The organism is Nocardia sp. NPDC049707 (genome assembly GCF_040674855.1).
GTDB lineage: Bacteria > Actinomycetota > Actinomycetes > Mycobacteriales > Mycobacteriaceae > Nocardia.
In genome coordinates, this window is record NZ_JBFANN010000002.1 from 1 (window position 1) to 56140 (window position 56140).

Annotated in this window: 57 protein-coding genes and 1 pseudogene (1 of these 58 cut by a window edge); 29 read left to right on the forward strand and 29 right to left on the reverse strand. The window is 65.4% G+C overall.

Translation table 11 applies throughout. The features are described from left to right. Window positions 1-36: 36 nt before the first annotated feature. Both AB0J29_RS02435 and AB0J29_RS02440 read left to right on the forward strand, forming a co-directional pair. Window positions 37-384 (forward strand): DUF1330 domain-containing protein, encoded by a 348-nt coding sequence (locus AB0J29_RS02435; protein ID WP_364777964.1) that lies wholly within the window; start codon window positions 37-39, stop codon window positions 382-384. A gap of 222 nt (window positions 385-606) precedes the next feature. Further along, window positions 607-1131: a DUF2199 domain-containing protein gene (locus AB0J29_RS02440; protein WP_364777967.1), complete on the forward strand. Its 525-nt coding sequence runs from the start codon at window positions 607-609 to the stop codon at window positions 1129-1131. A gap of 1010 nt (window positions 1132-2141) precedes the next feature. Here AB0J29_RS02440 and AB0J29_RS02445 read toward each other — a convergent pair. From AB0J29_RS02445 to AB0J29_RS02465, 5 genes are all read right to left on the reverse strand, one after another. Beyond that, window positions 2142-2705: a putative immunity protein gene (locus AB0J29_RS02445; protein ID WP_364777969.1), complete on the reverse strand. Its 564-nt coding sequence runs from the start codon at window positions 2703-2705 to the stop codon at window positions 2142-2144. A gap of 334 nt (window positions 2706-3039) precedes the next feature. Next, window positions 3040-3327, reverse strand: coding sequence for an antibiotic biosynthesis monooxygenase (locus AB0J29_RS02450; protein WP_364777971.1), 288 nt, complete (start codon window positions 3325-3327; stop codon window positions 3040-3042). A 408-nt stretch (window positions 3328-3735) separates the two neighbouring features. Next, window positions 3736-4212 carry a hypothetical protein gene (locus AB0J29_RS02455; RefSeq protein WP_364777973.1) on the reverse strand — a complete coding sequence of 159 codons (477 nt, stop codon included), beginning with the start codon at window positions 4210-4212 and terminating at the stop codon, window positions 3736-3738. A 777-nt stretch (window positions 4213-4989) separates the two neighbouring features. Then, complete coding sequence (locus AB0J29_RS02460) at window positions 4990-5319, reverse strand: hypothetical protein (protein ID WP_364507320.1); 330 nt, start codon at window positions 5317-5319, stop codon at window positions 4990-4992. Between the two features lie 79 nt (window positions 5320-5398). Next, window positions 5399-5674: a hypothetical protein gene (locus AB0J29_RS02465; protein ID WP_364777975.1), complete on the reverse strand. Its 276-nt coding sequence runs from the start codon at window positions 5672-5674 to the stop codon at window positions 5399-5401. Between the two features lie 91 nt (window positions 5675-5765). Between AB0J29_RS02465 and AB0J29_RS02470 the strand changes: the two genes are divergently transcribed. Together AB0J29_RS02470 and AB0J29_RS02475 are read left to right on the forward strand one after the other, a co-directional pair. Further along, window positions 5766-6110, forward strand: coding sequence for a metalloregulator ArsR/SmtB family transcription factor (locus AB0J29_RS02470; RefSeq protein ID WP_364777978.1), 345 nt, complete (start codon window positions 5766-5768; stop codon window positions 6108-6110). A 2-nt stretch (window positions 6111-6112) separates the two neighbouring features. Then, window positions 6113-6586, forward strand: coding sequence for an SRPBCC domain-containing protein (locus tag AB0J29_RS02475; RefSeq protein WP_364777981.1), 474 nt, complete (start codon window positions 6113-6115; stop codon window positions 6584-6586). A 23-nt stretch (window positions 6587-6609) separates the two neighbouring features. Here AB0J29_RS02475 and AB0J29_RS02480 read toward each other — a convergent pair whose 3' ends face one another. The 4 genes from AB0J29_RS02480 to AB0J29_RS02495 are packed head-to-tail and all read right to left on the reverse strand — an operon-like array spanning window position 6610 to window position 11691. Then, entirely contained in the window at window positions 6610-7281 is a 672-nt protein-coding gene (locus AB0J29_RS02480) for an FHA domain-containing protein (RefSeq protein WP_364777984.1), read from the reverse strand. Then, a complete protein-coding gene (locus AB0J29_RS02485; protein WP_364777987.1) occupies window positions 7281-8567 on the reverse strand; it encodes a VWA domain-containing protein in 1287 nt (428 codons plus the stop codon). Before AB0J29_RS02485 ends, AB0J29_RS02480 begins: the two co-directional genes overlap by 1 nt. Then, entirely contained in the window at window positions 8564-9628 is a 1065-nt protein-coding gene (locus tag AB0J29_RS02490; protein WP_364777990.1) for a phosphatase, read from the reverse strand. The genes AB0J29_RS02485 and AB0J29_RS02490 overlap by 4 nt, the downstream gene beginning before the upstream one ends. After that, a complete protein-coding gene (locus AB0J29_RS02495; RefSeq protein ID WP_364778906.1) occupies window positions 9625-11691 on the reverse strand; it encodes a tetratricopeptide repeat protein in 2067 nt (688 codons plus the stop codon). The genes AB0J29_RS02490 and AB0J29_RS02495 overlap by 4 nt, the downstream gene beginning before the upstream one ends. On the opposite strand from AB0J29_RS02495, the gene AB0J29_RS02500 reads away from it, so the two are divergent. Continuing rightward, a complete protein-coding gene (locus AB0J29_RS02500; protein WP_364778978.1) occupies window positions 11633-11785 on the forward strand; it encodes a hypothetical protein in 153 nt (50 codons plus the stop codon). The two genes, AB0J29_RS02495 and AB0J29_RS02500, sit on opposite strands and share 59 nt — an antisense overlap. Before the next feature lie 246 nt (window positions 11786-12031). Here the strand turns inward: AB0J29_RS02500 and AB0J29_RS02505 are convergent, their stop codons facing one another. The 4 genes from AB0J29_RS02505 to AB0J29_RS02520 form a co-directional block, all read right to left on the reverse strand. Further along, the gene (locus AB0J29_RS02505; RefSeq protein WP_364777993.1) at window positions 12032-13219 is read right to left on the reverse strand and encodes a hypothetical protein; all 1188 of its coding nucleotides are present in this window, start codon (window positions 13217-13219) and stop codon (window positions 12032-12034) included. Window positions 13220-13223: 4 nt separating this feature from the next. Beyond that, on the reverse strand, window positions 13224-14222 hold the full coding sequence (locus AB0J29_RS02510) for a glutamate ABC transporter substrate-binding protein (RefSeq protein ID WP_364777996.1): 999 nt from the start codon (window positions 14220-14222) through the stop codon (window positions 13224-13226). Beyond that, window positions 14219-15493 (reverse strand): hypothetical protein, encoded by a 1275-nt coding sequence (locus AB0J29_RS02515; RefSeq protein WP_364777999.1) that lies wholly within the window; start codon window positions 15491-15493, stop codon window positions 14219-14221. Before AB0J29_RS02515 ends, AB0J29_RS02510 begins: the two co-directional genes overlap by 4 nt. Window positions 15494-15776: 283 nt before the next feature. Then, the gene (locus tag AB0J29_RS02520; RefSeq protein WP_364778002.1) at window positions 15777-16637 is read right to left on the reverse strand and encodes an SDR family oxidoreductase; all 861 of its coding nucleotides are present in this window, start codon (window positions 16635-16637) and stop codon (window positions 15777-15779) included. A gap of 554 nt (window positions 16638-17191) precedes the next feature. On the opposite strand from AB0J29_RS02520, the gene AB0J29_RS02525 reads away from it, so the two are divergent. After that, window positions 17192-18508 carry a phosphatidylglycerol lysyltransferase domain-containing protein gene (locus AB0J29_RS02525; RefSeq protein ID WP_364778909.1) on the forward strand — a complete coding sequence of 439 codons (1317 nt, stop codon included), beginning with the start codon at window positions 17192-17194 and terminating at the stop codon, window positions 18506-18508. On the opposite strand, the gene AB0J29_RS02530 is transcribed toward AB0J29_RS02525, so the two are convergent. Genes AB0J29_RS02530 through AB0J29_RS02540 form a run of 3 tightly spaced genes read right to left on the reverse strand, consistent with a single transcriptional unit; the run spans window position 18505 to window position 20005 of the window. Further along, window positions 18505-19149 carry a pentapeptide repeat-containing protein gene (locus AB0J29_RS02530; protein WP_364778005.1) on the reverse strand — a complete coding sequence of 215 codons (645 nt, stop codon included), beginning with the start codon at window positions 19147-19149 and terminating at the stop codon, window positions 18505-18507. The genes AB0J29_RS02525 and AB0J29_RS02530 overlap by 4 nt on opposite strands. Before the next feature lie 56 nt (window positions 19150-19205). Continuing rightward, a complete protein-coding gene (locus AB0J29_RS02535; protein WP_364778008.1) occupies window positions 19206-19577 on the reverse strand; it encodes an NYN domain-containing protein in 372 nt (123 codons plus the stop codon). Between the two features lie 53 nt (window positions 19578-19630). Further along, the gene (locus AB0J29_RS02540; RefSeq protein WP_364778011.1) at window positions 19631-20005 is read right to left on the reverse strand and encodes a hypothetical protein; all 375 of its coding nucleotides are present in this window, start codon (window positions 20003-20005) and stop codon (window positions 19631-19633) included. 327 nt (window positions 20006-20332) lie between these two features. Here AB0J29_RS02540 and AB0J29_RS02545 point away from each other — a divergent pair, with 327 nt between their 5' ends. After that, complete coding sequence (locus AB0J29_RS02545; RefSeq protein ID WP_364778014.1) at window positions 20333-21499, forward strand: serine hydrolase domain-containing protein; 1167 nt, start codon at window positions 20333-20335, stop codon at window positions 21497-21499. A 21-nt stretch (window positions 21500-21520) separates the two neighbouring features. On the opposite strand, the gene AB0J29_RS02550 is transcribed toward AB0J29_RS02545, so the two are convergent. After that, entirely contained in the window at window positions 21521-24790 is a 3270-nt protein-coding gene (locus AB0J29_RS02550) for a carboxyl transferase domain-containing protein (protein WP_364778912.1), read from the reverse strand. Between the two features lie 49 nt (window positions 24791-24839). Here AB0J29_RS02550 and AB0J29_RS02555 point away from each other — a divergent pair, with 49 nt between their 5' ends. Beyond that, a complete protein-coding gene (locus AB0J29_RS02555) occupies window positions 24840-25451 on the forward strand; it encodes a helix-turn-helix domain-containing protein (protein WP_364778017.1) in 612 nt (203 codons plus the stop codon). A 194-nt stretch (window positions 25452-25645) separates the two neighbouring features. Here the strand turns inward: AB0J29_RS02555 and AB0J29_RS02560 are convergent, their stop codons facing one another. Further along, window positions 25646-26155, reverse strand: coding sequence for an SRPBCC domain-containing protein (locus AB0J29_RS02560; protein ID WP_364778020.1), 510 nt, complete (start codon window positions 26153-26155; stop codon window positions 25646-25648). A 332-nt stretch (window positions 26156-26487) separates the two neighbouring features. Between AB0J29_RS02560 and AB0J29_RS02565 the strand changes: the two genes are divergently transcribed. Together AB0J29_RS02565 and AB0J29_RS02570 are read left to right on the forward strand one after the other, a co-directional pair. Beyond that, window positions 26488-26715 carry a hypothetical protein gene (locus AB0J29_RS02565; RefSeq protein WP_364778023.1) on the forward strand — a complete coding sequence of 76 codons (228 nt, stop codon included), beginning with the start codon at window positions 26488-26490 and terminating at the stop codon, window positions 26713-26715. Window positions 26716-26807: 92 nt separating this feature from the next. Continuing rightward, window positions 26808-27512 (forward strand): cysteine hydrolase, encoded by a 705-nt coding sequence (locus AB0J29_RS02570; RefSeq protein WP_364778026.1) that lies wholly within the window; start codon window positions 26808-26810, stop codon window positions 27510-27512. 103 nt (window positions 27513-27615) lie between these two features. Here AB0J29_RS02570 and AB0J29_RS02575 read toward each other — a convergent pair whose 3' ends face one another. Further along, window positions 27616-29151 carry an NAD(P)/FAD-dependent oxidoreductase gene (locus tag AB0J29_RS02575; protein ID WP_364778029.1) on the reverse strand — a complete coding sequence of 512 codons (1536 nt, stop codon included), beginning with the start codon at window positions 29149-29151 and terminating at the stop codon, window positions 27616-27618. Between the two features lie 378 nt (window positions 29152-29529). Between AB0J29_RS02575 and AB0J29_RS02580 the strand changes: the two genes are divergently transcribed. The 6 genes and pseudogenes from AB0J29_RS02580 (at window position 29530) to AB0J29_RS02605 (ending at window position 33956) form a co-directional block, all read left to right on the forward strand. Further along, the gene (locus AB0J29_RS02580) at window positions 29530-30954 is read left to right on the forward strand and encodes an amino acid permease (protein ID WP_364778032.1); all 1425 of its coding nucleotides are present in this window, start codon (window positions 29530-29532) and stop codon (window positions 30952-30954) included. A 139-nt stretch (window positions 30955-31093) separates the two neighbouring features. Then, the gene (locus AB0J29_RS02585) at window positions 31094-31507 is read left to right on the forward strand and encodes an SgcJ/EcaC family oxidoreductase (RefSeq protein ID WP_364778035.1); all 414 of its coding nucleotides are present in this window, start codon (window positions 31094-31096) and stop codon (window positions 31505-31507) included. Between the two features lie 108 nt (window positions 31508-31615). Beyond that, complete coding sequence (locus tag AB0J29_RS02590) at window positions 31616-32656, forward strand: crotonase/enoyl-CoA hydratase family protein (RefSeq protein WP_364778038.1); 1041 nt, start codon at window positions 31616-31618, stop codon at window positions 32654-32656. Between the two features lie 146 nt (window positions 32657-32802). Next, entirely contained in the window at window positions 32803-33402 is a 600-nt protein-coding gene (locus AB0J29_RS02595) for an HAD hydrolase-like protein (RefSeq protein WP_364778041.1), read from the forward strand. A gap of 60 nt (window positions 33403-33462) precedes the next feature. Then, window positions 33463-33582, forward strand: a pseudogene (locus tag AB0J29_RS02600) (SDR family oxidoreductase); the annotation flags it as partial. A gap of 149 nt (window positions 33583-33731) precedes the next feature. Next, the gene (locus AB0J29_RS02605; RefSeq protein WP_364778044.1) at window positions 33732-33956 is read left to right on the forward strand and encodes a hypothetical protein; all 225 of its coding nucleotides are present in this window, start codon (window positions 33732-33734) and stop codon (window positions 33954-33956) included. Window positions 33957-34282: 326 nt separating this feature from the next. Here AB0J29_RS02605 and AB0J29_RS02610 read toward each other — a convergent pair whose 3' ends face one another. Beyond that, window positions 34283-35002, reverse strand: a complete 720-nt coding sequence (locus tag AB0J29_RS02610; RefSeq protein ID WP_364778047.1) for an SDR family oxidoreductase — start codon at window positions 35000-35002, stop codon at window positions 34283-34285. A gap of 102 nt (window positions 35003-35104) precedes the next feature. Between AB0J29_RS02610 and AB0J29_RS02615 the strand changes: the two genes are divergently transcribed. Then, window positions 35105-35953, forward strand: coding sequence for a helix-turn-helix transcriptional regulator (locus AB0J29_RS02615; RefSeq protein ID WP_364778050.1), 849 nt, complete (start codon window positions 35105-35107; stop codon window positions 35951-35953). A gap of 184 nt (window positions 35954-36137) precedes the next feature. On the opposite strand, the gene AB0J29_RS02620 is transcribed toward AB0J29_RS02615, so the two are convergent. Then, entirely contained in the window at window positions 36138-36794 is a 657-nt protein-coding gene (locus AB0J29_RS02620; protein WP_364778053.1) for a hypothetical protein, read from the reverse strand. Between the two features lie 680 nt (window positions 36795-37474). Here AB0J29_RS02620 and AB0J29_RS02625 point away from each other — a divergent pair. Then, window positions 37475-38035 carry a helix-turn-helix domain-containing protein gene (locus AB0J29_RS02625; RefSeq protein WP_364778056.1) on the forward strand — a complete coding sequence of 187 codons (561 nt, stop codon included), beginning with the start codon at window positions 37475-37477 and terminating at the stop codon, window positions 38033-38035. Between the two features lie 24 nt (window positions 38036-38059). Then, on the forward strand, window positions 38060-39487 hold the full coding sequence (locus AB0J29_RS02630) for a prolyl oligopeptidase family serine peptidase (protein ID WP_364778059.1): 1428 nt from the start codon (window positions 38060-38062) through the stop codon (window positions 39485-39487). Between the two features lie 150 nt (window positions 39488-39637). Here AB0J29_RS02630 and AB0J29_RS02635 read toward each other — a convergent pair whose 3' ends face one another. After that, window positions 39638-40255 carry a TetR/AcrR family transcriptional regulator gene (locus AB0J29_RS02635; RefSeq protein ID WP_364778062.1) on the reverse strand — a complete coding sequence of 206 codons (618 nt, stop codon included), beginning with the start codon at window positions 40253-40255 and terminating at the stop codon, window positions 39638-39640. Between the two features lie 84 nt (window positions 40256-40339). Here AB0J29_RS02635 and AB0J29_RS02640 point away from each other — a divergent pair, with 84 nt between their 5' ends. Both AB0J29_RS02640 and AB0J29_RS02645 read left to right on the forward strand, forming a co-directional pair. After that, window positions 40340-41302, forward strand: coding sequence for an NAD(P)-dependent oxidoreductase (locus AB0J29_RS02640; RefSeq protein ID WP_364778065.1), 963 nt, complete (start codon window positions 40340-40342; stop codon window positions 41300-41302). A gap of 137 nt (window positions 41303-41439) precedes the next feature. Beyond that, a complete protein-coding gene (locus tag AB0J29_RS02645; protein ID WP_364778068.1) occupies window positions 41440-41811 on the forward strand; it encodes a hypothetical protein in 372 nt (123 codons plus the stop codon). Between the two features lie 95 nt (window positions 41812-41906). On the opposite strand, the gene AB0J29_RS02650 is transcribed toward AB0J29_RS02645, so the two are convergent. Continuing rightward, entirely contained in the window at window positions 41907-42182 is a 276-nt protein-coding gene (locus AB0J29_RS02650) for a hypothetical protein (RefSeq protein WP_364778071.1), read from the reverse strand. Window positions 42183-42614: 432 nt separating this feature from the next. Between AB0J29_RS02650 and AB0J29_RS02655 the strand changes: the two genes are divergently transcribed. After that, entirely contained in the window at window positions 42615-43043 is a 429-nt protein-coding gene (locus AB0J29_RS02655; protein WP_364778074.1) for an Imm49 family immunity protein, read from the forward strand. Window positions 43044-43264: 221 nt separating this feature from the next. Here the strand turns inward: AB0J29_RS02655 and AB0J29_RS02660 are convergent, their stop codons facing one another. After that, window positions 43265-45550 (reverse strand): excinuclease ABC subunit UvrA, encoded by a 2286-nt coding sequence (locus AB0J29_RS02660; RefSeq protein WP_364778077.1) that lies wholly within the window; start codon window positions 45548-45550, stop codon window positions 43265-43267. Window positions 45551-45670: 120 nt separating this feature from the next. On the opposite strand from AB0J29_RS02660, the gene AB0J29_RS02665 reads away from it, so the two are divergent. Further along, window positions 45671-45853, forward strand: a complete 183-nt coding sequence (locus AB0J29_RS02665; RefSeq protein ID WP_364778080.1) for a DUF4158 domain-containing protein — start codon at window positions 45671-45673, stop codon at window positions 45851-45853. Between the two features lie 108 nt (window positions 45854-45961). Here AB0J29_RS02665 and AB0J29_RS02670 read toward each other — a convergent pair whose 3' ends face one another. From AB0J29_RS02670 to AB0J29_RS02680, 3 genes are read right to left on the reverse strand one after another with little or no spacing between them, the layout of a single operon-like run. After that, window positions 45962-46849, reverse strand: a complete 888-nt coding sequence (locus tag AB0J29_RS02670) for a TIGR03621 family F420-dependent LLM class oxidoreductase (RefSeq protein WP_364778083.1) — start codon at window positions 46847-46849, stop codon at window positions 45962-45964. Between the two features lie 36 nt (window positions 46850-46885). Further along, the gene (locus AB0J29_RS02675; RefSeq protein ID WP_364778086.1) at window positions 46886-47101 is read right to left on the reverse strand and encodes a hypothetical protein; all 216 of its coding nucleotides are present in this window, start codon (window positions 47099-47101) and stop codon (window positions 46886-46888) included. 9 nt (window positions 47102-47110) lie between these two features. Then, window positions 47111-48160: an aldehyde reductase gene (locus tag AB0J29_RS02680; RefSeq protein ID WP_364778089.1), complete on the reverse strand. Its 1050-nt coding sequence runs from the start codon at window positions 48158-48160 to the stop codon at window positions 47111-47113. 111 nt (window positions 48161-48271) lie between these two features. On the opposite strand from AB0J29_RS02680, the gene AB0J29_RS02685 reads away from it, so the two are divergent. The 4 genes from AB0J29_RS02685 to AB0J29_RS02700 all read left to right on the forward strand — a co-directional run bounded on the left by AB0J29_RS02685 (window position 48272) and on the right by AB0J29_RS02700 (window position 50825). Continuing rightward, on the forward strand, window positions 48272-48886 hold the full coding sequence (locus AB0J29_RS02685; RefSeq protein WP_364778092.1) for a TetR/AcrR family transcriptional regulator: 615 nt from the start codon (window positions 48272-48274) through the stop codon (window positions 48884-48886). 84 nt (window positions 48887-48970) lie between these two features. Beyond that, window positions 48971-49282 (forward strand): nuclear transport factor 2 family protein, encoded by a 312-nt coding sequence (locus AB0J29_RS02690; RefSeq protein ID WP_364778095.1) that lies wholly within the window; start codon window positions 48971-48973, stop codon window positions 49280-49282. A 14-nt stretch (window positions 49283-49296) separates the two neighbouring features. After that, window positions 49297-50439, forward strand: coding sequence for an alkaline phosphatase family protein (locus AB0J29_RS02695; RefSeq protein ID WP_364778098.1), 1143 nt, complete (start codon window positions 49297-49299; stop codon window positions 50437-50439). Window positions 50440-50510: 71 nt separating this feature from the next. After that, window positions 50511-50825, forward strand: coding sequence for a hypothetical protein (locus AB0J29_RS02700; protein ID WP_364778101.1), 315 nt, complete (start codon window positions 50511-50513; stop codon window positions 50823-50825). 53 nt (window positions 50826-50878) lie between these two features. On the opposite strand, the gene AB0J29_RS02705 is transcribed toward AB0J29_RS02700, so the two are convergent. Both AB0J29_RS02705 and AB0J29_RS02710 read right to left on the reverse strand, forming a co-directional pair. Next, window positions 50879-51304, reverse strand: coding sequence for an MmcQ/YjbR family DNA-binding protein (locus tag AB0J29_RS02705; RefSeq protein WP_364778105.1), 426 nt, complete (start codon window positions 51302-51304; stop codon window positions 50879-50881). 242 nt (window positions 51305-51546) lie between these two features. After that, a complete protein-coding gene (locus AB0J29_RS02710) occupies window positions 51547-53100 on the reverse strand; it encodes a succinic semialdehyde dehydrogenase (protein WP_364778108.1) in 1554 nt (517 codons plus the stop codon). A 174-nt stretch (window positions 53101-53274) separates the two neighbouring features. On the opposite strand from AB0J29_RS02710, the gene AB0J29_RS02715 reads away from it, so the two are divergent. Together AB0J29_RS02715 and AB0J29_RS02720 are read left to right on the forward strand one after the other, a co-directional pair. Beyond that, window positions 53275-53643 carry a DoxX family protein gene (locus tag AB0J29_RS02715; RefSeq protein ID WP_364778111.1) on the forward strand — a complete coding sequence of 123 codons (369 nt, stop codon included), beginning with the start codon at window positions 53275-53277 and terminating at the stop codon, window positions 53641-53643. A 137-nt stretch (window positions 53644-53780) separates the two neighbouring features. Next, window positions 53781-56140, forward strand: partial view of an ATP-binding protein gene (locus AB0J29_RS02720; RefSeq protein WP_364778114.1) — the 5' portion only. The gene runs 97 nt beyond the window's last position; the window shows 2360 of its 2457 coding nt (coding positions 1-2360); its start codon is at window positions 53781-53783; its stop codon lies off the right edge, out of view.

The window sequence follows — 56140 nt, forward strand, 5'->3', positions numbered from 1 at the left end:
TGATAGGCAACGCACCGACCCGAACGGAGGAACGCCATGACCGCCTACGTCATCGCTCACTTGCAGGACGCGGCCCCGCATCCGGACATCGCCGAGTACATCGAGCGCCTCCCCGGCACCTTCCAGCCGTACGGCGGCCGCTACCTGGTGCACGCCGCCCAGCACGAGACGAAGGAGGGCCGCTGGCCAGGGGCGGTCGTGATGATCGGCTTCCCGTCGATCGGCGAGGCGCGGGCGTGGTGGGACTCGCCCGCGTACCGGGAGATCGCGCCGCTGCGCTCGCGGCACATCGAGGCCGACATCATCCTGGTCGACGGCGTGCCCGAGGGCTACGACCCGACTCCCCTGGCAACGGCGATACGGGACGCCGCAGCCACCAGCTAGCTGTTGGGAGCCACTGGCGTTTCCAGATGCTCACGATGGGGTCTTTCTGGAGGAGCTCGTCGACTGTCGGCGGAACGTGAATTCGCGTGCCGTTGACATCGACCGCGGCTATCGCCACTTGTTGGTTCGTGCTGGTCAACAACCGAGTTGTGGTGGCCAGGAGCGCGCGGGATTCTCTTGGCGGCCGACGCCCGGTGCAGACAGCAGATTTGCCCGGTTTCTATGCTGTCGGGCATGTCATCGGATCTGGGGTTCCTCTGCTCTTGCTGTGGCCAGGAACATGATGGACTGCCATTCAGCTATGGCATGGTCGCACCCATCTATTGGAATGAGGACCTGAAAGACGGCCCCGGCAACCTCCTCGACGGCGAACGGTGCGTCATCGGCGGAGAACACTTCTTCATCCGGGCCCGCCTGATCCTGCCGATCGTGGACTCGGAGAACGACTTCGAATGGGGCGTGTGGGTTTCGCTGAGCAAGCCCAACTTCACCCGCGCGACAGAGTTGTGGACCAGCCCAGAGCGAGTGCAGGAGCCTCCGTATTTCGGCTGGCTGTCCACCGAGCTGCCCACCTATGAACCGACGACCCTGAACTTGAAGACCAACATGCACAGCCAGCCCGTCGGTGTCCGTCCGACGGTGGAACTGGAACCCACCGACCATCCGCTGGCGGTTGAACAGCGGACCGGCATCACCCTCACCCGTGTGCAAGCAATCGCTGAGCAGATGCAGCACCCTCAGATGTGACGACTGCTGCGGAATCTGAGTTCGTGCCGAAGGATTCGACTCGCTGATGGCCCGGTACTCATCGAGCAGGCGGAAGAACGCGTCCATCGCCGTTCCCCCTCGTGCAGGTGCTGCTCGATGGCAGTGGCCCACGCCAAGGACATGCCCCGGCCGTATTTCGATTCCAGCCAACGCGCGAACGGTCCAATCGGACCGAGCACGAACCCCTCCGGTACCGCGTGCACCTCGAGGGCAACTGAATAGCCGAACAGGATCGCCTGCAACTCCTGCAATGATCCGCCCCGCGCCCACGCCAACGGCTGAGGCCGGACATTGTGGTCCAGCAGGTCATACACGTCACAGCAGTCAGCTAACGCCTTCACCATGGACCTACCTCATCACAGCGCCACCCCACCTGCGACTTCTGCCGGATCCGCCCGGAACGGACTGATTGGTGACAACAAGGCTGGACATATGGTGACAGATACCGTGGTCGGTTCAGCACTTGCCAGCTCGGACTTCACCCTCGGTGACAGATACCTTGGTCGGTCACAGCACCGGCCAGCACACTCCACCGGGCAATAGATGCCACTCGAATATGTGGCTCCACCGACACGAAATGGTTACGCCCGGGTGCTGCTGGTGTGTCTATATGCGGTGTGCATCACCAAAGTGGCTGGCGGGCAACATGTTCAGCGTCGTCTCATGGGAGTGGTGATAGCTGAGGCGCGGCGGCGATGGTCATCGACTGGGACTAGTTAGATAACCGTCTTGTTCGCCGCTGCTCGGGATCGCTCGAAGCTGAGCCTCCTGGCTGCGTCCATGGTTGCGAACGGCATTTGTCCGTCGATTCCGACGGCGGTGGGGCCGGTTTCAAGATCGACCGTCCTTGAATTTGGACGGTACCCGGCGGTGCGGGGGTTGTCGTTGAACTGGGGCCGAATGGTGCACTCGACGCAGGGCGGTCGGAGCCTGAGCAAGGTGGGCTGGACCTAGCTCGGACGGGTGTATTGGTCAGAGGCGCCGATCGGTTAACGCCTGGCTGCGAGTTGCCGCAGCGAGGCATCCAGTTCGCGCCAGAGGTCGCCTACGCGGCCGCGGCCGCTCGGGGGGTTCGGGTATCGCGTCAGGACCGTCACCACGATCGGGCTGGCCAGATCTGTCGCCTTCTTGATGTAATCGCCTCCCACGTCAGGGGTGTCGCCGGCGTCGAGCTCGAATGCTCGAGCCGCATGGGCGGCCGACATGAGGATGTGCCCACCCTGGGTCGCCTTTGCCAGCGGGTGCAGATACGCAGCCCCTCCCGCGTGACCAGCGGCGCGCGCCGCTTCGGCTGCGGCCTCGAGTCCTACGTCTCGAGCTGATCGCGCGGCCCGGTGCGCGTCGAATGCGGTCACACGTATCGCTTTCGTCCGCCTGCCTCCGGCGGCGAACTGGCGCACCTCGTCGAGCACTGACCGTGCGCGCGGATCATCCGGACAGTCGCGCTCGAAGATCGCCAGAGCGGGCTCCGCACAGGCCACGGCGTAACCCGCGATCTCGCGCAGCTCGGCCAGGCTGAGTTCGATCATCAGGTTCTCGTTGGCAACATTCATGAAGTTGAACAGTATCGCTGAACAGTCGTTTGCGACTTTCCAGTGATATCGGCAGGACAGTGCAGCGAAACCTTAAACGGAGGGCGGCCCATGCCGGTTGACCTGGTCCGTGGAAACGGTCTGTTCACGCAGGCGGTCAGGAACTATAAGGCGGTCGGCATCTTTGCAGGCGGCGCCGCATGGGACGTCGACCTCGGCTGCCGACTGCCAGCGCCTGGAGACTGGCCGAGTAGCTACGCCACCGCCTGGTCAACAACCCCTCCTATCCGGAGGTGAATCGCGATTCCGACGATTTGGCGGACGGTGCGTGTGCCGAAATTCGCAGGAAGCGTGTTCACATCAGTGCGCGAACATCGGCGACGTCGTACTCCGAGACCGTGGCAGCGAGTATCGCGGTGCGCTGCCCGTCGCTGGGACCGTTCCCGCGGAAGGCGTCGACCGCCGCCTGCGATTCCCAGCGTTCGAAGATATTGATACGGCCATCGTCCAGCAGATCGGCGGCAATGCTGAAGTCGAGACAGCCAGGGGTCGACCGGGCCTCTTCGACGATGCTCACGCAGCCCATCAGGTAGGACTCGCGGTGCTGTGGGTCTACGACGATATGTCCGGCGACGATCACCACGCGCTACTCCCATGCTGGTTTCCGAAGGCTTCGTCCCATAGGACTGGTCGCCCGGACCAAACTCATCGGTGAGCACGACTACCGCCCGCCGCGGTCGGGCCGGACACGCCAGCCGGTACTCACCGGCCGACCCGGATGCACCATCGACGAGCTGTGCTGCCACCTCAAACGCTGCCAGGTCCTGCTCGGCGACGTTCCCGGAGATGAACAGCCGCTGGCCGACTACTGAAATCGGAACCTCATCGGCACGGAACAACGATGTTGCGTCCGCCGCCACCCGAGTGACGCTACTTTTCGTCTGGATCCAGAGCCCTCGAGCCACTCTGTGACGCTCGAATTCACCTGGAATCGACGCCAGAATCCACCTGTCCAGCCGTATCGGGGGTCAGGATTGCGGTTGAAAACGGTTCAGAGCAAGAAACCCCATGGGCCCGTGTCGAGATCTACGTGGGTCCGGGGCGGCGGTCCGTCGGTGGGTCGAAGCCAGCGCGTCGGGATCCGCAGCGGCCGTAGTTCTGGAAGCGCGACCGGCCAATCCTGGTCGTCGACGAGCTGGCCGCGCACGCGATACCGGCCGTAGGGCAGGCCGAGCGCGGCGGCTTGCTCATCGGAGAGTTCCACCTCGACCCGCGAACTCTCGGTGACGCGCACTCCCTCGACCATCGGTGTGTCACCAGTGGTGTCGACCACGGTCACGGTGAGCCGGAACCGGCAGCCCGTCATCCACCACCACGACCACTCCGGTGTGTCGGGCTGGGCACGGTTGGGGTAGCGGCTCGTCGGCAGCCGGTACGGCACGAACACGAGGTAGGTGCACCCGATCTCTATATCGCGGGCCCGCATACACCCAGCATGTCCACCCCACTCGTACCGCACAAGAGACACCGAGCCTCCGGTGCGCGGTAGACCAGTTTCTACTGGAGCGTCGCGACGACCACCGGCGCCGCCTGGCCGCCGACAACGCCACGCTGAACGCGGCCGGGCACACCTCCGATCGCGCGAGCGCGGTCACTGCTGCGCTCATCGCGCAGCGCCGCGCGGCCAATGATGGCGATGCCCCGTTCTGAACTTGCAAAGCTGGTCGCCCATGAACTGCGGAAAGCTGGCCTGCCATTCTTGGATCGGGAACCGCAGCGCGACGTAGGAGGAATTGTGCTCGGCGCGGACTTCGACGACACACCTCACGTCTTGGTGGCGTGGGTTGTCTCCGAAGACCTTCAGGACGAAGCAAGGCAGGCGATGGTGAGTTCGCTCTCGCCGTCCGAGTATCACCGACCTGGGTCACCTGGGGTTCAGAGGACTGCACGCACTGCCGTCCGCTGACCCGATCATCGACACACTCACCGCGGCTCTCACCGGGCGGCTATCCGCCCACAGAACCCCCCTCGACGAACCGTCGGCGCACCGAATCGCGACCGCCGCCACCGCACTCGCCCGCGGCCTTCTCCAAGGCTGCCTATGGCGAGACATCCCCATCGACGCAACCCTGATCGCCGACGGGTGCGCTGCACTCGCCTCATGTCCGAGTTGACCAGGCCCTCACCAGCCTCATCGGCTGCGGAGCCGAACGACACCGCACCGGCCGCTGCGCGATCTCGATGCCCGCGACGATGAATGAGCCGCCGTGTCGGACAGGATCAGCGGCCCGACCTGCGACGTCACTCAGCTCGCGCGATGGATCGGATGCAGTCGCGATAGCGCACGCACCGCGTCGGCGCGCGAAATGAGCTGATCGCCATCGAGTTCGGCGATGGCCGCCTCCATCCACTCCCTGATCAGCGTCGACATGCCGATGCCTCGACTGTCGGCGAGCTGTTTGACCCGGGTGTGCAGCTCCAGCGGCATGCGAATCGAGCTGGTCACGACGATGTCGTCACCGGGGGCGAGCGGCGGCGGCGCCTTTTCCGGCGGGACCGGTTCGTCACTGAAGGTCAGCCGATCCATGAACGCCGCCACTTCGTCCGGGGTGGACGGGAAATCCTTCTCGCTCATACCTACACCTCGCTGACGCTCGGCTCCGGCATGACCGAGAACTCGGCTGCGTTGATCGATCGCTCGCTTCGCTCGCTCATCACCGGTTCTCCTGTTCCCACTTCTCGAACATTGTCAGTTCGTCGGCGCGCATTTCCCGAGCGCCGATGATCAGCCAGGTCCACTGGTCCTGTTGGCGCGTCGCCACGATCAGCGGACGCCCGGTACCCGTGCGACCCCAGACCGACAACACCGTCACATGCCCGTCATCGGCGATCCGCGGCCAGCGCCGTGCGCCTTCGAGGACTTGGCGTACCTCCCGGGGTCTGATGCCGATCAGGTGCGCGAACGCCCAGTCCGGCCACTCGAACCCCATGATTACATACTACGCGCATAGTAACCGACCGATCGGTCCCAGTTCTCTGACCATTTGACACGTAGGAGTTTTCCTACCTATATTCGAGCTCATGAGTAGCACGGTGACGGCGATGCCGCCCGAGGGTCGCGTCTTCGCGGCGCTGGCCAGTCCGGTTCGGCGCGAAGTGTTGCGGCTGCTGCGCGAGGGCGGACCACAGCCGGTGACCGATCTGGCCGCGCACTTCGACATGGCGCGGCCGAGCTTTTCCGAACATCTGCGGGTGCTGCGGGAGGCGGAGTTGGTCAGTGAGAACAAGGTCGGTCGGCAACGGTTGTATCAGCTCGAAGCGGCCCCGCTGTACGAGATTCAGGAATGGTTGCACCCGTTCGAGCGGTTCTGGCGCGAGAAGTTGGCCGGGCTGCGTGAACTGTTGGACACCATGGACGAGGAGTAGGAATGACCGACGATCCGACCACCATTCATGTGGACGAATTCCTAGCGCACCCACCGGCGAAGGTGTGGCGCGCGCTGACCGAACCGGAGTTGCTCGCGCGGTGGTTCATGCCGTCCGACTTCCGGCTCGAGGTCGGGCATCGCTACACCATCGACGCGAGAGCCGTTCCGGCGGCTGGCTTTTCCGGTGCGATCGCGGCCGAGGTGCTGGCCTTCGAACTGGAGCGGATGCTGCGCGTCGGCTGGCGCGATGCCGACCCGAATGCCGAGCACGGCGCCGATTGGACGATCACCTGGACGCTAGAGCCCGAGGGCAAAGGCACCCGATTGTTCTTGGAACACGCCGGATTCGATCCCGACCACCCGCTCCAGCAGAAGGCCCGCGCGATCATGGACGTCGGCTGGCGCTCCCATGTCATGCGGCGCATCGATGAGGTGTTGCGAGAGTTGGAATCATCGCCGAACCTCGGGCACTGAGTCGCCGCTGGCGCAGTAACAGCTCAGATGTCTTCCGCTGTCACGACGATCGTGGTCCAACCGCCGAGGTGGATGCGGTCACCGCTATGGAGTGGGACCGGCACCTTTGCGGGGATCAGGTCTTCGCTGCCATTGAGGCTGGTGCCGTTGGTGGAGCCGAGATCGGTGATGGTTATGCCGGTTTCGGCGATGTGCAGGGTCGCGTGGGCGCGGGAGACACCGGCGTCGGCGGGTGCTATGCCCAAATCGATCTCGGGTTGCAGGCCCTGGGAGACGCTGTGTTTGCCGATCAAGACATCGGTGCCGCGCAAGGTGATTCGGCGCTCGGGATAGAACGCCGGGAATTCGACCTGGTCGGCGTCGGGGCCCTTGCGGGCCTGCACCCGGTCGTAGAACTCGCGATCGGCGGTGATCGTCGCGACCCAGGTCGTCGTACCGAAGGCGCCCTCGATCTCGGGGGCGGAAACCGCAGTGGCGGTGGCGATTTCGGTCGGCCCGGCCGGATGCGGCACTGGCGTCGGCAGCGCCGAATCAGCGCCGCAGACTTCACAGAAGCGGCCCGTGCTCGGCGATCCGCACGACGGGCACAACGCGGCAGCGGTCGTCGGTGCGGGCACACCGATCGGCGATCCGCAGACGTCGCAATAATCCGCCGCGACGGACTGGTGCCCGTCCGGACAGGTGGCAATCGCCATCACCCCTCCTTGCGTACCCGCGCCGTCTTGGTCGAGCGTGCATCCAAGGCCATTTCGTCCGCGGCCTCGACCCTGGCGCGCAATCGCACGGTGCCATTGCGCTCGTCCACCTCGACCACACCGCGCAACAGCTTCGCGGTGCCCTCGTTCCCGGATTCCGCGGCCAGTTCGACCGCACGCCGCAGCTTCGCCGTCGCGGTCGCCACATCACCGTTCTTGCGCGCGCTCAACCCTTCCTGCACGACTTGGGCGAGTTCGGCTTGTCCGGTGTAATGCGCGACGCGCCTGCTGATTCGGGCCGACAGCTCGGTCTCGGTGGTCCACACCGCGCGTACCAATCCCTGCCCGACCACCTCGTCGGCGGCGACCACGCTGATCCGGGCCGCGAGCTTCTCGCGTCCCGGAGCGGCGGGCTCGACACGCACCTGCACGTGATAGTCGCGGTCCTCCGCCCCCCAAGCACCGAGCCGGTACTCCCCCACCTGCGGTCCGACATCGGTGCGGCGCGCGGTCAGATCCTCGATGGTCGGCGCGACCTGTTTGACGAACCGGACGGTGGCGCCCGCCGGTGTCCACACCCGCAGCGTAAGTTCCGGAATCGCCTTGGCCATCGACATCTGCGTCATGGCGGCGAAGTCCGCGGCCAGATTCGCCGGATTCGCGACGATATCGACCGTGCCGTGCAGTGCCGAGGCGATGGTGCGCAATTCGTCCACCTGCCAGTCGGTTCCGACGCCGCGGCAGTCGCAGGTGAAGACCCCCTCCGACTGTTTGATCTCCGCGGCCAGCGCCGCGGGCTCCTCGTGTTCGTTCTTGCCGTCGGTGAGCAGAATGGCGTGCACCATGGCGTCCGGATGTTTCTTGGCCAGCTGCCGGGTGAGACCGAGCCAGGTGCCCATGGCGGTCCCGCCATCCGGGCGCAACTTATCCAGTGCGCGGCGGGCCGCGGCCCTGGTATCGCGGTTGGCGGGCACCGACGGTTTATTGCTCGGATAGGTCAGCCGCGCCACCGACGTGCCCTCGATGATCGCGAACCGGGTGCCGTCCTTCAGCACATCGAGCGCGGCCAGGGTGGCTCGGCGCGCACCCGCGAACTTCTGACCGGTGGCCATCGATCCGGAGCAGTCGATGATCAGCACCTCGAGTCGCTGCCGTTCCGGACCGGCCGCGACGAAATCCGCGCCCGTCTCCACGGTCACCACAGCATCGACGGTGTCCGCGCCATCGGCCAGATATTCGTTCTGGTCTATCGCTACCGAAATACCTTTATTGGCAATGGAACTCACAGTGCTTCTCCTGCATCGACCGATGGCCCGATCGGCACCAGCGCGACGGTGATGTTGTCGCTCCCCCCGGACCGTAGTGCACATTCGACCAGCGCCCGCGCCGCGTCCTCGCGCGATAACCCGCTGACCATCCGTGCGAGCGCCGTCGGATCGGATATGTAGTTCCAGAGTCCGTCACTGCACAGCAACAGCACCCCGGGCCCCGTGGTGTGAAAGGTATTCACACATCGGTCCGACCACGGTTTGTCAGCGCTGTCGGCGCCGAGCCAGCGCAGCAAGGTATGTGCCCGCGGATCCTGCATCGCGGACTGCTCGTCCATCGCACCGGCATCGACGAGTGCCTGTGCCCACGAGTCGTCGACGGTCAGTCGGGCCGACGGCGGATTCCCGCCCGCGATCGGCTCGATGCCGGTGCCCCGCAACCAGTATGCCCGGCTGTCACCGATATTCGCGACGGTGATCTCCACACCGTCGCCGCCGTATCCGCGCACGATGGCCGAAACATAGGTGCACGATGGAGCGTGGCCGTCGTGTGTCGCGATATCGCGGACGGCCTGCGCCGCGGCCATGAGCCCGGCCATGACCACCGCCGTGCCCGAGCGTGCTTCGGCCAGTGCGGTGAGGCAGGCATCAACGCCTGCCCGCACGGCCGCGCCCGAGGCCGCCTGCGGATCCTCGGAGGTGGAGACGCCGTCGCTGACCGCGATCACCGTGACAATCGGGCGTTCGGCCCCGTCTTCCAGCACCGCGGCGGCGACCGCATCCTCGTTGCGCGCGTGCGCGATACCGCGATCGGTCATCACATACAGCGCACCGAGATCGGCCTCGAATCGATCCGGTTGCGGACGCAATTGACCGCAGCCGCCGCAATAACCGTCGGCTTCGTAGCGGGTGCCGCCACAGCCCTCACACGGCGGTGTCGCATCCGGATCCGGCCGCGGCAGCGCGATTCGGCGCGCGCCGAGTTCGCGGCCGCAGGCCTCGCAGAACCGGTCGGCCATCGCGACCGGTGCCGCGCATTCCGGGCACCGCGGCTGCACCTCGGTCTCGGGCTGGGTCATAGGTTCGTCCTCGGCCGGATCGCATTGGCACGATCGACCAGCTCGAATCGAGCCCACATATCTTCGGTTTCGCGGGCGAGTTCGCGATAGCAGCGCTCCAAACCGGTTCGCACTCCGTCCTGATCGAGGTTGGCGCCGAGCAGCGCCCCATGTGTTATCGGTGTTTTACCCACGCGCAGCCAGTTCAATGCCGCATCCAACACACACATTCGAACCTGTGCGCCACGGCTTTTCGATTCGATCCGCAATGCCTCGACCCGACCGCCCGCATCGCGCAGCAGCCGTTCGGACAGCTCGTCGGGTGTGCGGTGGGCCAGCATGGTCTCCACGGCCGTCAGCCGCGCCTCGATGTAGAGCGCTGAGGCCGAATCCACCTGATCGAGCACGGCGACCGCACCATCGCGATCACCGTCGGCGTTGCGCAGCCGGGCCAGTCCGAAGGCGGCGCTGACGAAGCCGTGGTCGGTGCGCCAGACCGTGTCGTAGTAGCGGGCGGCCTGTTGCCGGTTCGTCGGTGCGCCCGCGAGTTCGGCCACTGCCGCCTGCGCCACCTTCGGTGCGGCCTCACCGGGTAATGCGGCATACACGGCATCGAATTCGGCATAGGCCGCATCGAGTTTGCCGGCGAGCAGTTCGGCTTGGCCGCGGTACCAGGCCAGTCGCCAGTCACCGGGCAAAGTGTCGGCGAGTTCGTCGAGTCGGCGTAGCGCGTCGGCTGGATCGCCGACCTCGAGGGCTGCGCGCACCAGCCGCAGTGGAATCTCCACGGACGCACCGCGGGCCGTCGGTACCGAGCGCAGTCCCGCCGCGAGGGCCGGTTCCAGTTCGGCGGGTGCGGTCCCGCCGGTGGTCGCCAGCAGCGCGGCGCCGCTGTCGTTCGGCTCGACCAGTGGTACCGGCAGTGCCGCAACGATACTCGTCGGCGTCGGCGGCTCCTGCACGCCGAATACGCCGCGCGGCGGCCCGAAGTAGGCCGACATGCCGGGACGCGGCACACCGTCATCGATACTGAGCACCTCACGAAGCACACCGGTCAGCTGATCGGCCATCTCCTCCATCGAGGAGAATCGCGCTTCCGGATCGGTGTCGGTGGCACGCAGGATGAATCGGTACAGCGAATCGTATTTCGCCAGCAGCGGTTCGGCGGCCGGATCGGGCAGTGCGCCGAAATATCCGCCCTGCTGCGGCACATTCATCAGCAATACCGCGAGTGTGCGGCCAACGGTGTAGACCTCGGTCGCGACGGTCGGTCCGGTTTCGGAGATCTCCGGCGCCTGATAGCCGATGGTGCCGTAGATGGGGCTGTCCTGATCGTCCATGGCGATCACCGCGCCCATATCGATGAGCTTGAGCTGCTCATCGGTCTGCATCACATTGTCCGGCTTGAAATCGCAATAGGCCAGGCCGATCGAATGCAGATAGCCGAGGGCGGGCAGCATCTCCAGAATATAGGCGATGGCCTGCGACGGCGGCAGATAGCCGCCGTCGGCATCACGGTGGGTGCGCAGGATCTGTTTGACCGAGGTCCCGCCGACGTACTCCATGACGATGTAACCGACCGCGACACCGTCGGCGCCGCGGTGCTCGACGAAGTTGTAGATCTTGACGATGCTCGGATGTTCGACCTCGGCCAGGAACCGCTTCTCGGCGACCGCTGCCGCCATCGCGTCCAGATCGCCCGAATTCAGTAGACCTTTGAGCACCACCCATCGGTTGGCGACATTGCGGTCGGTAGCCAGATAGATCCAGCCGAGCCCGCCGTGCGCCAAACAGCCGACGACGTCGTATTGTCCGCCGACCAGATCGCCCTTGCTCAGCTTCGGTGTGAAGGAGAACCGGGTGCCGCAGTTGGGGCAGAAGCCCTCGGTGCGGCCGGGCGTACCGTCACGGCCGCGGCCGACCGGCCGTTCACACTTGCCGCAGAACCGCTTTCCCTCGGCAACCTGCGGATCGGCCAGGACCGCGGTGGCCGGGTCGATGCGCGGGATCCGCGGCACCTCCACCATGCCCGCGCCGAGCCGACCGCGGGAACTGGATCTCGACGAGGATCGGCCGGTGCGCACGGAACGGCCGGAGACACCGGTGCTGCCCGAGCGCGCCGAGAGTGCGGAAGTCCCGGAATTCCCGGCGGGTGCGGTGCCGCAGGCGTCGCAGTAGCCGTCGACAATGGTTCCGCCGCATCCCGGCTCGGCACAGGTGGTCTGCTGCGCTGCCGGAGCCGTGCCGCAGGCGTCACAATATCCACCGACAACCGTTCCGGTACATCCCGGTTCGCGGCACGCCCGTCCCTGGCCCGAAACCCCGTGCGGTACGGGCATTTCCGCCGACACCGTGGTCGCCGCCACGGGTGCGGTGCCGCACACGACGCAGTATCGGTCTTCGATCGTGCCGCCGCATCCCGGCTCAGTACAGGTCATCTGCCCGCCCCGATTTCTCCCCGATGATCTGCTGGAAGTCGGCGACGGCCCGGGTGACGGCCGCCAGATCGCACGGTCGCTGCGCGAGCAGACCCGCCGCGATCCGATTGGAGGCCAGGACATCTCGGTCCTCGCTGACGCCGAGTCGAGCCGCCTTCGCCTGATAGGCGGTCAGCCGTCCACGCAGCTCGCCACGCCGATCGAGCAGGCCCTGAGCCAACTCCTGCACGGTGGCCGCCCGCGCGGTCGCGTCCGCGATCCGCGTACGCAACCGCACCAAATCCGCTGCCGCACCCGACTTCGCCGATAACGCCTCGAGTTCCACTTCGAGCGCGGCAGTGTTGTCCTCGTACACCGGCAGCGGGCCCGCCAGAATCTTCGCCTCGACTTGCGCCCTCGTTTTCGCGGCGCGGATTCGGGTCGCCCCTAGCAACGCCAAGCGCCTGCGCGTTTCGGCGACCGCCTCGGCCCAATCCGCCGCCACCGCATCGAGTTCGGCGAGGATCGTGGCCACCTGCCGCAACTCTCCCGCGAACTCGGTGATGCGCGCATCGATCTCCGATACCGTCAGCGCGAGCGGATCGGTCGCCGACCGGATCGACAATTCGGCGATACCGTCGCCGATTGCGCGCAACTGCGCGGTCTCGCCCCCGGCCGCGCTTGCCCTGTCCAGGGTGTCCTGCAGCGGCGCGAGGCCCGACATCACCCGGGTATTGACCGCGTCGACCGCGTCGAGGAATTCGGCGATTTCCGGGAAGGTGGCCCGCATGCGATCAACCGTATCGGCGAGTCCGACGAATACAACCTCTTCGGCGGGGCCGGTGAGCGAACGTTGTGCCATCGGTATCGGCGTGCGGGTGGCCTCATGCGGACGCCCACGCAGCAGGCGGGTGAGTTCGGCGCGCTCACCGTCGTCGAGGCGGGCCCGAGTGCCGCGCACCTGGCGCGCCGAATCCAGGATGATCTGCAAACGGCTGTAGTCCTCCCACATCAGCGCGAGCGCGGCGCGGACCGGTAGCCAGCGCTGTTCGGTCACCCCGGTCGGCGGATAGCGCTGCAGCAGCGTGTGGCCCGGATGTTCGTCCAGTTCCAGCAGCGCGGCCGTGATGGCATCGAATTCGATTGTGCGTGCGGCTAATTCACCGTCGATTTCGGCGAGCGTGAGTAACTGCATGGTCTCACTCTTTGTAGCGCAGGTCCGGTGGCCCGGGCGACGGGCCGAGGGCGCTGAGTCTGTCGTTGTAGAGCTGCTGCCAGGTGCCGTCGCGGCGGATACGTTCCAGCACGCCGTTGACGAAGCGGACCAGATCCGGATGCCCTTGCGCGATGCCGACCGCGTATGCGCCGGTGCCGATCGCCTCGCCGACGATCGCCAGATTCCGGTCCTGGGCCACCAGACCGACCAGGATCGGATCGTCGCCGCTGATCGCGTCCACATGGCCCTGCTGCAGCGCGGCCAGACAGTCGGTCCAGTTGGATGCGCCGAGGACGATCGGCCGCTTGGGCAGGCTGAACAGTGGACCCGGTGAGGTGGTGCCCCGGGTGACGCACACCCGCTTACCACCCAGATCCGCGCCGGTCCGGATGCCGGAGTCGTGGACGGCCAGAAGGCGTTGGGTCGCACGGTAATAGACACCCGAGAAGTCGACATCGCGGCGCCGCTCACAGGTCGCCGAGAAGGTGCGCACGATCAGGTCGACCTGTTTGTTCTGTAGGGCGGATATCCGCTCGGCCGCGGTGACCGAACGCAATTCGATCCGATTCGGGTCACCGAAGAGGGATCGGGCGATCTCGCGCGCGATATCGATATCGAAACCCTCGAGCTGTCCGCTGCTGGGATTGCGGAAGCCGAACAGGTAGGTGTTCTGATCCACTCCGACCCGCAGCTTGCCACTGGCGACGATGGCCGCCATGGCCGAACCCGGCGGCATGGCACCGGGACCGGGCAACGGACCGGGCCGCAGGCTGGCCTCCGGATCGTCGCAATTGCCGCCGGATTCGCTCTGCGGTGGCGTAGTGATCTCGGTGAGGTCGGGCTTGGGGTTCACCGCGGCCACATTCGTAGACGCCGGAACCTGGATGCCGGAACCGCATGCGGTCACCAGCGCGCTCACGGCAACCAGGACCGGCATCAGCCGGGCAAAGCCGTTGCGCCGCAGGATGATTCGCTGTCTCACAGGAACTCCTTCAGCCGTGGCCACACGCCGGTGACGGTCGAGACCGCGGCGCCGAACATCAGCACCAGTGTCCCCGCGGGGCTGAGAGTCAATGTCGCACCCGCCGAGTCGATTCCGTCACGCAACGCACCGCGTTCCTGAATGAGGTTGTCGCGCAACAGCTGATCGAGATGGGCGAACAATATCGCCGAGCTGTCCGCACCGGTGCCGATGGCCTGCGCCACGGCCGCGGGATAGTTCGCCGCCTCGTAGGCCTCACGCTGCCTGGCATGCCCCGCGGTCCAGCCGAGCACGCTCCGCGAGGCCGCGGAATCGGGTCCGGTCACCGTCGCCAACCGATCCGCCAGTTCGGTGGTGTGCCTGCGGTAATCGGTTTCGCCCGAAGTGATATCGCCGCGGGTGATCAACTCCAGGGTTTCGTCGGTGCGTGCTTGCTGGGCCAGGATCCGGGCCTGGGTCAGGGTTTCGAAGCGACTGGTCGCCCCGGATTTGCCGGTATCGAGTGCGGTCGCCGCGACGATCGTCCCGGCGACCACCCAGAGCAGCGCGAGGGCGGTCGCGCCAGCGGCTGCCACGACACCGAGGTTCATCCGGCGGTTGGTGCGGCGCAGCAGGACGAAAGTGCCTACGCCACAACTGATGAGCACCAGTATCAGCAGCACGATGGTCGTCCACGGCAGGGCACCTATATCGTGCTGATCCTGACGTACCGCCGCCATGCGGTCCTTGCTGAGCATTTCGGCATTGGGCAGCAACGAATTCTGCATCAGCAACGAGGCCTCGCGCAGATACGACGAACCGACCGGGAAGCCCTGCCGGTTATTCGCCCGTGCCGTTTCGACCAGACCGGTGTAGGCGGGCAGGTCGGCGGCGACTTTCGCGACGATATTCCTGGTCTGCTGATCGGCGGCCCCGGCCGTTGCCTCCGCGAGTGCGGCTGCTGCTTGGGCGAGTGCCTGCTGATATTGCTCACGCACCTCGGGCGATTCGATGCCGCCGGACAGGAAGGCCGTTGCCGCGGCTGCGTCGGCGGCCGAGAGTGCGACGTACAGGGTCTGCGCGGCATAGGCCAGCGGTTCGGTGTGTTCCAGCACGGCTTCGCGTCGAGCGATCTTGCCGCTCAATTGATCGGCCGACGTCAACCCCGCGAGCACACACAACACCATGGCTACGACGGCGACCGCGCCGATGGCACCCGGAGTCGTCCCGGCGAAGCGCCGTAGCCGCGCACCCCCGTTGCGCATGGTCGTCGGTAGGCGAATCTCCAACACCGCGCCCCCTTCATCTACCCCACCGCTGCTCCCGATCGCGATAGTACGGGAGGGAATTCGGGTTTTCCGCTCATCGCCCCAGGGGTAGCGAAATCGGAGGTCAATTGCTGTGCCGCGGCGGTCGGTGTCGGCCGGGCTCGATGCCGTATCGGACTCATCGAAGCCCCGAACCGCCACCGGGGCAGCAGAAGCCGTTCACCGATTCGATCTGGACTCCCGATCTGCGCCATGTCGAGACGGCTGCGGCGGTGCTGGTCGCCATCGCGCAGCACCGTTTCGGTTACTACGCCTTGCTCGACGTGGGCGCCTTGTCGATATAGCGGCTCATCGCCCAGTTCAGCCCGCGCATCGCGAGATTGTAGGACGGCGGGAAGTAGCGCTGCGCGAGATAGCCGACCCGGATATCGGGCGAGGTATAGACCATGTACTTATTGCGCTCGACCCCGCGCACGATCGATCGGGCCGCTTGCTCCGGCGTGACCGCATGTCGCATGAACAGCGCGACCGCCTGCTGCACCGCCGCGCCCTGCCGATCGACGCCGGCGATATCCACGCTGTCCACCATCGGTGTCGCCATCGCGCCGGGGCAGACCAGGCTGACACCGATCCGGTGCTGCCGCAGATCGAAGCGCAGCACCTCCGAGACGCCCCGCAATCCGAACTTGCCCGCACTGTAGGGCGCATGCCAGGGCAATCCCAACAGACCCGCGGCCGAGGCCACATTCACCAAATGTCCGCCGCGCCCGACCTCGATCATGCGCGGCACGAACTCCTCGATCACATGGATCGGGCCCATCAGATCGATATCGATGGTGCGCCGCCACTGCTTGTGCGTGAGCCGATCGACGGTCCCCCAGGTGGCGATGCCCGCCACATTCATCACGATATCGACGCTGTTCACCTCGGCGTGCACCTTCGCGGCCAGCGCGACAACGGCATCGTAATCGCTGACATCGGCGGGTGCGGCCAGGTGTACGACACCGCCTCGCGCACGCACCTCATCGGCGGTGTGCCGCAGTCCGACGTCATCGATATCGGTCAGGATGACCGATGCGCCCTTGGCGACAACCGCCAGCGCCGTACTGCGGCCCAATCCACTTGCCGCTCCGGTGACCAGACAGCTCTTGCCGTCGAACTTCGTCATGAACCAAGACGATAGACAATTATGAACACTGTTGTCTATAGATCCCCGGCCTCCGTCTCAGACGCACATACGACCACCGTACGACCGATCGCGAGACGCGATTGATATACGGATCGCTGCACAGTAGCTGTCGACTATGGCCAGTGCTCACGTCGGACTACCGGAACCGATCTCGCGTAGGCATTCACCCAGTCCCTCGCCGCCTCGACCGCAACGGCTGAACCACGGAAAGCCGTTGTCCGTATTCACGCTGGTGGCATACTCGATACCAGCGACCAACGGTGGCGCTCATCCCCTGGTCCGAGCCGCCGACGGCACCATCTACAGCCCGGCGCGGTTGCCGGGCGAACACCAGTGGACTCCAACGATCTTGGTGCGCCAGGAATGTTCGAGCACTCATCCCATGTTTCGAATATTGTTGTGTGTACAGGATCATCGGGAGGACCACATGGGGAACCTGTTGGGACCCATCGGCCTAATGGGGTGCAGACGTGGCTGAGGGACGGGAAACGGCGGCGCGGAATTCCACACTCGCGGGGTACCGCGATGTCTCGATCACCACCACACCGGCCGTCCGCCCGGTGATCTCCATTGCCCTATTACTGATGAGCGTCGCGCTGGTCTATGAGGCCGGTCGAGCCGCGCCCGGGGAGGACCACGGCTGGTTCATCGCCGTATCGATCGCCGGGCTCTTCGTGGTGCGCGGACTGCATCTGCGTCGGCCGATCACCCTGCCGCATTTCACCGTAGCGGTCTTCGTGTTGGCGGCGGCGAATGCCGCCTATCGCGCCTCGCATCCAGGCTTCGGATTCGTCTTCCTGGCCGCAACGGGATTCATCCTGATGCTGCCCCAGACGAGTCGGCCCCAGCCCGAGCAGCTGTATCGGGTCGCCGAACTCGTCGGCCGAACCCAACGCGATCCACTCGCCGCCTTCGCGCTGCATTCGTCCAAGTCCTATTACTTCAACGCGAATTCGACCGCGGCGATCGGCTACCGGGCCCGCTTCGGGGTCGCGGTGGTTGCCGGTGATCCGATTGGCGATCGCGCCGAGTTCCCGGCACTGCTCACGCACTTCTCCGAATTCGCGGCGAATCACGGCTGGCGGGTCGCCGTGCTCGGCGCCAGTCCGGACCTGGCCGAGATGTGGCGCCATCGAGCGATCGAACATCGCGGATTGCGCGCGATTCCGGTCGGCCGCGACGTGGTCATCGATGTCGGGACATTCGCGATGGTCGGGCGCTCCTTCCGCAATCTGCGCCAGGCCGTGAGCCGCACCCGGAATTTCGGCGTGACCACCGAGGTCATCAATGAGACCGAACTGACCGAACCGCTGCGGGCCGAACTACTGGAGATCGTCGACGCATGGCGTACCGGTCGGCAGAATCGTGGCTTCTCGATGATCCTCGATCACCTGCTGGACGGGCGGAATCCGGGCATGCTGCTGGTGCTGGCCAGGGATGCGGACGGACGGGTGGCCGGCTTCCAGCGCTACGGCGTCTCCGGGCTGGGCCGCGAGCTCAGCTTGGATGTGCCGTGGCGGCGCAAGGATGCCCCGAATGGACTGGACGAGCGGATGGTCATCGATCTCGTCGACCACGCCCGCGCGCAGGGCATCGAGCGGATCTCATTGGCATTCGCCCCCTTCCCGGAACTGTTCGCCGAGAAGGAGCGATCGCGGACCGGGAAGCTGATCTATGTCCTCGCGCATCTGGGTGACCCGCTGATCCGCCTGGAATCGCTGTACCGATTCCTGCGCAAGTTCCGAGCGATGTCGGATCAGCGGTTCGTACTGATCCGATGGCGCGAGGTGCTGTTGGCCGCTGCGGCACTGCTCACCTTGGAATTCGTGCCGCACCGCAAGCAGTACTAGTCGCGGACAGTAATACCGATCGCCTTGGCGAACTCGGGTGCCAGATCGAGTAGTTGGAGTGGGGTGATGGTTACCCCGCGCAAGGCATCGAGCCCCTCGGCGATATCGAGGTGCGCCGCGCCGCGCAGATCGACCTGCTGCAGTCGGGCGCGGTTGAGCAGCAGGCCCTCCACGGTGGTGCCGGGAAAGACGACCTTGGTCAGCTCGGCGTCACCGAAGTCGGTATGGCGCAGCACGCAATCGACGAATTGCACCTCGCGCAGTTTGGCCTTGCGGAAGTTCACCGAGTCGAATTTGCAGCCCTCGAAGCGCACTCGACGCAAGTTGGCACCGCCCGCATCGACGCCGGACAGTGCACCGGCGATCAATTCGACGTCCTGCCAGGAGGTATCGGACAGATCGGTGCCGACCCAGCGCACGTTGCGCTGCCAGACATCGGTGAAGCGGGAGAACCGCAGGCTGCCGCGGTTGATCGCGAGCGAGGTGAAGACGGTTTCGGAGAACCTGGAATTACCCGCCTCGATGTCATCGATGTCGGTGCCGGTGATGTGCACACAGTCGTAGTCGCCCTCGGGTTCGAGATCGCTCTCCAGTGGCGTGAGATAACGCGCATAGGACAGTTCCTCGAGTTCGTTGGGCACGGTTGACCTCCGGATTCGGCGACGGTTCTTCTTGTCTACCAGTCGGATCCGACAGGTCAGGGGTCGATGCGATCCAGCAGCCAGCGAGGGCCCACCGATTCGGCGCCGAGGGCTTCGATTCGATCGCGAAGCCCGCGATCGGCCGTGACGACGGTGATCCTGTCCGCTTCGGTGGCCGCGGCCACGACGTCGACGATCGCATCGTCTCCCGAACCATCCGCCAGCACCACGCGCACGCTTTCGAACTCCTCCGATGCCGCGGCCTTGGCGGCCCCCTCGAGCACGACGACCACTTCGGCGGGTTGGGTGAGGTGCTGTTCCAGCGCGCTCAGCCGCATGAGCAACCGCCGAGCGGCACCCGCACGATCGCGCCACCAGCCATCGGGGCGCGAGCCAACGACATTCGCGGCATCTATGACGATCAGCATCGCTCTCTCTTCTAGTGAGCGTCCGAGAACTTGGCCGAGTCTGGTCTCGGTGCTCATGGTATCGATAGGCCGTTGACGTTTCTGGCGTGCGCGTCATCGAATAGGTCCCAGCCGTTGCGGCGGCCGACTGTACGTGTCTCGGCCATCCAGCCAGCGTCGACGGCCGCATCGATGAACGCGCGGACCACGCCGGGCTTGTTCAGGTTCAGCAAACGGTCACCGATCCAGATGACACCGGTCGCGGACGGCCCGCCGTCGGAGACGTTCCGTTCACCGTTGGGGCGGAAGATCAGCGTCAGGCCTGCGACTGATCCGAGTTGTCGCAGCCGCAGGACTTCCTCACAGCCGTCTACATGCTGATGGTAGGTCTTCCAGAGGTACTGCTGCTCGCCTACTCTGAGCACTCGGCGGCGGTGTTCTTTCGTCATCGCGTGATGCTAGTGCGAGTCCATGGGTCCGACTATCGGTTCGAAGGACGTTTGCAGTACTCGGTCTTGCGGATCTATTCGGGACATATAACGTCGCAGCCGCCGACCATGTCTCGGACATGCCGGCGGAAATCTTCCGACCGCACCAGTTCGCCCGCACGCACGGGGACCGACCCGCAGCAGTCGCACACTGAATCTGTCCAGCGAGGGCCACTCGACCAACACGAGCACGGCAATCAACGGCATGGGCCCATGGCCAGCCGCGCTCCGAACGTCCGTCGTAGCTCGTCCCGCGGGCGGGATGCGATGTGTGACATGCTGGCGCACATGGTGATCGATGGAGTTGTCGCGTCCGGGTTCGAGGCGGTCCGAGAGGTGTTCGCAGCGAACTTCGCCGAGCTGGGGGATGTCGGTGCGGCGGTGGCGGTGTATCGGAATGGACAGCCGGTGGTGGATCTGTGGGGTGGGCTGGCCGATCCGGAGGGTGCGCGGCCGTGGGAACGCGACACAGTGCAGCTGGTCTATTCGGTGACCAAGGGCGTCACGGCGACCATCACGCATCTGCTCGCCCAGCGTGGTGAGCTCGACCTGGATGCGCCGGTCACGCAGTACTGGCCGGAGTTCGCCGCCGCCGGCAAGGGCGATATCCCGGTGCGCTGGTTGTTGACCCATCAGGCGGGGTTGGCGGCGCTGGACAAGCCGGTACCGCTGGATGATGCGCTGGCCTGGAGTCCAATGGTGGATGCGCTCGCCGCGCAGACGCCGAATTGGCCGCCTGGCACCGCGCACGGATACCACGGTCGCACGTTCGCCTGGCTTGTCGGTGAGGTGATCCGGCGGGCGACGGGGCGCACCGTCGGGCGGATTCTGGCCGAGGATATCGCGGGACCGTTCGGTGTCGACTTCTTCATCGGTTTGCCGGAATCCGAACGGCACCGCGTCAGCCGACTCGTGTTCGCGCCGAAGGTCGATCTGGCGTCGATCCCGGACGAGTTGATCCCGGCGGAATTCCGGCCGATGGTCATCGCGATGCGTGATCCGCAGGCGCTGGTCAACCGCGCCTTCGAGGTCACCGATCCGGCCGATATCGATTTCAATGATCCAGCGGTACACGCCACCGAGATCCCGTCCAGCAATGGCATCGGCACCGCACGCGGTCTCGCCCGGCTCTACGCGGCGACCATCGGCGAGGTCGACGGCGTCCGCCTGCTGACTCCCGAAACCCTCGCCGCCGCGACCCGCGAGCAGGCCGCGGGCATCGACCGCGTCCTGATGCTGCCTGACCGCTATGGCACCGGATACATGCTCCCCACCGAAGGTTTCGTACTCGGCGGCCCCAATTCCTTCGGCCATACGGGCCGCGGCGGCTCGCTGGCCTTCGCCGATCCGGACACCGGCATCGCCTTCGCCTACGTCACCAACTACATCATCGAAGGCGCCCCAGACCTGCGGGCCCGCAATCTTGTCGACGCGGTGACCAGCGCCATTGCCTAGGAAACACGCGGGCCGCGCGGTTCAGCGCAGGGTGCGGATCCAACGCCGGGTGTCGGCCGGGTCGATGACGTCGTCGAGTTCCAGGACGGTGGCGGCAGTCAGGGCCTTGCCGTTTGCGTAGGCGAGCTGGACGAGGTTATCGAAGGCTTCCTGGCGTTTATCGGGATCTTCGATGGCGGCGAGTTCCTTGGCGAAGCCGAGACGGACCGCACCTTCCAGGCCCATACCGCCGATTTCGCCGGTGGGCCAGGCGATGACGAAGCGTGGCGCACGGAAGGAGCCTGCGGCCATGGCCTGTGCGCCGAGGCCGTAGCCCTTGCGGATGATGACGGTGCCCAGTGCGACGGTGAGCGCGGCGGAGTCGATGAAAAGCTTGCTGAATTTGGTGACGGTCGCCTGCTTCTCCGCCTCCGGCCCGACCATGAAACCCGGTGTGTCGCACAGGGATATGACTGGCAAGCCGTGCGCATCGCAGAGTCGCAGGAAGGCGCTGAGCTTATCGGCGGCGGGGGCATCGATCGCGCCGCCGAGGTGGTGGCAGTCGTTGGCGATGAGACCGAAGGGGCGGCCTTCGACACGAATGAGCGCGGTGACCACGCCGACGCCCCAATCGCGGCGCAGTTCCAGGACCGAGTCGATATCGGCTACCGCCGCGATGACCTCGCGGATATCAAAAGCGCGCAGCCGATTCTCCGGCACAACATGTCGGGCGATGCGTGGATCGGCTTCTGTCCAATCCTCTAGCGGCCCTTGAAAATACGAGAGATAGCGACGGGCAGCGGCGACTGCTTCGGCCTCGTCGGCGGCGACAATGTGCACGACCCCGTTGCGGCGTTGGACGTCGATGGGGCCGATGTCCTCGGGTGCGTATATCCCGAGTCCGCCGCCCTCGATCATGGCCGGTCCGCCCATGCCGATATTGGCGTCGGGGGTCGCGATGACGACATCGCACATGCCGAGAAGTGCCGCGTTGCCCGCGAAGCAGCGTCCGGAGACGATGCCCACCAACGGAACTCGACCCGACAGTGCGCCCATCGCCCGAAAGGTGGTTACGTCCAGACCGGAGATGCCTGAGTAGTCGGTGTCCCCCGGTCGCCCGCCACCACCCTCGGTGAAGAACACCACGGGTAGGCGCTGTTCGTGTGCGAGTTCGAGCATGCGATCGGTTTTGGCGTGATTGCGCATGCCCTGGGTACCGGCCAGAACGGTGTAGTCATAGGACATCACCAGTGCGCGTGCGGCTTCCGCGCCGAATCGATCCGCGTTGATGGTGGCGATCCCGCCGATCAAGCCGTCCGCGGGTGTGTTGGCGATCAGATCCTCTGGGCTGCGGCGGAGTCGCTGTGCGGCGACAGCGAGAGCGCCGTATTCGAGGAAGCTGTCGTCGTCCACGAGATCGGCGATATTCTCCCGGGCCGTGCGACGGCCCAGCTCATGCCTTTTCGCGACGGCGGCCGGGCGGCGGGCATCGAGTCCGATCCGATGCCGCTCCCGTACTTCCGTCAGATCGGCACGCACCGCATCCAGGTCGATCGCCGCGATATCGGCGGCCGGACCGTCATGGTCGGCCGCGACCCACGTCAACAGCAACGCCTGCGGATCAACTATCGCACCCGGTGCCACCAGATGGCGCGATACCCGCAGCGGCTGATCGGCCCGCAGCACGTGTTGCATCTTCATGGCCTCGAGCACAACGACTTCCGCGCCGGCTGCAACAATGCTGCCCTGCTCCGCCAAGCTCACGACGGTTGCGCCCATCGGCGACCGCATGGCCTGCTCATCGTTCTCCAGCGCAACGTGTAGATCACCAGTCGCCGTCGGATCTGCTACCGCCGGATTTCGATGCCCGGCGAGTATATGCGCGGAATCTGCTGAGTCTCCGGCGCGCCCGGCCGCTGTGGGCGCGTAATCGCCCGCGCGACCGAGAAGTTCGCCGAGGCTCTCCTCGAACCAGGAAGTGGAAACACTGACCCCATCGGCGAGTCGATCCAACACCGCGCGCAGCAGACTCGTATTGGTATCGACTCCGGCAATCACCGTTTCCGCCAACGCATCCGAACACCGCCGCACCGCAGCCGAATACGTCGGCCCCTGCGTAATAACCTTCGCCAGCAGTGAATCGAACTGCGCGCCCTGCCGCATTCCGGTGCATGCCGCGGTATCCACCCGGACTCCCACACCGGTCGGCGCCGCGAACTCCGTCAACACACCGGTACTCGGCAAAACCTCCCCGCTCCCCGTGACCATCTCGGCATTGACCCGCGCCTGTACCGCAAACCCCCGCACCCCGCCAATGCCGTCCGCTCGATCATCACGGCCCGTCGTGACCGACACAAGGTCGTGCAGGGCAGCGCCGCGAGCGAGATCGAGTTGGGCCGCCACGAGATCCACGCCGGTTACCGCCTCGGTGACGGTGTGCTCGACCTGGAGGCGCGGGTTGACCTCGAGAAACCAGGCGTCGGTGGCGGTGACCAGGAATTCGACCGTGATTACGCCACGGCACGACACCGATTCGGCTATGCGGATGGCGTCGCGATGAAGACGGTCCCGCAGGGCGGCAGGGAGATTCGGGGCTGGGGCGATTTCGATGAGTTTCTGGTGGCGGCGCTGGATGCTGCAGTCGCGGTCGCCGAGAGTGCTGGCTCGGTGCCCGTCCGCGATGACCTGAACCTCGATATGGCGCGCATCGGTGGCCAGCGCTTCGGCGTACACGGTGTCATCGCCGAAACCGGCGCGGGCTTCGGCTCGGCAGCGGTCGAGGGACTCGGCGAGTCTCTCGGCGGAGTGGACCGCGCGCATACCACGTCCGCCACCACCGGCCGCCGCCTTGAGCATCACACCGGCCGGATGGTCGGCGAAGAATGCCGAAATTTCCGCTAGATCCGCGCCGACGGAAGTTGCGGGCAGCACCGGGACTCCGGCCTGTCGTGCGGCGTCGCGTGCCGACAGCTTATCGCCGAAGATGCGGAGCACCTCGGGCGCAGGCCCGACGAACACCAGACCGGCGGATGCGCATGCCGCCGCGAAATCGGCACTCTCGCTGAGGAATCCGTAGCCGGGATGCACGAGCGCATCGGCACCGGCGCTCTTGGCCGCGGCGATCACGGCGCAGCTGTCGAGGTAGGCGGCGGCACCGATGCCCGGCAGTTGGACCGCCTCATCGGCCAGGCGCACCGGCAGGGTCGCCGCCTCGTCACCGGTATGGAGTGCGAGCGTGGCGTAATTCCGCTCGCGGGCCGTCCGGATCACCCGGACCGCCACCTCACCCCTGTTCGCCACCACCACACGCATGCCGACAGTCTGCGTTGACATTGACGTCAATGTCAACGACGATGAAGCCATGACACAGACGGGCTGGTCGGTGCGTGCGGCGCGGGAACGATCTCATACCGACCGCCATCGCGCGCTGCTCGATGCCGCCGCCCGGGCCTTCGCCGATCGTGGCTACGACAAGACCGCCGTCGCCGATATCACCACCGCCGCAGGCGTTTCCCGCGCGACGATGTATGTCTACTTCGCATCCAAGGACGAGATCTTCCTCGCCCTCGCCGCCCAGGTCCGCGACGATTTCCTTGCCGCCCAGGAACCCGATATCGATACCGACGATCCCCGGGTGATGCTGTCCGCCACCATCGGCGCCTTCGCCACCGCGGTCCGCAATGCCGGACCCATGCTGCGCCTCATCGACGAACGCGGTGCCGTCGACGACCGCATCGCCGTCCTCGCGCAGGAAATCGCCGAACGCCCCATCCGCCGCTTCACCCGCTACCTCGAACGCCTACACACCGCGGGCCGCATCGCCCCTGTCGTCCCGCCGCGAATCATCGCCGAAACCATCGGCTACGCCCTCACCCGCGGCACCCTCGCCCGCACCGATGCCACCCCACGTGCCCACGCCACCTACCTGGCCCACATACAGGCAGTTGCCGAAACCCTGTTGTCCCCAACCTGATTCACCCGAATCCCAGGGCGTCCCCGCCATCGATCAATCCGCCGGGGGTTGAGATTGGTAGGGGCCCGTATTCGACTGTGTTCTTCCTTCTCGCCTTACGGCATCGACCTCAACACCATCCGCGAACTTCGTTTCCGAGCCGGTCGGCCAACATCATCGCGGCGCCGGGTATCGGCCCGGCGCGTGCTGTTTCGCTATCCCCGCGACAGCGTCGGCACCGATTCGGCGGCGGTCTGCAGTTGACTCAGCATCTGCTCGTGGCCCGCGCGCAGCTTTTCCGAGGTGAAGAATGAGCTCAGCAGCGGCCCCGCGAGCGACTCCTCCATGGTTACCCGGGTGCGATTTTCGCCGAGCGCTTCGAAGCGCATCCGGTCGATGGCGCGCATGCAGCCGAATGCCACACCGGTCCAGGCGATCTCGCGTTCGGGATCGACCGTCGCGAACACGGCCTTGATCCGCATCCCGTTCAAGACCCAGCGGAATTCCGCGTCCACCTCGATGTTCCCGATCTCGGTCACATGGGCGTCGGTACGCCAAGTCGGCCAATCCCGCATATCGGCGATCAGCCGCCACACGGTGGCCACCGGCGCGTCGATCTCGATGGCGGAGGCCGATCGCACCGGTGCGTTCTGATCGATGAGCCCTCGCTTGGCGTAGTTCTCGTGCAGGTCCGCGGCGGCCGGGCCGGTGTAGAAGAGCTTCATGACTTCCTCCGTGTGAGCATTGTTCTTTAATGAGAGCAATGCTCACTCATGGATCGGCATCTGTCAAGAGTGGGTGAGAGTGCGCACGACGTCGAGATCCACACACAAGACCCGACGAGGACAACCAAGGGTTGTGGCTCGCCGCCAGGTTGGTTGTTTGATTCGCCTCCCCAGCGTTGATTTGATTCGTAGCGATTCAACGATGAGTTGTGTCATACGAAAAAGAAGGGTGTGGAGCTTGGTGACGAGACGATCCCTGGGGCGCCAGCTGGCTTCGGACCGTCCCAGCCACGTATGCCTGCGGTTGGCTCAGTTTCGTCCAACTGCTGGTCGTGTCGGCGGTGGTTGCCGCGGCCAAGATCGCGTTCAATGCAGCCAGCGGCACCTACCTCGAGGCCCTCGTCCGGCCGGACGATCTGCTGGTGGCCAACGCACTACGCCGGCACAGCCATGACCGCAGGATCGGCTCGCTCGCCAGCACAGCAGGACTTCCTCGGTACGAGCGGCGCCATCCGAGGCCACGTCGTCGTCACATGCCGTGCGAGGCGGAAGCGGTTTGAAAACCATTGACTGCCAAGTGCGTACGAGATGTCCGCCCATTTCTCGCCAGCCGGAACCCCGACCATGCGCCATCAGCAAGGAGAACACTCGCGTGAGCACTGCCCCTGCACTCGACCCCAGGCATACCGCCCTGCTCGTCATGGACTACCAGCCCGCGGTCCTGGCCGTCCTGCCCAAAGCCGGGGACTGTGAGGCCCTGCTGGGCCGCATGGAAGGGGCCATCGCCGACGTTCGCGCCAACGGCGGCACCATCGCCTACGTCCACGTCGGCTTTACCGAGGCCGACTGGGACGCGATCCCCGCCACCAACAAAACCTTCGCCCCGGTGGCTCGTCACCGCGCCATGCACCATGAGGACCCAGCCGCCGCGATCCACGAGCGCCTGGCACCCCACATCGGCGACATCATCGTGCGCAAGATTCGCTACGGCGGCATATCCACTACCGACCTCGACCAGCAGCTGCGCGAGCGCGGCATCACCACCCTGATCGTCTCCGGCATCACTACCAGCGGCGTCGTCCTATCCACCGTCATCGACGCCGCCGACCGCGACTACCAGCTCTACGTCCTGTCCGATGGCGTCGCCGACCCTGACGCCGAAGTCCACAACGTCCTGCTCCACCAAATCTTCCCCACACGGGCTCACATCATCGACACCACCGAACTGCATACCCTGCTCCGGGTGACTGACTCGAACCGCTCGACCCAGACCCGTCGAGTGCTTGGCGGAGAAGCCGAGTGCGTCGGCGGCAGCAGGTGCCGGGGCCTGGAGAACGAGTTGGCGAAGCGTCGCTGACTTCGTAGCCTGGGCTCGAGGTGGAGATCCGTCGTGTGCGGACTGATCGGAGAATTGCATCGAATGAAATTGCAATCACAAAACAGATCAGCCAGATCCGGCGCTAAGGATTTGTGGCAGCCAACGCGATCTGCTTGCGTTCCTGACCTCTCGGCTTGTGGCCGGGTCGGGCGGCACCTGCTACACCGTCGAAGGTGAGTACCCCGTCCTCCAGCGATGCCTTCCGTAGTAGTACGCGGTCGTGGAAGTAGTTGTTGATGACCTGCCAGGGGCCACGGGTGCCCTGGCGGGGCATAACGCCATCGCCGCGCTGGATATAGCCGGAGGTCAGGGCGCTGCCCATCACCGACTGATCGGAGCGGTCGGCATCTTCGGCGATCGCGACCACCTTGGTGTAGCCGTGGGCCTTCATATGGTTGAGGATTCGGCAGAAGTATTCGGCGGCCAGATCCGCCTTCAGTGTCCACGAGGCGTTCGTGTAGCCGAGGACCAGCATCGCATTGGGGATGCCGTCGAGCAGGGTGCCCTTGTAAACCACATGCTCGCGGGTCGACACCGGTTCCCCATCCACCTCGAGTGTCGCGCCGCCGAGTATCTGGATGGTGAGACCGGTTGCGCTGATGACGATATCGGCGGGGAGTTCCTCCCCGGACGCGAGCCGAATGCCGGTTTCGGTGAAGCGATCGATGTGATCGGTGACGATCGACGCCTTACCGCTGCGCAGCGCCTTGAACAGGTCGCCGTTCGGAACGATGCACAGCCGCTGGTCCCACGGGTTGTACGACGGCGTGAAGTGCCGCATATCGATCTGTTTGCCGACCTGCTTCCGCACCGCGGCGAGTAGCAGCTTCTTGGACAATTCGGGATTGGTGCGTGAGAGCCGAAAGCTGGCCCGTTGCAACGCGATATTGCGCGCCCGTCCGGCCCGATAGGCGATCTTCTTCGGCATCCGCGCGTATTTCATTCCGACCGCAACCGGATCATCGGCGGGCAAGGTGGCGATGTAGGTGGGCGAGCGCTGCAGCATGGTGATGTGCGCGGTGTCGTCGGCCATCGCCGGAACCAGCGTGATCGCGGTCGCGCCGCTGCCGATCACGACGACCCGCTTGTCGTGGTAGTCCAATCCCTCGGGCCAATGCTGCGGGTGCACGATCTGCCCTCGGAAGTCCGCCTCGCCCGGAAACTCCGGGCGATATCCGTTGTCGTAGTCGTAGTAGCCGGTGCAGCTGGCGAGGAAGTTGCTGGTGTAGATCTCGGTCTCGCCGGTCTGCTCGTCGAGCGCCTCGACGGTCCACAGCTCGGCTTCGCTCGACCAGCTCGCCTTGGTCATCGTGCGCCCGAACCGAATGTGCTCGGTGACGCCGTACTCTGCGGCGGTCTCCTCGATGTACTGGCGGATGTGCGGCCCGTCGGCGAGCACCTTGGTGCCGATCCACGGACGGAAGCCGAAGCCGAAGGTCAACATGTCGGAGTCGGAGCGAATGCCCGGGTACCGGAACAGATCCCAGGTCCCACCGACGGCGGTGCGACGCTCCAGGATCGCATAGCTACGTCCGGTCTGCTCGCGAGTGAGATGGCACGCCATCCCGATGCCGGACAGGCCGGCGCCGATGATCAGTACGTCGACATGCCGCGTCATTGAGGAATCCGTTCCGTTTAATCCCACCCGAGCAGCCTCGCCCGAGCGTCCCTCAAGATTACCTGTTATCCCCAGTAACGGCTGGTCGCCGTTGTCTGAGAATGCATCGTTGGCAGATCACTCTCGACGTTTGCCACCACCATCGCCTGGTGATCGACCCTCCAAGTATCGCGCTTGCCTGGTGATTGCGGTAGGGCCCTGAGTGCACCCGCGGCAACCACGCACTCGGCGCACAACCGCACCCCACGCATTCGTGCCCATGGATTGCTTGCAGATCGCCCACGCCCGCCCCGGCGTCACACGCATCGGCTCCCCAGACCACAATGGATAGCCGACTCCGCCGGTCGGTCGGAGCCAGAGCAAGCAGTAAGGGACCTGATGACCAGCCCAACCCGGTGGCGCCGCCGCCTGCCCGACTCCGCGACGAGCCCCGAGGCCGGGTCGCCGACCCTGCAGCGCAGCCTGGGCCGCATCGATCTGACCGCCATGGGTGTCGGCACGATCGTCGGGGCCGGCATCTTCGTCATCACCGGTGTCGTGGCCGCCGAGAAGGCTGGGCCGTCGATCGTGCTGTCGTTCCTCCTGGCCGGAACGGTCTGCGTCCTTGTCGCGCTCTGCTACAGCGAACTCGCGGCCATGGCGCCGGTCTCCGGCAGTGCCTATACCTACACCTATGTCACTCTCGGCGAGGGGCCGGCTTTCCTGGTCGGCTGGAATCTGCTCCTCGAATTCGTCATCGCGGGCGCAGCCGTAGCGATCGGCTGGTCCAGCAGCGTCGTCTCGGCGCTGGACTCCATGTTCGGCATTGCGCTGCCCACCGCGATCACGGCGGGCCCGTCCGAGGGCGGCATCGTCAACCTGCCCGCTGTGCTCATCATCGGCGTCATCGCGGCGGTGCTCGTCGGCGAGGTGACACTGACGGCCCGGATCACCAAGGCGCTGGTCGCGGTGACGATCGGTGTGCTGGTCCTGGTCGTCGCGATCGGCGCACCACACATCGATATCGGCAACTGGACCCCGTTCGCGCCGTTCGGATTCGGCGGCATAGTCGGCGGCGCCGCGATCGCCTTCTTCGCTTTCCTCGGATTCGACGTGGTCGCCGCATCCGCCGAGGAGGCGCGCAACCCTCGCCGCGATATCCCGTTCGCGATCATCGGCACGGTCCTGCTCGCCACCCTGCTCTACGCACTGGTCAGTGCCGTACTCACCGGCATCGCACCGTTCGCCAGCCTCAACAATGCCTCGCCCATCGCGACCGCCTTCGGAAATCTGCACATCGGCTGGATCGGCAATGTCATCGTGATCGCCTCGATCATCGCGCTCACCAAGGGACTGCTGCTGATCGTCTACGCACAGGTCCGGCTGATGTTCGCGATGTGCCGCGACCGCCTGTTGCCGCGCGGCCTGGCCGAAACCGGTAAGCGCGCCACTCCGGTCCGGCTGACCCTGCTGCTCGGCGTCGTCTGCGCGACCATTGCCGGTCTGCTGCCGATCGATATCGTCGTGGAATTGGTGAATATCGGTGCGCTGTCGGCATTCGCCGTCGTTTGTGTCGGAGTACTGGTGCTGCGCAAGCTGGAACCGAATCGGGAACGGCCGTTCCGTACCCCTTTGGTGCCGTTGGTGCCGATTCTCGCGCTGATCGGCTGCGTACTGCTGGCAACCACCTTGGACGGGCTGACCTGGGTGCGTTTCGCGGTCTGGGTGGTCGTCGGCATTGCGGTCTACCTGGGCTATGGCCGTAAACGCTCCCCCCTCGCCATGCCGACCATAACTGACTCAACGGTTTCTGCCGATCGGTAACCGATGCGAAATTCGCCATTGGATCTTGCACGAATGTATTCCGAGTTATTGCGTCTTCGTGGCGAATTCGGCACGCTCTCTGGGTAAGAGCCACGGCGCACACCCCTTGCGGCCGGGGCGGAGAGGACGACTACCCGATATGTCCGATGACGAGAAGCAGATCCGAATCCTGATCGAACGGTGGGCGGCGGCGGTGCATACCGGCGATCTGGCCGGCGTACTCACCGATCACGCCGACGATATCGTGATGTTCGATGTGCCCCCACCGAATGAGGGCGTGCGCGGGATCGACGCCTATCGGGAGACCTGGCCCGGCTTCTTCGAATGGCAGGCATCGGGTGCAACATTCGATATCGTCTCGCTGGAGGTAGAGGCGGGTACAGACGTCGCATTCGCGCACGCGCTGCTGCTGTGCGGCACTGCGGAAGATTTCGCCCTCGATCCGGCCAAGCGCCTGCGGATCACCTTCGGGCTGCGCAAACAGAACGAACGCTGGTCCGTGGTGCACGAACACCACTCCTTCCCCGACGCAATTCAGGCACCCGAGGCCTGAGCCAGCTCCGGTTCGCTACGGTGGCATCGAGCGCAACGATGCATCGACCATAGTGGCGTGATGGCACCGTTGCCGCGAATACGGCATCGAGTGCACCAGGAGTTCCACGTGAATCAGCCTGATAGCGACCACTTTTCGAACCATGCGGGCACCCGCCCCGCGGCCTGGTACGAGAACTGGACGGAGGTGCCCGATTCGCCGTGGCGGGATCGGCCCGAACCCGGCGGCGACCGGGAGTACCGCACACTCACATATGCGCGCGATGGGCGAATCGCGCGCATTACCTTCAACCGCCCGGAGAAGGGCAATACGATCACCCCGGACACCCCGGTCGATCTCGCGCATGCGGTCGAGCGGGCCGATCTGGATCCGCGGGTGCACGTCATTCTGGTCTCCGGACGCGGCAAGGGTTTCTGCGGTGGCTATGACCTGGATATGTTCGCCGAACAGGGCAGCCACGGTATCGGCGGCTCGACCGACACCGCCGGGACCGTGGCCGATCCGGTGGTGCAAGCGGTCAATCACAATCCCTGGGGCACTTGGGATCCGATGATCGACTACGCCATGATGAGCCGGTTCAACCGCGGTTTCGCCAGCCTCATGAATGCCAACAAACCGACCGTCGCGAAATTGCACGGCTTCGCCATTGCCGGCGGCACCGATATCGCGCTCTACTCCGACCAGATCATCTGCGCCGACGACACCAAAATCGGCTACCCGCCCACCCGGGTATGGGGCATTCCGGCGGCGGGCATGTGGGCGCATCGCCTCGGCGATCAGCGCGCCAAACGCCTGCTGTTCACCGGCGACTGCATCAGCGGAAAGCAGGCCGAGGAATGGGGACTCGCGGTTGAATCATGTCCGGCCGACGAACTCGACGAGCGCACCGAGGCGTTGGTGGAGCGCATCGCGCGCATGCCGATCAATCAGTTGATGATGGCCAAACTGGCGCTCAATTCGGCGCTGCATTCGCAAGGCGTGACGAATTCCGCGATGATCAGCACGGTATTCGACGGGATCGCGCGGCATACGCGCGAGGGCTACGCCTTCCAACTGCGTTCGGCCACCGTTGGTTTCCGGGAGGCCGTGCGCGAACGCGACGAACCATACGGCGATTACAAGCGCGCCCAGTTCCGCACCGAGGAATGACGCGTTCAAAGCGGGTGTAGCGGTGCTTCACCCCGATTCGGAAGTAGTCCGGATCGCCGGTGGGGCATATCTCCGCCGTGCCCAGTTCGGTTAACCGCGCGGGTGCTGTCGCGCGGCCGTTCGAGCACCGACGATAGAGTCATGGGATGACCTGGACCGTCGGCTTCGACCTCGATATGACGCTGATCGACTCCCGCCCGGGTGTACGCAAGGCGATCGAGCAGTTGGCCACGGAGTTCGGACTGCCGCTCCATTGTGCCGAATTGGCCGACCGGCTCGGCCCGCCGCTGGCGATGCTGCTGTCCGACGCCGGTGCGCCCGAGGAGCTCATTCCGGCACTCGTGACCCGCTACCGCCAGATCTATCCGTCGATCGTGCCCTACATTTCGGCCATGCCCGGCGCCGACGCCGCATTGGCTGCCGTCCGTGCGCGCGGTGGGCGGGTGCTCATCGTGACCGGCAAGTACGAACCGCTGGCCCGGCTGCACGTCGCGGAACTGGGGTGGCGCATCGATGAGGTCATCGGCGGTCTGTGGTCCGACGGCAAGGCGGCCGCCTTGCGTGAGCACGCTGCGGACCTGTTCGTCGGCGATCACGAGGGCGATATGCGTGGGGCGCGGGCCGCCGGTGTGTACGCGCTCGGAGTCGCGACCGGGCCCTGCAATGCCGACCAATTGCACACTGCCGGAGCGGATTTCGTCCTGGGTGAACTGACCGAATTCGAGGACTGGCTGGCCACGCGCTAGCGCCAACCCGCCGTACCCTCCAGCGTCTCGAACCGCAACGACCGCCCATCCAACAAGGCACGCAAGAAGGCCGCGGCCGAGCGGATTCCACGCGGCCGCGTGGGTCGGCCCGAGGAGGTTGTCGCGGTGATCGCATTCCTGGCCAGCGATGAGGCGTCCTACGTGAGCGGTCAGACGCTGCACGTCAATGGGCCCGCAGAAAGCGGTAATCAAGACCGATCGGTATGGGAAGATCGAGTTGGCTCGCGCAATCGACAGCGTGAACCGACGTATGGCAACAGACCCGAGGAAGTAGCGCTTGGAGATAGCCGTCGACTGAAGGAGCAACCATGCGCGCCAAGTCGAATCAGTTCTTCGCATCCATGCTTGCCGCGGTGTTCGGCAGCCTCATGGTGGCGGTGGTGTCCGGTCCGGTCGCCATGGCTCAACCTCCAACTTCGAATCCGACGCCGGCGTGCCAGGCCGGAGATTTTCAGGCCCAAGGCCCCTACGATTGCGTCTGCGGGGAGAACGGCCAGTGGGTCTGCCACGAGCGGGGGCACGGGGGCGACTAGGGTCTGTGTCGAGGTGGGCGATGCCTTGTTAGACGGCGTTGCGCGAGAATGTAGCTGTTCGCCGGTAGCGGCGGACACCGCTGTCGACTGGGAGAGCAACCCATGCGTACCAGGTTGAATCACTTCTTCGCAGCCACGCTCTTCGCGCTATTCGGGAGCCTCCTCATGGTGGCCGGTCCCGTCGCCGCTCAACCTCCGCCGTCGGGGCCGAGGCAGGATTGTGAGGTCGGCGAAACTCAGGTCCAGGGCCCCTACCTTTGTGTCTGTGGCAAAGACGGGCAGTGGGTGTGTCACCAACGGGATAGGTGAGACCGCTGGTCGGGTGCTCACCAGGGCACCCGACCGACGCGGTTGAAGAAGCCGCCCGTGGGACCGTCGGGGCCGATAGTCGCGAGATGCACGATGGCGTCGGTGCCCTCGGTGACCGTTTGATGCCCTGAGTTCCCGTTCAAATCCGTTGCGGTGTAACCGGGATCGGCGGCATTGACTCGCATCTGCGGCAATTCACGCGCGTACTGCGTGGTGATCATGTTCAGCGCGGTTTTCGAGGAGGGGTAGACCAGCCCGAGTATCTGCGATTCGATCCGGCTCGGATCGGAGGTGATGGCAATCGAACCGATGGCGCTGGACACCATGACGATGCGCGGGTGGGTGGCAGCGCGCAATAGTGGCAGGAAGGCGTGGGTCACCTGGACCGGTCCGAAAACGTTGGTCTCGAAGACATTTCGGAAATCGGCGGCCACGGTATCGGCGGGCGTGGCGCGCGTACCGCCGATACCCGCATTGTTGATCAGCACATCGAGATGCGGGGTGCGACCCGCGACGGTCTCGGCGGCGGCCGCGATCGAGTCGACCGAAGTCACATCCAATTGGACGAACTCGACCTGCAAACCTTGTTCGGCGAGCTCGAACGCGGCCGCCTTGCCGCGCTCCGCATCGCGGGCACCGAGGAATACCTGCCAGCCGAGTTCGGCCAGCCGCCGGACCGTCTCCCGGCCGATTCCCTTGTTCGCCCCGGTCACCAGGGCTGTTGTCGGGTTGCTCATGACTCGAGCCTGGCCCGTCACGCACGTTTCGCTCCAGGGCCGATAACTCCTGGGACTGGCAGTACCACCCCGGCACCCGCGCCCTTCGGCATTATCGAGGCTATGGATCGCGCCGAACTCGCCAAACTGCTGCGGCAGGCCAGGGCCCGGGTGCGGCCATGCGATGTCGGGCTGCCCAGCGGTCCGCGGCGCCAGGTGCCCGGGCTGCGGCGCGAGGAGGTTGCCCAGCTGGCCGGTGTCAGCGTCGACTATGTGGTCCGGCTCGAACAGCGGCGCGGGCCGCGGCCGTCGGTGGCGGTCCTCGGCGCGCTCGCCCGAGCCCTACGACTCGCCGATCCCGAACGCGATCTGCTCTTCCGGCTGGCCGGTTCGGCGCCGCCGCAGGAAGGCCGCATCACTATGGTGGTGCGACCGAGCGTACTGCGACTGCTGGACCGGATGGCGGATCTGCCCGCGCTGGTGATCTCCGCGAAAGCCGATGTGCTGGCCTGGAATTCGATGGCCGCGGCATTGCTCGGGGACTTTTCCGCGTGGTCGCCCGCTCGGCGCAACATCATCTGGCAGTCCTTCCTCGGTACCGAACCCTCCCGCGTGGTCTTCACGCCCGATGAGGCCGAGGCGGCCGCCGAATCCTGGGTCAGCTCCCTGCGCAGCGCGAAGGCGGCCTATCCCGACGATCCGGACCTGGCCCGTCTGATCGCCGAACTACGTTCGCGCAGTGAACGATTCGACCGACTGTGGCGCGAAGGGAGCACCGGGAACCGGCGCAGCGCAACCAAGACTGTCGATCATCCCGAGGTCGGACGGTTGGTCCTGGATTGCGATGCGCTGTTCGTGCCCGATAGCGACCAGGCCGTGGTCGTGTACTCCGCGGCACCCGATACCCCCGCCGCCTCCGCACTCGAACTCCTCCGCATCACTGGAACCCAGCAACTGACCGAGCATCGATAGCGCCGCCCATCGCACCCAGCATCGGACTGGTCGATCGAGAAGCCTTCGCTCGCATAGCTTTTGAGCAGCGAGCACAAGGTATGGAGGCTGTTGCCGAGTTCTGCGAGGTAGTCATCGGATGTGCGACGGACTCCAAGCTGTGCGGGAGCGCGGCGAGTTCCACCGCGCTGGTTCGGTCGGGGTGTTATCCAGGGAACTCATCGGCGAGGGTGTTCCAGAACATGAGTTCGTAGTTCTGGAAGAGTCTGGCGTATAGGTGGGCGTCGTTCGGGTTCAGTCGTTCGGTGTCGAGGCCGGCCTGGATTGCGGCGAAGGCTCGCTGTTCGATTACGGGGGTGTCAGCGGCGAAGAAGTCGAAGAATGCGCAGGCCGGGTCGTCGAACTCGTAGTGGGTACGCATGCCGTCGGCGACGGCCCCGCAGTAGCGGCCGAAGGCGGCGACATTCGTGTAGATACCTGCTGCGGCGCAGGATGGCTCGGCATTGAGCGCCAACCAGGCGACATAGCCTGGGTAGGCTTGGCAGCCCGCTCGGGGCAGTTCCATCCCCTGGTCGGGTCCGGCGGCCGTCACGAGCGCGTCCAACATGGCGAGCGCCTGTTGCTCGCCCGGAGGGAGGCCGTCGAGGAATGCTCTGACGTGCGGTTCGTCCGCGCGCGCCGCCATGGCGTGGAAGCTGCGCCAGTCGCTGCTTGTGATGCGTTGTTCCTCGGCGGCGATCGCCGCGAAGACCCCGCGCGGCGCTCTGCCCAGCGCGATCAACGGAACCATGCGGTTGTCGTTGTCGTGCGGGGCCAGCTCGGCTTGGATCCCGTCGAGCAAGTCACGAGCGGAATGGGGCATCCGAACCTCCCTGTGGGAATGCTTCCATTCAAGCGCTGTTCGCCCGCGTACGACAGGTGTTCAGTCGACGTGTTCGGCATCCCAGCGTTGGCGCGGCCTGGGCGATGGACACGATGGGGCGTAATGAGCCAGTCGGTCGCCAGGAGCGAGGCGTGTTCGGCGGCGAATTTCGGGTTGCAGCCGACGAGGTCGGCGAGACTGGTGCGGGGATTTCACGTAGCAGTTCGTTGAAGCGACTCGGCCGGCGCCGGTGATGCCCAGGCGGCGGAGCCGTTGCCGAAGTCGGGTGGTGGCGATCGGGCGGTTCGGCCGCTGTCCGGGGAGCAGCCAGGGTGATGCGGGTGGCGGGTTGGGCGTAGAGCACGACCAGCAGACTCACGACGCGGTCGATCGGCGGCAATGTGTCGTCGGTGAACAGTCGGCGGACCAGCGCGGTCCTCCGAACTGGGGTTGTGCGTCCGGTGTGACGCCCCTGGGTGGATTGGGGATACGCAGCTTCGGGCAGAGCCGTCGCCGGATGGCGAAGGTCATGAAGATGCGGGCGAGCAGGCGTGTCTTCGGACCGGAGGCGAACCAGTCATCGATGTCGTGCTGTGCGCACTCGGTCCAGGGTTTGTCCTCGCGAACTGAGTTGCAAATATTCTTTGCAAAGCCTCTTTGCACGAGTTAGGCTGACCCTCGTGGCCGATCAGCCTGTCCCCCAGACGATTACCGACGTGGCCGTGCTGCGACTGCTCGCGCATCCACTGCGCCGGCGCATCGAGGAACAACTGCGCGGCGGACCGGTCACCGCCACCACCCTCGCTCAGGCGCTCGGCGAGAGTAGTGGGCTCACCAGCTATCACCTGCGGCAGCTCGCCAAATACGGGTTCGTCGAAGAAGTTCCGGAGCTGGCCACCGGGAAGGAACGCTGGTGGCGCGCTGTTCCCGGCGACCGCCGGTTTCCGCCGTATACCGCACAGACTGCCGAAATGCGCTCGGCCAGTGCGGAAATGAGCCGCAACAATCTCGCCGAACTCGTCGAGCTCTACGAAGGATTCGAACGGCAGGCACCCGACCTAGGGGAATGGGCCGACGCATTCCTGTTTTCCCGCGCCACTATTCGCGTGGATCTGCCGCGCCTGCGCGAGTTCTTCGAGGAATACATCCAGCTCGTCCAGCGCTACGGCACCGCTGCCGACGATACCGACGACGAGCGAAAACCCGTGCTGCTACGGCTCTTCGGCTTTCCCGAGACCTGAGCCGGCTTCGAAAGGCACCCGGATATGCGTTCTCTCCGATCACTTGTACTTGTCCTGCTGGTATCGGTGTCGTTCACCGCTCTCTTCACCCCGGCTGCCGGTGCCGATCCCGAGTCCGGCCCTGTCCCGTCGACCGACGGCACAGATGTCACCTTCACCGGAGGTGGCGGGCTGACGCTGCACGGCACGGTGATCGCCTCGGCCGCACCGCATTCCGCCGCACCCGGCATCGTCCTGGTCGGCGGCTCCGGACCCGGGCCCCGCACGAAATACCTCGCCGAGGCCCGCGCCTTCGCAGCGGCCGGGATCACCACGCTGATCTACGACAAGCGAACAACGGACTACTCACGCACCCACCGCGACTTCTCCCTGCTCGCCGACGATGCGCTCGCCGCGGTCGAAACCCTCCGTCACACACCGGGAGTGCGGGCCGATCGGGTCGGACTGTGGGGATTCAGCGAGGGCGGTTGGGTCGCACCGCTGGCGGCCGTGAGATCCGGCGGCGTCGCATTCCTGGTCACCCTCGGAGCCCCCGGGTTCACTCCCCTGCGCACGCAGACCTGGAGTCTGGCCGAAACCCTGCGCCACCACGGCGATACCGGTCCGCTCGCGGACATCGTCGAGGGGCCCGCCGCCCGATTGATCGGCGAGACCGGGGCGTTCCCCGCAGCCGGATTCGATCCCCGGCCGGCGCTGCGCGGCGTGCGCGTCCCGGTGCTCGCGCTGTGGGGGGATCATGACGTACAGGCCCCACCCGCGGAAAGTGCTGCGGTGCTGCGGGACACGCTGACCGGATCTGCTTCGGTCACCATCCGTTTCATCACGGGCGCCGCCCACAATGGGCGCTCTACTACCGACGGCTTCGACCGGCTGGGCGCCTCAGCGGGTCCGGGCGCGCCGAAAGGCGCCTTCGCCCCCGGCTACCTCGATGCCATGACCGCATGGGTGAACCAGGTCGCGAACGTTGCCCCACCGGTCTCCTCGGCGGAACCGCCTCCGACTCAGGCCCTGTCGAGCATCGACCCAGGCCACGGCTGGTGGACCTCGGCGTGGGTCCAGTCGATCGTGCTCGCTACCATGCTGGTCGTTTTCCTCGGCTACCTGTTGGTGTCGTCGATGAACCGCCGCCCCGGCCCCGCCCGCCGATCCGCCAGGCTGCTGGCACTGTGCGGGCTACTCTCGCTGGTCGCGACCGTGGTGTACGTGGAGTCGATCTTCGCTGCCGATGCCCAGACCGTCGGCCCGGTGGTCGCCGGCCGACCGCTGGTGTGGCTGATGCTGCAAGGACTCGCGATACTCACCGCTGTTCTGCTGGCCGTCACTGCGACCACTGCCGGGCGCGGCCGAACCGGGGTGGCCGCAGCGCCGCGCGCCGGGCTCGGCGTCCTGCTCACCGCCGGGTGCGCCTGGCTCGCCTGGGCAATCACCTGGGGTCTGTTCTCCATCCGATGACCTGTCGCCGAATGGGTGATGTCCATGCACCACAACCGATTCGGTACATCGGAAGCCATCTGAGCTTGATGCTGATGAACAGCATGGCTGTTTCCTTGCCGTTTTGAGTGTGTTGTCGGACCAGGCCGTGCCGTGCCGTGCCGGACGGCCTTACGCTTCGGTCGCCCTGGATGCTTGGGTCGCAGTGGAATCAGTGGCTGCGATCGCGAGAGCGGCCAGGTCGAGGTGGATGTCGTCCAGCGGGACGGTGGAGCATTCAGCACGAGCGATGATCATGGCACCCTCGACTGCTGACAGCATGAGTGCCGCGAGACGTTCGGCGCGCGCCGCCGGGATGCCGTACTGCACCAGCGCCTGGGTCAACGCGGTGCGCCATTGCCGATAGGCGTCACGGCAGGCGAGGGTGAGTGCGGTGGAACGGGGAGCGGAATCGAGGGTGACCGTGCTGACCGGGCACCCGCCCAGATAGCCCGACTCGACGAGTCCTCGGCTCAAGTGCAGGGCGAATTGCTCGCAGAAGGAGCACACGTCTGGTGCGTGGGCGGCGGTTTCCCGGATCAACCGGGTGAACTCGTCTGCGGATTCCCTGATCGCTGCGACCGCCAACTCTTGCTTCCCACCCGGGAACAGGTAGTACAGCGAGCCCCGGGGGGCGCCGCTGGCGGCGACGATCTCACTGAGCCCCGTGGCCTGATAGCCCTGGCGTTGCAGTAACTCACGGGCGGCCGCTACCAGGCGCGGCCGGGAATCGGATGGGGGGCGAGGCATGTCTCCAGAATACTATGCCGATCGGTCAAGTTACGATCATACTATGGTGACTGGTCAAGTTACTTTCGAAAAGGGTGGATGCAGATGACTGTGCTGCTTACGGGTGCTACCGGGTTTCTGGGGCGACGCGTGATGCATCGGCTCCTGGCCGACGGACACGATGTGTCGGCGCTGGTCCGGGGTGCGGGCAGGCGCATTCCGCATGCGACCGTCGTGCCGGGCAGCCTCGAGGACGTGGCGGCGTGGGAAGATCGGCTGGCCGGTATCGACGTCGTCGTTCATGCGGCGGGGCTGGTGTCGGCGTGGGCTCCTCAGCGCGAGTTCGACGAGGCGATCGTCGAGGGCACGCGCGAGGTGCTGGCTGCGGCGGTGCGGCACGGTGTGCGCCGATTCGTCTATATCAGCAGTGAATCGGTGCTGCAGGACGGTCGGCCGCTGCTCGACATCACCGAATCCCAGCCCACTCCGGCCCAGCCCAGCTCGCGCTACGGCCAGGCGAAACTCGCCGCCGAACAGCTGATCCGCGCGCACGCGGGTGCGATCGAGACGATCGTGCTGCGGCCCACCTTCATCTGGGGTCCGGGTTCAGGGCAGCTGGCCGACCTGGCCACCCGTGCTCGCGCCGGCAAGCTGCCCCTGATCGACCAGGGCATGGCGAGTTTCGAACATGTCCACGTCGACAACGTCGCCGCCGCTGTCGCCGCCGCGCTGAGCGAGGGTGCGCCCGGCGGCACGTATCTCATCACCAACGCCGAGCCGATGCCGGTCCGCGAGTTTCTGGCAGGCGTGCTCGCTGCCCAGGGTGCGCCGATGCCGACCCGGGCGGTCCCGTCCGGGCCGCTCTTCGCCCTCGCCCGTGCCGGCGAATGGCTCTGGTCCACCCTGCCGCTGCCCGGGCGTCCGCCGCTGACCCGATTCGAGGTTGAATTCCTGGCCCTGCCAAGGCGATACGACATCACTCGTGCCCGCCATGAGCTCAGGTTCGAGCCCGCCGTCGGCTTCGCAGAGGGCATCGCAGATCTCGACGAAACCCGCAAACCCGTTTAGCCGCTGCGCCGACGGGCGGAGCGGCCTTTTCTCTTCACTGGGCGTGCCCGATTCCCATGCTCGGGAAGGTTCCCAACCGCACCGCCTCTGGGGCGAACCGTACTGTTCAGGGCCGTGTTGCGACATTGGGAGACCATATGACTTCGACAACCGACGACGACGGTTTCGTCGACACGATCGATATTGTGTACCACCAAGTGGTCGATTCTCGGCGGACCGCCCGAACCATCCTGGCTGAGCGCTTGATTGACAGCCCGCTCACCGCCTTGCAGGATGTTGCCCCCCATTTCCTAGGGCTCGCAGGGTATTTCAGCCGCGGCGATTTCGGTGATGGCTCGGCAAACGTCCGTTCCTCCGCCGACTCGGCCGCCAACGCGTTGGTACGTTGCAGTTGTGGGACCACCGACGACAGCGCAGAAGTGGAACGGGTTATCGCACTGTCGATCGGTCGACGCCGCGTTACTGAACGACCGGTATGCGGCATGAGCGGATGGTTCGGTAGCACCTGAGGTTGCCTGCGCCAGCAGGCAGATCGTATGGAGTGCAACCGGTGCATGCACGGCATTTCTTCAGCGGCCTCACCCGCTCATCCCGACCCACGGCGTCAGCTCGCAAGGAAGCTGTCCCCTGCGGAGATGCCGCCCCTCGTGGACTCGGGGAGCGGTCCGCGTCTGTATTCCTCGAGATAGGTGATGCGCCACTGTGGCCAATCCAGATACTTGTCGCCGGCCTTTTCCCGGTAGCGCCGATACTGGTACCGCTTTGTCCGTACCAGGGACTTCCGCGCGTCGCGGGCCGCTTTCCGAGCTGCCCGCTCGCCCCGTTTGCGTTCCGCGTCTGTGAGTTCCATCGGCGGATCAGCGAAGACTCTCGATCGCATCCAGTGCATAGTGGGCCATCCTTGGTTCGAGATGCTGGGAGTGTCTGCCCGGCGACCAACTCGATGGTAGCGATCAAGGAAATCAGCCGCTATCGGTTAATTGCCCTAATCATGTTGTGGGGCAACGCGGAACGCAGGGCCCGTGGCGGCCGACCAAGGGCAGAAGCCGTTGCGGCTGGTGACGGCAACGGCATTTCGGGGATCGGCACCGCGTCGATCGATCTTCGAAAGCCGAAGGCATCCGCACCCTCAACTCGGCTATTACAGGATGTCCGGCTGCTGTCGCCATGCTCGGCTCGCACAGCAAATCTGGAACATGTTCCCCGGGAGCATCACCTGTTGCCGGTGGTCCCACGACTGGCAACGTGATGGCCCCTTCACCCTGGCAGACGACAACAGATCCACTGCGGCGCCCCGGCAGTACACGACACCTTGCACGCAGCCCAGAGTGCCGCCGATGCGGCGGGCGACGAGTACGCTACCCTGTGCGCGGCTCCAGCGATCCGGGCGCTACAGGCTGCCGTCAGTGGTACGGCGACCGAGTTCAACAGCGCGCTTGTCGACGCCCTGCGGCAGTACGGAAACTTCTCGGGAACGAACGAAAGAAGCCTGATATCAGCCGGTTTCGCCGCCTGGCATCTGCTCGCACTGGCCTGCTTCGCTACCGATCGGGGTCTACCGCTCACCGTTGCCTCGACCTACCTCCCGCCTGCCCTTCTCGATCGCGCGTGGACGCTCCCCCTCGCCGACGACATCATCCGCTACCCCAACTCGACGCACGACGATGACGGCAACCCGCTCCCTGCTCTCCGTCTCGGCGTCGATGGCCTCTGGAAGTTTGCTGGCCCAGTGACTCGATAACCCGGGGCGGCCCTCATCGGCAGCTCAGCCGAGCACCAAACGGCCAGCCTTGCAACTCAACTCAGCTAATCGGCCCTGACCAGGAGGCTACGAGAACTTCGTTGTTTCTGCGCGATTACTACCGGGACCCCTGGTGCCCGCGACCTGCGCGGTGACTGCCGTGTTCGTGGCCGACATGCAATACCGAATGCGCTGACAGGAAATTCGGAACAGCCCAATCCCTACCCGGCGGCCTTGTACTTCCGCAGGTACTCGCCGGTGAGGGAGGTGGGGTGGGTCAGCAATTCGGCGGGGGTTCCGGTGAAGACGATTTCGCCGCCGTCCTTGCCGCCGTCGGGGCCGAGGTCGATCACCCAGTCGGAGTGGGCCACCACATCGAGGTTGTGTTCGATGACCACCACCGTATTGCCGCGGTCGACCAAGCCGTCCATCAGGGCGAGTAGGGTATCCACATCCGACATGTGCAGGCCGGTGGTCGGTTCGTCGAGGACGTAGACGGTGCCGGTGTTCTGGAGTTGGGTTGCCAGTTTGATCCGTTGGCGTTCGCCACCGGACAGGGTACTCATGGCCTGGCCGAGGCTGAGGTAATCCAGGCCCACCTCGTTCATCGTGCGCAGCTTTGTGGCAAGAGCCTTTTCGGTGAAGAAACCGAGGGCTTCTTCGGCCGACATTGCCAGTACATCGGCAATGGACTTGTCGCGCAAGGTCAGTGCCAGCACCTCATCGGAGAACCGTCGTCCGTCGCAGGCGTCGCAGTGGGTGGTGACCGGGTCCATATAGGCGACCTCGGTGATGATCACCCCGCGACCCTCGCATTGCTTACAGGCACCAGTCGAGTTGAAACTGAACAGGCCCGGCGACTCCCCCGTCGCCTTCGCGAACAGCTTCCTGATCGGGTCCATCAGGCCCAGATACGTTGCGGGCGTTGACCGTGACGATGCCGCGATCGCCGACTGGTCGACGAAGATCGCATCCGGATGCTCCCGGACGAACACATCGCGGATGAGGCTGCTTTTACCGGAGCCAGCGACGCCGGTGATCGAGGTGAGGATGCCGGTCGGCACCGCGACGGTCACATCCTTCAGGTTGTGCACATTCGCATGCTCGATCAGCAACGCGCCATTCGATTGACGGAAGGTCTCCTTCACCGTGAACGGCCTGCGCAATCCCGCCCCGGTCGGCGTATCCGCGACCCGCAGTTCGGTGAAGGTGCCCTCGAATACCACCTGCCCACCGTGCAGACCGGCGCGCGGACCGACATCGACGATATGGTCGGCGATCTGGATGACATCCGGATCGTGCTCGACCACCAGCACGGTATTTCCCTTGTCCCGTAATGCCTTCAGCAGGTTGTTCAACCGGCCGACATCGCGCGGATGCAATCCGACGCTGGGCTCGTCGAAGACATAGGTCATCCCGATCAGCGTGCTCGACAGATGTTTGATCATCTTCAGCCGCTGCCCCTCACCGCCGGACAGGGTCGAGGTCGGCCGATCCAGGCTCAGATAGCCGAGTCCGATGTCGGTCACCCGCTGCAGTGCGGTCCGGATCGCGGCGGCGAGTCCGAGCGCGGCCGGATCGGTGATCTCGTCGAGCACCGTCATCAGATCAGTGATCTGTAGTCCGGACCAGTCGGCGATATTGCGGCCACCGATCTTCGTCGCCAGTGCCGCGTGGTTGAGCCGCGCACCACGACAGGTCGCGCAGACACCCTCGGTGAGGAACTTCTGCATCTGTTCGCGCGTCTTCTCACTCAGTGTGGAGGTGTCGCGTTGCAATCGGGTGCGGGTGAATTTGGCCGCCAACCCTTCGTAATTCGCCTTCCAGGTGCCTTTGGCGAAGGTCAGCTCCACCTTGCCGCCGGTGCCGTAGAGCAGGTCGGTGAACTCGTCCTCGGTGTAGTCGACCAGCTTCTTATCCGGATCGAAGCGCCCGGATTTGCCGTACATCTGCCACTCGCCGCTGTCCACGGCATACCCGGGCAGCAGAATCGCACCCTCATTCAGCGATTTGCTCCGGTCGACCAACCGATCCGGATCGGCGCGCACGGTAACTCCGAGTCCATCGCAGTCCGGGCACATGCCCTGCGGCACATTGAACGAGTAGTTATAGACGAATCCGGCTGAGGGCGAACCGAATCGGGCGAACATCGCCCGCACCATCGAGTAGATATCGGTCATCGTCCCGACGGTGGAGCGCGGACCGCCGCCGACGAGCTGCTGGTCGATGATGACCGGTGCCGTCAGATTCTCGATCGCCTCGGCATGCGGCCGCTCATAGCGCGGCAGGAAGTTGAGAATGAACGCGGGAAATGTCGCATACAGCTGACGCTGGGATTCCACGGCAATCGTGTCGAAGACAATCGACGACTTGCCCGACCCGGAGACGCCGGTAAAGACGGTGATCTTGTTCTTGGGGATCTCCAACGACACATTGCGCAGATTGTGCTCACTGGCACCGAGGACGCGGATGACATCCGTAGCGACGACGGAATCGGCAAAAGGCATGCCGCCCACCATGCCATGCGCTACCGACAAAATGCCCGAGGAAATGTGATGCAGATCACATTATACATGCTCTCTCTTCCCTGACCAAACGACGAAGGAACTGCGAAGTGGCACAGGCATATGCCGTCGATAACGGGGTTGTCGCGGGTGGATTTGGAGCGGTGTCTCCACCTGGACGATGGGGACGACAAGCTGATCGCCGATCGGCGCCGTGATTACAACAAACTCGGCTTTGTCCTTCAGCTGGTGACGGTCGGCTACTTGGGGATGTTTCCTGCCGGATCCGCTAGATGTGCCGGGTGAGCTGGTGGATCGTGGACCGTGACGGCGCTTCGATCCACTTCCGAGTGGGACGCCTTCACTGCCGGCGTGAACGCCGGCGAATTCGACCGCTGATGGAGCGATCTGCGCTCAGCGCAGCAGTTCGATGACCGCGCCCATCGGCTCCATGCTGCTCTCGAGCACAGAGACGTAGCTGAATCCGAACCGTTCGCGGCGCTGTTCCAACTGCCGCGCCATTTCCTTCGGCGTCCCGATCAGCAATGCGGGCAACTCCTCCGGCCAGTCGGCGCCATCGGTGGGTAGATGCGGCGCGTACAGTTCCAGTGCGGCCGAACGTTCCTCCGGCGGAATTACCCGCTGCAGCAGGATATTCAGCTCGACATTCTCGGCTCGTGTGCCGAGCAACTCTCGCAGGTACGCCATCCGCGCATCGGTCGTGGCGAGCCCGACGAACCGCAGTGGTCCACCGTTGAACGCCGGGGCCGCACCGGGCAGCGCGACGATATCGGCATATTCAGCCGCGACTCGCAGTAGCCGATCGCCCCAACCGGCAATGACGAGCGGCGGCCCCGCGGGTTGCGCGGGACGCGGCTGATACTCCGGATCGGCGAACAACCGCCGCAAGGTCGCCGCGGTTGCCGCCAACTGGTCGACCCGTTTGCCCGCGCTCTCGAAAGTGATTCCCGCCGTTTCGAATTCTTCTCGGACATATCCGGCTCCGAGTCCCAACTCCACCCGTCCATCGGTGAGCAGATCGGCCGTAGCCGCGTCGCGCGCCAAGAGTGTCGCGTTGTAGAACGGCGTATTCAATACGAGCGTGGTCAGCCGGACCCGCTCGGTCGCCTCGGCCGCGAGCATCATTGCCGGAAAAGGTGCGGGCAGCCCCAGATGATCGGCCACACCGACCACGTCGTACCCGAGTTCCTCAGCCCTGCGACACTTTCGTATCCACTCCGCCCGCGAAGCGGATGCGAGCAGGGTGACACCGAACCGGAACTTGCCTCGCGCAGCCGTCACCCCTCCTGTCTACCAGCGTGCCCGCCCAACCGCCGATCAACATGGCGCGAGCGACAGTCCCACCCAAACCATCCCGGTCAAGGTCACCACCGCCGCCAGAACCGGCCCCGGTCGGCGCAACCGAGCGGTTCCGACGATGCTCGGCAGGGTCTTGCGCCATTGCGGCGCATCGGATTTCGTCTCCGATGTCCGACTGCCCAACCAGCGTCGCACCAACCCGATGGTGCCGATAATGAGTGTCGCGATCAGCACAGCCCGCCCCTACACGTGTGCGGCTGTCCGACGCGAAGACGCGCCCTTCGCCTGCGGCACGACACCGAACTCGATCAAACTCTGCGCGGTTTCCAGCACCGTCTCCCGCACCGGCCGCATCGACCATCCGAGTTCCCGGCACGCCTTCTCAGAGCTGAGCAGCTCGGAACGACCCAACGTCGGCAAGGTCAATCGTATCCCCTTGTCGAACAGGGCAATCGCCCGCACGAGGACATCAGGGATCACGTGGGTCGGCACCCGGAATCCGCGCGGGCCGAATTCCTCGGCCAACATGCGCCCCATATCTGCCATCCAGACATGGTCGCCTGCACAGATATACCGATTCCCGACTGCTTCGGGAGCCTCCAGCGCCAGCCGGTGTGCCACCGCCAGATCCCGCACATCAACCACTGCCCACCCCACCCGCGGTGAACCCGGCGCGTCGCGAGCGAGCAGCCGCCGCACCGGTTCGTGCGAGGTGCTCGTCGCCGCGGATTGCAACGGCCCCAACACCATTCCTGGATTCACCACCACCAGCTCGAGGTCCGAATCCGCGGCGAATTCCCACGCCGCCCGCTCGGCCAGTGTCTTGCTCTTTTGGTAGGCAGCGCTGCGTTCGACCACTGACCAGTCGGCCTCGGTGCGCACCGCATCCGACTCGTGGCCGTAGGTCACCGCGGCGATGGAGGAGGTCAGCACCACCCGTTGAACGCCGCCGTCGGCACACGCCCGCAACACCCGCAAGGTCCCGTCGACCGCAGTATCGATCAGTTCCCGTTCGTCGTCCGGCGGCGTCGCCGGAAACGGTGATGCCACGTGCAGTACGTACACGCAGCCCGAAATGGCTGCGGCCCACCCCGCATCGTCGTTCAGATCCGCCGCGACGAATTCCAGCTCGCCGCTGAGCCGATCCGCGAGCGCGACCAGATGTGCGCGTTTATCCGCATTTCCGAGATCGCGAACCGTGCCACGCACTGTGTATCCGTGCTCGAGCAGTTCGGCGATGACGTATCCGGCGACGAATCCCGTTGCGCCGGTGACGAGTACCCGTGAACTCATATGCTTACCCGCTTCGAAGGAGGGAATGCGGCCAGCCCATCTGAGCGCCGCTCAGATAATCTAAGCACTGCATAGTTCGGCTGTCCAGCGGGTGTCGAATACGCTCGATTGGTGACGCGGACCAGTTACCACCACGGCGCGCTGCGCGACACGCTCCTCGCCGCCTGCCTGCGGCTGATCGAAACCGAGGGTCTCGGCGCGGTGAGCCTGCGGCGGGTGGCTCGCGAGGCGGGCGTGAGCACCGGCGCGCCCTACCACCATTTCGCTGATCGCTCGGCCCTGCTCGCGGCCCTGTCGACCCGCGGTTTCCGACAGCTCGGCAGCGATATGGCCGACGCGCGCGCCGCCGCCGACACGCCGCTGCAAGCGTTGACCGCGCTAGCCGAAACCTACGTGCGGTTCTCTCAGCAAAATCCCGGCTACTTCCGCCTCATGTTTCGCCCGGAACTTTCGCAACCCGATAAGCATCCGGACGCGCGCGCGGCGGGCGATGCGGCGTTCGACGTCCTCGTCGGCACCATCACCGAAGCCGTCGCCGCCGGATTGCTGCCCGCCGATAAGGCCGACACCCTGGCCGTCATGTGGTGGAGCCTGGCGCACGGTATGGCCTCGCTATGGCTGGACGGTCAGCTCGAAAAGCGCAGCACCCAACTCGGAACCACCGTGCCGACGCTGGTCGAGGACATCATGCGCACCTTTGCCGCGCTGGTCGGCCCCGGCGCGTGATACCCCGGCGAGCGCACCCGGCACTAGAGTGAAGCCAAAGGTTTGCTGTCCGACGCACCCGCACTCTTCGAGAGGGATGTTCCGATGACACAGCAGCTCGATCCGACGGTCCAAGAATTCGTCGCCGCGCTCAACGACAATGATCAGGACCGCTTCTACGCCATCCTCACCGACGACGCGACTATGTCCGACGACGGTGTGGAGCGCAATCTCGCCCAGTGGACCGACTCCGAAATCTTCGGCAGCAGTGGACGCATGGCAGTCGAATCCGTCGGCGACGGCGGCACCGAACTGGTTGCCGACTATACGAATACCCGCTGGGGTTCGATGCGCACCGCTTGGCGCTTCACTGTGCGTGACGGCAAAATAAGTCGATTCGAGACCGGCCAAGCCTGAGTATCGTCGAGTTCGTGTTCATTACGCCCCACTACGGCACGGGCTCGCTGGCTGACCTGTTCCCCTCCCTCCTGGCCGGGCTCGGTGTGCCCGGCGAGGTCGACCGGCTCGGTCTCGACGTCGTCGCCGACCGGATCTGTGTGCTGCTGATCGACGGTCTCGGCGCGGACGCGCTCGCCGCGAATTCCGATGCGGCACCGTTCCTGTCGGCGCTGACACAGCGCACACTGACGGCGGGTTTCCCGAGCACGACCAGCGTCAGTCTGAGCTCACTCGGCGTCGGTGTGCCACCTGGCGAGCACGGGTTCACCGGATACCTCATGCACGTACCCGGCTACGGCCGACTGGTGAACCCGCTGACCTGGCGGCTCCACGGCGCGGGACCGAAGATCGACCTGCTCCACGATCTGGTGCCGGAGCAATTCCAGCCCTCCACCACGGTTTTCGAGCGCGCCGCGGCCGATGGAATCGCAGTGGCCCAGGTTGCACCTAACCTGCAGGCGGGGTCCGGGCTGACCAGGGCAGTGCTGCGCGGCAGCGAATTCCGCCCGTATTTCTCTGTCGGCGATTTCGTCGACGGCGTCGTCACCGCATTGCGCGCAGGCCCACGCTCGTTGGTCTACGCCTACCACGGCAACCTCGACACGACCGGTCACGTGCGCGGGCCCTCCTCCGACGCTTGGCTTTTGGAGCTCGCGCACGTCGACCGGCTGGCCGCAACCATCGCCGAACATCTGCCATCCGATACTGCGCTCGTCGTGACCGCCGACCACGGCATGGTGGAGCTCGCCGACCGCGTCGACTACGACAAGACCGAGGTACTGCGCGAGGGCGTACGCCTACTCGGCGGCGAGCCGCGCGCCCGCCACGTCTTCACCGTCGACGGTGCAACCAACGATGTGGCGGCGATCTGGCAGGAATCCCTGGGCGCCGACTTCGATGTTGTTCCCCGCGCGGAGACGATCGATCGTGGCTGGTTCGGCCCGACTGTGGCACCGCATATCGCCGAGCGCATCGGCGATCTCGTGGTCGCGGCCCGCGGGTTGTGCGGTGTCGTGCGCACCGGCGCCGAACCGCTGGAGTCCATGCTGATCGGTCATCATGGTTCGCTCACGTCCGCGGAGATGAATGTGCCACTGCGCATATTCCGACCGTAACCGTGCCTTGCCATAGGCTGTACCGCGTCGTCGCGGGTATGGCCGCCCGCCGAACCGCCAGGAGGATCTCTATGAAAGCCACGCTTTTACGGACCGGACTCGGGGCCGCGGCGGTCGCGGCGCTGCTGGCCGGCTGCAGCGATATCGAGCGTGCGCTCAACCAGGGTGGCGAGACCAGCTGCCGCGATTACGTCAAACAGGATCAGGACACCAAGCGCACAACGATCACCAAGTTCATCAAGCAGCAGACCAACAACGATCACGAGCCCGCGGGCACCGCGGTCGATGGCACGATGATTCAGGTGGACCTGCTCTGCGGTGCCCAGGTCAACCAGGACACCCCGATCAAGAAAGCCGATATCGCAGGCATTTTCCTCAACAAGTAGTCCGAGACACCGATGCGCACGCCGAAAGTGGCGGGCGCATCGCGGTTTTCGGCTCAGTCCGCGACGTTGTGTGCGGCCAGCCAGTCCGCCGCCCGTTTGCGCGATGCCCGGCTGAGCCAGGCATCCTGGATGACCTCGGCCAACTCCTGCTTACTGAGTTCGCCGATGCGGTTGCCGCGCACCAGCACCGACAGATGCCCGTCGAAATGCGGGGTGGTGAAGAATGGCGAATCCGGATCCTGCACCAGGGCCAATTTGTCGGACTCCGAGGGCACCCAGATAACAATCACATCGGTATAACGCTCACCGGTAACCGGGTCGAATGCGTCGGGTCGCGGGTTGCGGAAGAAGACGAAGGATTTGCCGCCCACCTGGTAGACCGCATTGCCGTGGGGCCCGTCGACCCGGTTGACGAACGGCATGCCGGTGGCCACTTCGTGCACGTCGGTTACCTTGGCTCGTCGCGAAACCCTCGCCATATCAGCAGCGTAGACCGTGCGCGCACACCCCACTTGCATCTTCAATGGAGAACGGTCGGTCTGCCATCGAGCTCTCGACTGAACCTATCTGCGTACGCCACATCATGAGATTGTGAATGTCAGCTCACACGACGGTGCGTCCGCGGGCGATGAACGGGTGATCGGCCAGGGGGCCGCAGCCCTGGGCCGACACCGCGAAGCCCCGCTGTCCCGCCGCAGACCGGGACGGCGGGGGCCGGTGGCTACCGGCCGGGGAGGAAACGCAAGCTGCGGGCGAGCGTCATCAGCAACCGCTGCCATGTGTCCCGCGAAAACACCCGTGGCGCATCGAGATTCATGAATCGGGTGACCACAACGGTCTGCGGTTCGGTGAACTTCAACAGACCGTCCGGACCGTGCCTGCGCCCGACACCGGAGATGCCCATACCGCCCATCGGCGCGGCGGTGGTGCCCCAGGCCGGGGCATAACCCTCGTCGACGCAGACGGTGCCCGCGTGCAGCCGCTCGGCGATCAACTCCCCCGCGGCCTTGGTCTGCGCCCAAACGCTCGCATTCAGACCGTATTGGGTGTCATTGGCCAGGTCGATCGCCTGCTCGACACTGTCGACCGGGTAGATCGAGACCAGCGGACCGAAGGTTTCGTTGCGGCCGCATTCCATCTCGTCGGTGACATCGGCGAGCACAGTGGGTTCGAAGAACAGCGGTCCCAGATCCGGGCGCGCCTTGCCGCCCGTGAGCACCTGAGCGCCTTTGGAGGTGGCGTCGGCGATATGCTTGGAAACGGTCTCCAGCTGCGCCTCGGAGATCAGGCTGCCGATATCGGCCGAATAGTCGTAGGCCGCACCGAGTTTCGCGGCCTGAATGGCGGCCACGAACTTCTCGGTGAACTCCGCGGCGACCGCCTTCTCCACATACAGCCGTTCGATCGAGATACACAGCTGACCCGCATTGGAGAAGCAGGCGCGTACCGCGGCCTTGGCCGCCTTATCCAGTTTCGCGCCGCTGGTGACGATCATCGGGTTCTTGCCGCCGAGTTCGGCGGAGAAGCCGATGAGCCTGCGCCCGCACTGTTCGGCCAGGGTGCGCCCGGTCGCGGAGGAGCCGGTGAACATCAGGTAGTCGCAGTTGTCCACGATGGCCGTGCCGACCACGGTGCCCGGTCCTGGAATGACGGCGAGCAGGTCACGCGGCAATCCGGCCTGGTACAGCAGTTCGGCGCTGGCCAGTGCGGAGAACGGGGTCTGGCTGTCCGGTTTGACGACTACCGCATTGCCCGCGAGCAGCGCCGGGATCGAATCGCCGATGGACAGCAGCATCGGATAGTTCCACGGCGCGATCACACCGACGACGCCCTTGGGCTGGTGGCGCACGGTCGCCCGATTGAGCACCGGGAACGCGCCGGGCACGCGGTGCGCGTCGAGCAGATCGGGCGCGACCCTGGCGAAATAGCGGGCAGCGAACATCAGGCCCATGATCTCTTCCTGGGCGGCCCAACGCGCCTTACCGGTTTCGGCCTGGATCACATCCATCAGGAATTTGCGCCGTTCGATGACCAATTCGCGGTATCGCTCGAGTACCGCGGCACGATCCTTGGCCGAGCGCGTTGCCCATCGGGCTTGTGCCGCCTTGGCCTTGTCGAATGCGGCCGTCACATCGTCGGCGGTGCCGACCGGCACCGTACCGAGCGGGTTGCCGGTGAAGGTCTCGGCGATCGTTCTGCGCGCACGAGCGTCCGGATCGGCGATTGCGGCGAGCGAGCTCAGGCGCTCGAAGACGTCGGCATTCGGCGCGGACATCGGTGCCTCCTACTGGTCAGTAACCCCGGGATACACACAACATACGCCGCGCGCGATCGCCGTCATAGCCACTGCCCGGGGTTGGCGGATGACCACGCCTATTCGGCGGAAACTGTCACGTTCACGAGGCCCGATCTGTCTCATGGGCACCTGAACCCCATCGAGGGAGGAACGATGAATATCGCACTCTGGATCGGGCAAATCGTGCTTGCAGTCGTGTTCACCGCATCCGGGATCGCGAAATCCACCCAGTCCAAGGAGAAGCTGGTCGAGACGGGCCAGACAGGTGTCGCGGTGTACCCGAAGGCGATCGTGCGCATGACCGCCTACGCCGAATTACTCGGCGCCATCGGCATTATCGTCCCGTGGTGGACCGGTATCGCACCGGTACTCACCCCGTTGGCGGCGGTCGGATTCGCCGCGGTGATGATCGGCGCGATCAGCTCGCACATCCGCCTGCGCGAACCCCGCAATATCGCGATCACCACGACGATCCTGATCATTGCCGTCCTGGTCGCCATCGGCCGCTTCGCGGGGCTGTGATCTCGGTCGCGGGTCCACCCGGGGAATCGCCACCGAATCGATTCATCCGCACCCGGGCATCGTTCGCGATGTCAAATCCGCTCCCGCTCAGCGAGACTCGAGCAACAAAATGGTCACAAATGGTTTAGGTTATTGCGATGTTCAGAGCGAGGCTCGGGGTCCGAACGCGGATTCTGGCGATCGCGCTCGTGCCGAGCCTGACTCTGCTCGTGGTCGGCGTGGGTGCGGCGGGATATCTGGTGGCCGAGGGGAATAAGGCCAAGGACTGGGCCGCACAGAATCAGCAGGCCATACCCTCCATCCGCGAACTGCTGGAGGCGGTCCAAAGCGAACGTCAGCTGACACTGGCCGCGCTGACCGGCGACGAGACTGCCTCCCCCGCACTCGGTGTGTCCCGGATGCGCCTCGACGGTGCGCTGAAAGGCCTGATCGAGGCGTCCGCCGGACTACGGGCGGTGGACGATTCGAAGATCGGCGACAACGCCGCGAACTTCGTGACGCTGTCGACGTCGATAAATCAGCTCCGCACGCTCACCGATGCCGGTACGTTGCCCGTCCCGGACGCATACAACTTCTACAACCGGCTGCTCGATGTCATCTCCTACGGCACCGAGATCGCCGAGCGGACCGCGCCGGATGCCGAGATCGGCGTGCATATCGCCGACGGTATGCGGATTTTCCTGGTGACCGAGGCGATGTCGCGCAGCACCGCGCTCGGGGGCATGATCATCAGTGCGAACGGGCCGACTCCCATTCCGCTGGAGGAGTACCTGCATCAGATCGGCTTCTATCACGCCGAGGCCGCCAATCTCGCCGGCGAACTGGATCCCAAGCAGCAGGAGAGCCTGCACACGCTGATGGCGAGCCAGGCCTGGCAACAGCTCACCGCCATGGAAAACGCACTGGCCCAACGCACTATGACGGCGGCGAGCACCACCTCCGGCTCGTCGGCTTCGTCCAGCTCGTCGAGCAGCACCACCAAACAGTCGACACCACCCGCCCTGCCATTGAGTACCCAGGAGTGGCAGAGCGCGGCCGCTGAGGTGAACCGCGGGCTGATCGATGTGTGGATCGCCCAGAACAAGTACTCGCAGAAGCTGGCCGAGGACACGGCCGCCGATGCCACCGCGCGATCCGCGTGGGCCGGTGGCGGTGTCGTCGTGGTCAGCCTGCTGGCGTTCGTGATCGCGATCGTACTGGCCAACCGAGTCATCAACCGGCTCAAACGACTTCGCGGTGAAACACTCGCGCTGGCCGATGAGCGGCTGCCTGAGCTGATGCGCCGGCTCGGCGACGGCGAACTCATCGATCCGGCGGCCGAATCCGCGGAACTGGATTACGGTCATGACGAAATCGGCCAGGTGGCCAAGGCCTTCCAGCACGCGCATGCCGCGGCCGTCGCGGGCGCGGTGACCGAGGCGCGCACCCGTGAGGGTGTGAAGGCGGTGTTCCTGAATATCGCGCACCGCAGCCAGATCGTGGTGCATCGGCAGCTGGAGATCCTCGACAAAGCCGAAGAGCGCCAAGAGGATCCAGCCCTGCTGGACACCCTGTTCCGGCTCGATCACCTCGCCACCCGCGAACGCCGCAATGCCGAGAACCTGATCATTCTCGGTGGCGGTCGGCCAGGTCGGCAGTGGCGCAATCCGGTGCCGCTGATCGATCTGGTGCGCAGTGCGGTCGGCGAAACCCTGGACTACGCACGGGTGCGGGTGTCCCGGCTGCCCGAAACCCACGTGCTCGGCGCGGTGGTGGCCGACCTCATCCATCTGCTCGCCGAACTGGTGGACAATGCGACCTCGTTCTCGCCGCCGCAGTCGCGGGTCGAGGTGAGCGGCAATGTCGTCGGCAAGGGCGTGGTCATCGAGATCAGCGATCAGGGCATGGGCATGACCGAGTCCGAAATCGCGCGGGTCAACGAGATGCTGTGCAATCCACCGGATTTCGGTGTCGCGGCGCTGTCCTCGGATTCCCGGCTCGGCCTGTTCGTGGTCGCGCAGTTGGCCCACAGGCATGGGACATCGATCCGGCTGTCGGAGTCCGACTACGGCGGCATCCGCGCCATCGTACTCATCCCGTCGGCCCTGCTCGCCAATGAACAAGCCGCTCTGACATCGGATCCCGAGCCGCTGGAATCGGCACGCAGGCGACGGCATCCGGTCCCCTTCGTCGACTCCTCCCCCTTCGGTGGCGCCGAAACCGAATCCGCGGTGCTCACCGTGCCGCCGCTGGCACCACCTGCCGTCGAGGCACCGGCGCCGGGTCCCGCGTTCGAGGCACCCCAACCGACCCCGGCGGACACCAGACCCGCGCTGCCGCGCCGCCACCGGCAGGCCAGCATCGCACCGCAATTGGCGCAGCCGGCTCCGGCCGAGCCCGCGGCGGAGCAGCCGCCGGAGCGGGAACGTTCGGCGGAGCAGGCCCGAGATCTGATGGCCGCCATCGAGAACGGGACCAGGCAGGGCCGCCGCACCATCCCCGATGCCGTGCTGCCCGA

Coding starts and splice junctions, on each gene's coding strand:
- AB0J29_RS02575 (WP_364778029.1), bottom strand. CDS start 29,151: ATGACGCGGCATGTCGACGTACTGATCATCGGCGCCGGCCTGTCCGGC.
- AB0J29_RS02620 (WP_364778053.1), bottom strand. CDS start 36,794: ATGCCCCATTCCGCTCGTGACTTGCTCGACGGGATCCAAGCCGAGCTG.
- AB0J29_RS02615 (WP_364778050.1), top strand. CDS start 35,105: ATGGATCGCGCCGAACTCGCCAAACTGCTGCGGCAGGCCAGGGCCCGG.
- AB0J29_RS02595 (WP_364778041.1), top strand. CDS start 32,803: ATGACCTGGACCGTCGGCTTCGACCTCGATATGACGCTGATCGACTCC.
- AB0J29_RS02645 (WP_364778068.1), top strand. CDS start 41,440: ATGACTTCGACAACCGACGACGACGGTTTCGTCGACACGATCGATATT.
- AB0J29_RS02630 (WP_364778059.1), top strand. CDS start 38,060: ATGCGTTCTCTCCGATCACTTGTACTTGTCCTGCTGGTATCGGTGTCG.
- AB0J29_RS02560 (WP_364778020.1), bottom strand. CDS start 26,155: ATGAAGCTCTTCTACACCGGCCCGGCCGCCGCGGACCTGCACGAGAAC.
- AB0J29_RS02680 (WP_364778089.1), bottom strand. CDS start 48,160: ATGAGTTCACGGGTACTCGTCACCGGCGCAACGGGATTCGTCGCCGGA.
- AB0J29_RS02460 (WP_364507320.1), bottom strand. CDS start 5,319: ATGAGCGAGAAGGATTTCCCGTCCACCCCGGACGAAGTGGCGGCGTTC.
- AB0J29_RS02540 (WP_364778011.1), bottom strand. CDS start 20,005: ATGACGAAAGAACACCGCCGCCGAGTGCTCAGAGTAGGCGAGCAGCAG.
- AB0J29_RS02660 (WP_364778077.1), bottom strand. CDS start 45,550: ATGCCTTTTGCCGATTCCGTCGTCGCTACGGATGTCATCCGCGTCCTC.
- AB0J29_RS02690 (WP_364778095.1), top strand. CDS start 48,971: ATGACACAGCAGCTCGATCCGACGGTCCAAGAATTCGTCGCCGCGCTC.
- AB0J29_RS02700 (WP_364778101.1), top strand. CDS start 50,511: ATGAAAGCCACGCTTTTACGGACCGGACTCGGGGCCGCGGCGGTCGCG.
- AB0J29_RS02435 (WP_364777964.1), top strand. CDS start 37: ATGACCGCCTACGTCATCGCTCACTTGCAGGACGCGGCCCCGCATCCG.
- AB0J29_RS02550 (WP_364778912.1), bottom strand. CDS start 24,790: ATGCGTGTGGTGGTGGCGAACAGGGGTGAGGTGGCGGTCCGGGTGATC.
- AB0J29_RS02665 (WP_364778080.1), top strand. CDS start 45,671: ATGCCGTCGATAACGGGGTTGTCGCGGGTGGATTTGGAGCGGTGTCTC.
- AB0J29_RS02535 (WP_364778008.1), bottom strand. CDS start 19,577: ATGCTGATCGTCATAGATGCCGCGAATGTCGTTGGCTCGCGCCCCGAT.
- AB0J29_RS02635 (WP_364778062.1), bottom strand. CDS start 40,255: ATGCCTCGCCCCCCATCCGATTCCCGGCCGCGCCTGGTAGCGGCCGCC.
- AB0J29_RS02585 (WP_364778035.1), top strand. CDS start 31,094: ATGTCCGATGACGAGAAGCAGATCCGAATCCTGATCGAACGGTGGGCG.
- AB0J29_RS02505 (WP_364777993.1), bottom strand. CDS start 13,219: ATGCAGTTACTCACGCTCGCCGAAATCGACGGTGAATTAGCCGCACGC.
- AB0J29_RS02520 (WP_364778002.1), bottom strand. CDS start 16,637: ATGACGAAGTTCGACGGCAAGAGCTGTCTGGTCACCGGAGCGGCAAGT.
- AB0J29_RS02445 (WP_364777969.1), bottom strand. CDS start 2,705: ATGAATGTTGCCAACGAGAACCTGATGATCGAACTCAGCCTGGCCGAG.
- AB0J29_RS02500 (WP_364778978.1), top strand. CDS start 11,633: ATGCCCGCGCCGAGCCGACCGCGGGAACTGGATCTCGACGAGGATCGG.
- AB0J29_RS02555 (WP_364778017.1), top strand. CDS start 24,840: ATGACACAGACGGGCTGGTCGGTGCGTGCGGCGCGGGAACGATCTCAT.
- AB0J29_RS02470 (WP_364777978.1), top strand. CDS start 5,766: ATGAGTAGCACGGTGACGGCGATGCCGCCCGAGGGTCGCGTCTTCGCG.
- AB0J29_RS02650 (WP_364778071.1), bottom strand. CDS start 42,182: ATGCGATCGAGAGTCTTCGCTGATCCGCCGATGGAACTCACAGACGCG.
- AB0J29_RS02480 (WP_364777984.1), bottom strand. CDS start 7,281: ATGGCGATTGCCACCTGTCCGGACGGGCACCAGTCCGTCGCGGCGGAT.
- AB0J29_RS02605 (WP_364778044.1), top strand. CDS start 33,732: ATGCGCGCCAAGTCGAATCAGTTCTTCGCATCCATGCTTGCCGCGGTG.
- AB0J29_RS02610 (WP_364778047.1), bottom strand. CDS start 35,002: ATGAGCAACCCGACAACAGCCCTGGTGACCGGGGCGAACAAGGGAATC.
- AB0J29_RS02710 (WP_364778108.1), bottom strand. CDS start 53,100: ATGTCCGCGCCGAATGCCGACGTCTTCGAGCGCCTGAGCTCGCTCGCC.
- AB0J29_RS02580 (WP_364778032.1), top strand. CDS start 29,530: ATGACCAGCCCAACCCGGTGGCGCCGCCGCCTGCCCGACTCCGCGACG.
- AB0J29_RS02465 (WP_364777975.1), bottom strand. CDS start 5,674: ATGGGGTTCGAGTGGCCGGACTGGGCGTTCGCGCACCTGATCGGCATC.
- AB0J29_RS02640 (WP_364778065.1), top strand. CDS start 40,340: ATGACTGTGCTGCTTACGGGTGCTACCGGGTTTCTGGGGCGACGCGTG.
- AB0J29_RS02475 (WP_364777981.1), top strand. CDS start 6,113: ATGACCGACGATCCGACCACCATTCATGTGGACGAATTCCTAGCGCAC.
- AB0J29_RS02545 (WP_364778014.1), top strand. CDS start 20,333: ATGGTGATCGATGGAGTTGTCGCGTCCGGGTTCGAGGCGGTCCGAGAG.
- AB0J29_RS02705 (WP_364778105.1), bottom strand. CDS start 51,304: ATGGCGAGGGTTTCGCGACGAGCCAAGGTAACCGACGTGCACGAAGTG.
- AB0J29_RS02440 (WP_364777967.1), top strand. CDS start 607: ATGCTGTCGGGCATGTCATCGGATCTGGGGTTCCTCTGCTCTTGCTGT.
- AB0J29_RS02715 (WP_364778111.1), top strand. CDS start 53,275: ATGAATATCGCACTCTGGATCGGGCAAATCGTGCTTGCAGTCGTGTTC.
- AB0J29_RS02490 (WP_364777990.1), bottom strand. CDS start 9,628: ATGACCCAGCCCGAGACCGAGGTGCAGCCGCGGTGCCCGGAATGCGCG.